Source organism: Mycobacterium xenopi, from assembly GCF_009936235.1.
GTDB lineage: Bacteria > Actinomycetota > Actinomycetes > Mycobacteriales > Mycobacteriaceae > Mycobacterium > Mycobacterium xenopi.
The window spans coordinates 4,460,469-4,518,139 of the sequence record NZ_AP022314.1; the positions used below are offsets into that span (position 1 = coordinate 4,460,469).

A 57,671-nucleotide genomic window follows, 5' to 3' on the forward strand; every position below is an offset into this window, starting at 1 on the left:
CGTCGCCGGGGTGGTCACCCTGACGACGGGTTGGCCCTACGCCGACGTCGTGGTCGCCGTCTTCGTCGCGCTGTGGGTGTTGCCGCGAGCGCTGTCACTGGCGGCGAGCGCGCTGCGCATCCTGTCCGAATCGTCGCCACGCCACATCGACGTCGACGAACTGCGCGCGGCGCTACACGCCGTCGACGGTGTGACCGAGGTTCACGACCTGCATGTGTGGACGCTTGTGCCCGGCAAAGACATGGTGACCGCGCACCTGACCAGCTGCGCCGACGCGACCCGAGTGCTCGCCGATGCGCGCGCCGTGCTGGCGGCCCGCGGGTTGGAGCACGCCACGGTGCAAGTGGAGTCGCCCGATGGTCTCGACCACTGTTCGCCGAGTTGGTAAGGGAGCCGCGCATGGCCGACGATTTGGTCATTCGCCCGCTGCGCGAAGCCGACCTGTCAGACCGCCAGCCGGATCTGTCGACGAGCATTCGCAACGTTTCTGGGCGCGCCCGATCCGGATAGCTTCTGGGCCGATCGCGAGTACGTGCGGAGCCGCTGGCGCACGGATCCCAGTGCAGCCCTCGCGGCGGAACTGGACGGCGCGGTGGTCGGCTCCAACCTGGCCACCAGGTGGGGAAGCTTCGCCTTCGTCGGCCCACTGACCGTCGAGCCTGCGTTATGGAATCGGGGCATCGCGCAGCAGCTAATGCGCGCCACGATTGACGTGATCGATTCCTGGAACGTCACGGCCACAGCGTTGTTCACGTTCGCCAACAGCGTCGAGCACATCCACCTCTATCAGAAGTTCGGGTTCTGGCCTCGGTTCCTGACCGCGCTGCTGGCCAAGTCGCCGGCGTCGAAGTCCGCGTCGTTCACCAGATACTCGGAAACCACCAAGACCGAGCAGACCGCAGCAGTCGACGCCTGCCGCCACCTCACCAGTTCGATCTACGACGGCCTGGACGTCAGCGCCGAAATCCGGTCCGTTCATGAGCAGCAGCTTGGTGAAACGGTGCTGCTGTGGAACGGGAATTCGGTCGACGCATTTGCGGTGTGTCACCTCGGCGAGGGAACCGAAGCCGGCGCCCAAGCCTGTTACGTCAAGTTCGCGGCGGCGCGACCCGGCGCCGACGCGGAGCGCGTTTTCGGGCTGGTCCTGGACGCGTGTGAGACGCTGGCCGCACAACAGGGCCTGCGCCGGCTGCAGGCCGGGGTCAACGTTGGTCGCAGCCGGGCTTATCGCAGCATGCTGGACAGGGGTTTTCGGGCCGACGCCTATGGCGTGGCGATGCATCGCCCCGACGCGCCGGCCTATAGCAGGCCGGAGGTCTACATCGTCGACGACCTGCGTTAGCTAGCTAAGCCCGAGCTCGGCGCGAGCATGCGGATCGCAGTCGTCGAGCAGCTCCAGGCAGCGTTGATACTCGTCGGTCTCTCCGATGGCGTCGGCCGCCCGCGCCAGCGCGGCCACGCAGCGCAAGAATCCGCGGTTGGGTTCGTGCGAATACGGCACCGGGCCATAGCCCTTCCACCCGTTGCGACGCAGCTGGTCGAGGCCGCGATGGTAACCGGTGCGGGCGAAGGCGTAGGCGGTGATGGCCTTGTCCTCGGCCAGCGCTTCCTCGGCCAGGGCCGCCCACGCGACCGAGGCCGCTGGGTGCGCGGCCGCGACGATGGCGGGCTTTTGGTTGGCGCGCAGTTCGGCCTCTGCGTCGCGGTCGCCGGGCAGCAGGATCGGGTCGGGTCCCAAAAGATCACGCGTCGGTGCCATCAGCGCCGCTCCTCCTCATCATTCGCGTGCGTCGTCGCCGGCGGTCACGGGTTTCATTGTGCCGTTGTGCGGCGCAGCATTATCGTCAGGCACATCAAATGCGTTCCAGGGTCGCTAAGCTCCAAATACTGACTTAACAGCCGGAGGACAGCAGCGCCCATGCCCACCCCATCAGAGCCCGACCGGGACGACACGCCGACCGCGGCCGGACTCGAGCCAGACGCCGTCAACAACGAGGACGGTTCCGATCGGGTCGCATCCGAGGCCGGCCCGGCCGACGAGCAGACGGCGAAGCCCGAACCCGACGACGAGGTGACCCAGAGCTACCCGACCGCTGGTGGCGATGCCGAGCCAGCCACCGAGGTAATGGCCAAGCCCGAGCGGGAGGACGAGCACCCAGCCGCCAAACCGCAACGCAAACGCGGTGAACGTCGCTTCACCGCACCGGGTTTCGACGCCAAGGAGACGGTGGTCATCGAAACCGCCGCGGAGCCGGCCACCGAGGTCTTCCGCACGCGGCAGGAAACGCCCCAACCAAAACCGATAAGCCCGATGAACACGCCGCCGAAAACGGCGACGCCACAAGTGATTCCGCCTCGGCTCGGTGCGAAACTGCGGCCCACCGTCCAACGCAGCTGGGGCTGGGTGCTGGCGCTGATCCTGATCATTCTGGCGCTGGCCGCGGTCGCCGTCCTTGGCACCGTGCTGCTGACCCGCGGAAAACACCACAAGGTTTCCCAAGAGGACCAGGTCCGCACCACCATCCAAAACTTCGACGTCGCGGTGCAAACCGGCAACCTGGCGACGCTGCGCGGCATCACCTGTGGCAGCGCACGCGACGGCTACGTCAACTATGACGAGCAGGCCTGGCAGGAGACCTACCGGAAGATCGCGGCGGCCAAGCAGTACCCGGTGGTGGCCAGCATCGACCAGGTTGTCGTCAACGGGGAGCATGCCGAGGCCAACGTCACGGCGTTCATGGCATATGACCCGCAGGTCCGCTCAACCCGCAGCTTCGACCTGCAGTTTCGCGACAACCAGTGGAAGATCTGCCAGTCCAGCGGCTAGCTCGACACGCAAGAAGACGCGAAAGCCCCCATTTCATAACGAAATTGGGGGCTTTCGAGTGTGTTCGCGTAATTTAGCCGGACAGCGACTTTCCAGCGCAGTGCAGGTCGTTGCAGGCCTCGATCACCCGCTCGGTCATCGACGCTTCGGCCTTCTTGAGGTAGCTGCGCGGGTCGTAGTCCTTCTTGCGGCCCACATCGCCGTCCACCTTGAGCACACCGTCGTAGTTGGTGAACATGTGGCCGGCGACAGGGCGGGTGAACGCGTACTGGGTGTCGGTGTCGACGTTCATCTTCACCACGCCGTTGCGCACGGCCTCATCGATCTCCGACTTCAGCGAGCCCGACCCGCCGTGGAACACGAAATCGAACGGCTTCGAGCCGGCCGGCAGGCCCAGCTTGGCGGCCGCCACCTTCTGGCCCTCGGCGAGAATCTCGGGCCGCAGCTTGACGTTGCCGGGTTTGTAGACGCCGTGCACATTGCCGAACGTCGCGGCCAGAAGATACTTGCCGTGCTCACCGGTGCCCAGCGCGTCCACCGTCTTTTCGAAATCGGCCGGGGTGGAGTACAGCTTCTCGTTCATTTCTCCGACGACGCCGTCCTCCTCACCACCGACCACGCCGATCTCGACTTCCAGGATGATCTTGGCCGACGACGCCTCCTTGAGCAGCTCCTGGGCGATGGCGAGGTTCTCGTCGATCGGGACCGCCGAACCATCCCACATGTGCGACTGGAACAGCGGGTTCTTGCCTTGGGAGATCCGCTCCTGCGAGATGGCCAGCAGCGGGCGCACGTAGCCGTCCAGCTTGTCCTTCGGACAGTGGTCGGTGTGCAGCGCGACATTGATCGGGTACTTGGCCGCGACGATGTGGGCGAACTCGGCCAACGCCACCGCGCCGGTCACCATGTTCTTTACCCCGAGCCCGGAGCCGAACTCCGCGCCGCCGGTGGAGAACTGGATGATGCCGTCGCTGCCGGCGTCGGCGAAACCTTTGAGTGCGGCGTTGATGGTCTCCGACGACGTGCAGTTGATGGCCGGGAACGCGTACGAATTCTGCTTGGCACGCTCCAACATCTCGGCGTAGACCTCGGGCGTTGCGATAGGCATGAAACTTCCTTCCTCACGAGATCAGCAGGGGTCCACGCGCGGGCCTGTGCCCCCCAGTATCCCAAGAAGCCCGTCACGTTAAACAGCCCGTGCAGCCAACCCCTGTATGTTGTGACGTCATGGACACCGCCGTGCTGGCCTTACCCAACCTGCTGGACCCCATGTACTGGTTGGGCGCCCACGGTGTGTTCGGCCACGCCGTGCTGCCCGGCATCTTGCTGATCGTGTTCATCGAGACCGGGCTGATGTTCCCGCTGCTGCCGGGCGAGTCGCTGCTGTTCACCGGTGGCCTGCTGGCAGCCAGCGCGCATCCACCGGTCAGCATCGAGGTATTGGCTACCTGCGTCGCGATTGTGGCGGTGCTCGGTGACCAGACCGGGTATTTCATCGGCCGGCGGATCGGGCCGGCATTGTTCAAAAAGGAAGACTCCCGCTTCTTCAAACAGCACTACGTGACCGAGTCGCATGCGTTCTTCGAGAAGTACGGGCCAGTGACGGTGATCTTGGCCCGCTTCGCGCCGTTCGTGCGGACGTTCGTACCGGTAGTCGCCGGGGTGTCGTACATGCGCTACCCGCTGTTTCTGGGATTCGACATCGTCGGCGGCATCGCCTGGGGCGCGGGTGCGACGCTGACCGGCTACTTCCTGGGCAACGTGCCGTTCGTCAACAAGAACCTGGAAACGATCATCCTGGGCATCTTGTTCGTGTCACTCATGCCTGCGTTCATCTCGGCCGGGCGGGCCTATCTGAACCGTCGCCGCGCCTCCAAGGACGAGCCCGTGCCGCTGCCGGAATAGGTCAGATCGCCACCCGGAAATCGCAGCCGGTCTTGGCGCGCACCTCCTCGACCGTCACCCCGGGATGCAGTTCGGTGAGCGTAAGCCCCTGCCCCGGCTTGACATCGAAGACACACAGGTCGGTGATGATCATGTCGACGACGCCCTTGCCGGTGACCGGCAACGTGCATTGCTTGAGGATCTTCGGGCTGCCGTCTTTGGCGGTGTGATCCATCACCACGATCACGCGTTTGACGCCCGACACCAAATCCATCGCACCGCCGGGCCCTTTGACCATCTTGCCTGGCACCATCCAGTTGGCCAGGTCTCCGTTTTCGGCCACTTCCAGCCCGCCGAGGATGGACAGGTCGATGTGACCGCCGCGGATCATGGCGAACGAATCGGCGCTGGAAAAAAAGCTCGACCCGGGAATCGCGGTGATGGTCTGCTTGCCGGCGTTGATGAGGTCGGGGTCGACCTCGTCTTCGGTCGGGTAGGAACCGATGCCGAGTAGGCCGTTCTCCGACTGCAATGTCACGTTGATGTTCTCGGGAATGAAGTTGGCCACCAGCGTCGGAATCCCGATGCCCAGGTTCACGTAGTAGCCGTCGCGCAATTCCCGGGCGGCGCGCCTGGCCATCAACTCCCGGATGGGGCTGTGGTTCTTCAGCGCGGCACCACCGCTGGTGGTGCGAAACTCGATGCGCTTTTCGTAGTCGCGTCCTTCGATGATGCGATCCACATAGATGCCGGGGGTATGAACCAGGTCGGGATCGAGCTCGCCAACCTCAACCAGCTCTTCTACTTCGGCCACCGTGACTTCGGCGCAGGTGGCGATCATCGGGTTGAAGTTACGCGCGGTCTTGCGGTACACGAGATTGCCCGCTTTGTCGCCCTTCCACGCCTTGACGATGGCCAAATCGGCACGAATGCTTTCTTCGAGTACGTATTCGGTGCCGTCGAAGACCCGGGTGTCCTTGCCTTCAGCCAGGACAGTGCCGTAGCCCGTACGGGTATAGAAACCGGGAATGCCTGCGCCGCCAGCGCGTAACTTCTCCGCCAGGGTGCCCTGCGGGGTGAGGGTGAGGTCCAGCTCGCCAGCCAGCACTTGGCGCTCGAACTCCTTGTTCTCGCCGACGTAGGAGGCGATCACCTTTTTCACCTGCCGGCCCTTGAGCAGCAGGCCCATGCCGAAATCGTCCACGCCAGCGTTGTTTCCGACGATGGTGAGATCCTTGACACCGCTGTCGACCAGCGCGCGGATCAAGTTCTCCGGAATGCCGCAGAGGCCGAAGCCGCCGGCCGCGACGGTGATGCCGTCTTTTAGCAGGCCTTGCAGCGCCGACACGGCGTCGGGGTGGACTTTGTTCACGTAGCTGCTCCTCTACTTGTCACCGACTGGCCCCATTGGCCGGCTCCTCCTCATCGCGCTGCGCGCTCTGCATCGTCGCCGACCGTGGCCCGATTGGCCCGCTCCTCCTCATCGCGCTCCGCGCTCTGCATCGTCGCCGACCGTAACGCTATAGGCGGCCTCCATGAGCATCCACCCGGACAGCTGCACGGAGAGATCCCGTTCGGCGGTCTCCGAGCCGGTGACGGCGCCCTCGACGAATTCCGCCTGCTTGCCGGCCACGGTGGGCAGTTCGGCGGTGCGATCCCAAAACGCACCGAACAAGGGCAACCCGTCGACCGTCTGACGGTAGTCCCACGCCGAGGTCGCCGAGGCCAGCACCAGCGAGCGCGCGGTATCCCGGGCGGTGACGTCCTCGGCGGCGGTCCCCGGCAGCGTGGTGGCCACCAGCGCCAAATAGCGGGCGGTGATTCCGGCGAACAGGCCGCCGTCGCCGCCGCCGGCGCCCTTGATCACCCCTCCCGGTGCCATGTGCTCGTTGACGGCGGCGACCAGCCGATGCACCCGCGGCGCGTGTCGCGGATCGCCTGTGCGCGCGGCCAATTCGGTTTCCAGGCCGAGCACCACCCCCTGGCAGTACGTGTATTGGGCGCGCACCAGCGAACCGCCCTTGATGCCGTCGAACACCAGATGCGTCTCGGGGTCGATCAGGGTCGCGTCGATCCAGTCGGCCATCTGCTGCGCCCGCTTGAGCCGATCCCCGTAACGGGCGAGGAAGATTCCGGCCGGGCCGTTGGCGGGGGCGTTGAAGAACTGGTCCTGTTTGCGCCATGGGATGCCGCCGCCGTCCTCGGGTACCCAGGCTTTGACGAACTGGTCGGTCAGCTTGTTTAGCGCGCGGTGGCGGTCGATGCCGGTCACTCGACAGGCACGTTCGATGGCCAGCGCCAGCCATGCCATGTCGTCGTAATAGTCGTTGATCCACCTGCCCACATTGCGCAGCCGGTGCGAGCGGATCTGACGGCGAATCCTTGTGCGCCGCTCAGATTTTGGGTCGCGCAGCTGTCCATCGACCAGGCAGTCCAACAGGTGCGCCTGCCACCAGTAGTGCCAATGACCGAACAACCGGTCGCGCCGTGCCGGCGGCCAGGCCACCACACCAAGCTGGGTGCCCGGCAGCGCCCACAACCGTTTGAGGTGTCGTTGTGTGACGGCCGCTTCGGCGCTGGCGGCTCGGTTTGCCCATACCTGTTCCATGTCTGCAAATCCTGCCCTACCAGGCGCGGTCGATGTCTGCGTGCTGGGCGATCCAGGCGTGCATCGCGATTCCGGCGGCGACGGCGACGTTGATGCTGCGCGTCGACCCGAACTGGGCGATCGACACGGTCAGCGCCGCACCCGCTTTGGCTTCGTCAGTGATGCCGGGGCCTTCCTGGCCGAAAACCATCAGGCAGTGTCGCGGCAGCCCGGTCTGCTCCAGGCGTGCTGCGCCGGGAACGTTATCGACGGCGACGACGGTCAGCCCGGCGGCTGCGGCGAAGTCGAGTAGCTCGGCAGTGGTGTCGTGGTGGCGCAGCCGCTGGTATCGGTCAGTGACCATGGCGCCGCGGCGATTCCAGCGCCGCCGGCCCACGATGTGCACGGTGTCGACGGCGAACGCGTTGGCGGTGCGCACCACCGCACCGATATTGGCGTCGTGGCCGAAGTTTTCGATCGCAATGTGCAGCGGGTGTCGCCGCTTGTCGATGTCGGCAATGATCGCCTCGCGGGTCCAGTAGCGGTAGGCGTCGACGACGTTGCGAGCATCCCCCTCGCGCAACAACACCGGGTCATAGCGCGGGTCGCTGGGCAGCGGGCCCTGCCACGGCCCGACGCCGCTGCCTGACACGCCCCACTCGGTCGGGCCGGGATCGCTCATTTCACCGTCCACACTGCGGCATGGGTGCCCACCACCGACACCGTGGCGTACAACACGGCCTCGTTGATCTCACCTTGCGTGCACAGCGACGGGCTGACGTGGACCGCGTCCAGCGACGCCTCCGGCAAGATCAACACCGACGCGCCGTAGGCGGCACACGCCGGGCTCAGCCCCGGGCCGGGCAGCGTCGGGGCGACCAGCAGCATCATCGGGCCGCCGCGCGCCGCCGAGTCGTCACGGTAGCGGGCCGCCACCGCGTCAACCGACAATCCCAGCAGCATGTAGCCGTCGCCAGCGAACACTCCGGGATCGCCAAGCGAGGCCTGGCTGAGTTGGGTGCCGTCGGCGCGCCACGCCGACACGCTGGTCGTCTTGACCACAAGGCCGGTGTCGTTTTGGTTGGTCGGCAACATTCCCACCGGAAACGCCGCCGGATAGGCCGCCGTGGTGCCGGGGATCCGGTCGCGCGGCGAATAGGTGTACACGCCGCGCACGGCGCTGCGGTCCTTCAACGGCCCCAGGCATACCGTGCCGCTGAGCCGATCCGGCGTCGGCGCCGACAATGATTGCACCACAATGTTTTTCGCGCCCTCGCAGCTGCCGATGCCGGTGGACTCCATCGGGTGCGCCAGCGCACCGTAGAGCCCGAACCGGATGTCCTCGGGTTTGGCGTGCGGTGCCGCCAAGTCGCTCGGGGCCGCGTCGACGTCGACGAGCACGTAGTCGGCGTTCCAGCGCAGGTTCGACACCGACATGTTCCAGCCCAACACTGCCACCGACTGCCCCAGCTGCACGGACTGCGCGCCGTAGATCTTGTCGTGCCGGCCGGCGCTCGAGCAGGCCGCCGAACACACCGCGGCCAGCGTCGCCACCATCGCAATGAAAGCCCGCACGGCGCGCAACAAATCTAATGCAATCCCAGATCCGCCAGGCCCAGCAGGCTGCGGTAGGGCAGGCCCTCGGCTTGGATGGCTTCCGCGGCACCGGTGCCGCGGTCGACGACGGTGGCCACCCCGACCACGTCGCCGCCGGCGTCGCGCACCGCGCGCACCGCCGTGAGCGCCGACGCGCCGGTGGTGCTGGTGTCCTCGACCACCAGCACCCGCAACCCGGACACGTCGGCGCCCTCGATAAGTCGTTGCATGCCATGGGGTTTCACCGATTTGCGCACCACGAACGCGTCGATCGGGCGACCGGGCGCGTGCATGATGGCGGTCGCGACCGGGTCGGCGCCCAGCGTCAGGCCGCCGACCGCGGCATAGTCCCAGTCGGCGGTGAGCTCGCGCATCAAGCGGCCGATCAGCGCGGCGGCGCGGTGATGCAACGTCGCGCGGCGCAAATCGACGTAGTAGTCGGCCTGCTTTCCCGACGACAAGGTAAAGCGCCCGCGCCGCACCGAAAGCCGGCGCACCAGCTCGGCCAACTCCTCGCGGTTGGCCAAGTCAGGTGCGGCCACGGCCTCGGCCCATCGCGTTCACCGCGGCCCGCGCCACGGTGCGCGGCATCATCCGTATGCCCGCGACCAGCGCCTTGTAGTGCACGCCGGGGATGCTGATCACCTTTCCGCGGGCGATGTCGGCCATGCTCTCCCGGATCACGTCGTCGACAGAGAGCCACATGAACGACGGCAGCGACGCCATGTCGATCCCCGCCCGCGAGTGGAATTCGGTACGCACGTAGCCGGGGCATACCGCATGCACGCCGACTCCTGTGCCCTTCAGCCCGCCGGCCAGGCCCTCGGTGAACGACACCACCCACGCCTTCGAAGCCGAGTATGTCGAGCCGCGGCCGGAGAGCAGTCCGGCAACGCTGGCCACGTTGATCACCGTGCCGACACCGGCGTCGAGCATCGGCGGCAAAGCGGCCCGGGTCAGCTGCATCACCGCCGTCACGTTGACGTCCAGCTGGGCCTGGAGCAGGGCGGGATCGGTGGTCCAGAATTCGCCGGACGTGCCGAAGCCGGCGTTGTTGACCAGCACCCGCACCCCGGCGGTGAGCCGGTCGGCGACCTTGCCGCGGTCGGCGGCGTCGGCCAGGTCGGCGGGCAAAACCTCGACACCGCAACCGGCCTCGTCGCGCAATTCACCGGCCAGCTGCGCCAGCCGTTCGGTGTCACGCGCCACCAGCACCAGGTCAAAGCCGTCGGCGGCATAGCGTCGCGCATACCCGGCGCCGATCCCGGACGTGGGCCCGGTGATCAGGGCGACAGGACGGGGCATGACCGACAGCGTAGCGAAGACGACGACGCGGGCCGGGCACCCGTCACCGCTGGTAGTGCGGCGCCTGCTGGCCCTTTCGCCCGGTGGGCGGGCGCTGAGTGGGTGCTGAGCGACCCTTGTCGGGGCGGGCAGGTTCGGCCGGCGCGCGACGAACGCCATCCGGGGCGCGCCGAGGCGCCAGATCGCCGCGGGCGGCGGCAGCCAGCGGGCGGCTTGGCGCGGCGTTACGGCGGGGCGCAGGCTGCGACATCTGCTGGGGCACCGGCGGCAACACCCGCAGCAAGTCGTTGAACTGCCGCACGGTGCGCAAACCCTCGTCCCATTCGGCCCGGCCGCTCGAGATCGGCATGCTCACCAATGTCCAGTTCTGCTCGTTCCACATGATCTCGGCGCAATCAGGCGCGGTGTGCGCGAAAGTGACCATCCGCCGGTCGCATGCTCGCCGCGCAGCGTCGAGGTTGGTGGAGTACACCATCCGCGGCCCGATCGCCCCGAGGAGCCAAATGTCGCTCTCCCGAGGCTCTTTGAGGCCCTTGAGCCGCAGGTCGACCACGACACTGGTGCCCACCTTGCGGTGCAGCGCGATCACCGTGGCAACCTCTTCGAGGTCGAAGATGTAGACGGCCTCGCCGCGAATCTGCCCCAGCACGACGTTGTAGGCCGGGACGTCACCGACGGTCGACATCACACCGCGCTTCCAGCGCTTGGGCAGTTCGCTGTTCTCCGGTTCGTAGTCGAAGCCGTGGGAGCGCGCCCACGACCTACGCCGCCTGCCCCGCCCGCGACGCCGATCGATGTCGACGTACAGCAGCACCGCCGCGCCGACGAAGCACAGCGCGGAGAGCGTGAACCACAGCGGGACCATCCCGGCTAGCGTATCTGCTGTTAGCCCAGAACGGGGAATGTGAGCAGGTCACAACCGAATTAAGGTTTGCTAGCCACCGCACGCGAGCAGACGCAGAATCGCACGCTCGGAGCCTCTCGGGTGCGATTCTGCGTCTGTTCGGCCGTGTCAGCCGAGGATCAGCGAATCGCCGTCGGGGCTGACGTTGACCGGCACGGTATCGCCGTCGTGCACCTGACCGGACAACAGCATCTTGGCCAGCTGGTCGCCGATGGCCTGCTGCACCAGCCGCCGCAGCGGACGCGCCCCGTAGACTGGGTCGAACCCGCGCTGCGCGAGCCAGCGCTTGGCCTGAAGCGACACCTCCAGCTGCAACCGCCGCTGCGCCAGCCGCTTGCCCAGCTGCTCGAGCTGGATGTCGACGATCTGCACCAGCTCTTCGGGATTGAGCCCGTCGAAGATCAGCACAGCGTCGAGCCGGTTGATGAACTCCGGCTTGAATGTCGCCCGCACCGCGGCCATCACCTGCTCCTCGCTGCCGCCCGACCCCAGGTTGGACGTCAGGATCAGGATCGTGTTGCGGAAGTCGACCGTGCGGCCCTGTCCGTCGGTCAACCGGCCCTCGTCGAGCACCTGCAACAGCACGTCGAACACGTCCTGGTGGGCCTTTTCGATCTCGTCGAACAGCACCACCGTGTAGGGCCGTCGGCGCACCGCCTCGGTCAGCTGGCCACCGGACTCGTAGCCGACGTAGCCCGGTGGGGCCCCGATCAGGCGTGCCACCGAGTGCCGTTCGCCGTATTCGCTCATGTCAATGCGCACCATGGCGCGCTCGTCGTCGAACAGGAACTCGGCCAGCGCCTTGGCCAGCTCGGTTTTACCGACACCGGTCGGGCCGAGGAACATGAACGCCCCGGTCGGCCGGTTCGGGTCGGAGATGCCGGCCCGGCTGCGCCGCACCGCGTCCGAGACCGCTTGCACGGCCCTGCGCTGCCCGACGACCCGCTTGCTCAGCTCGTCTTCCATCCGCAGCAGCTTGGCGGTCTCGCCCTCCAGCAGCCGCCCGGCGGGAATACCGGTCCACGCCGACACCACCTCGGCGATGTCGTCGGGGCCGACCTCTTCCTTGAGCATCATGGCCTCGCGGGCCTGTGCCTGCGGCAGCGCGGCCTCGAGCTTCTTCTCCACCTCCGGGATGCGCCCGTAGCGCAGCTCGGCGGCCTTGGCCAGATCGCCGTCGCGCTCGGCGCGCTCAGACTCACCGCGCAGCCTCTCCAGTTGTTCCTTGAGCTCGCGGACGGTGTCGATGGCGTTCTTCTCGTTCTGCCAACGGGTGGTCAGCTCGGCCAGCTTTTCTTTCTGGTCGGCCAGCTCGGCGCGCAGCTTCTCCAGCCTTTCGCGCGAGGCTTCGTCCTCCTCCTTGGCCAGCGCCATCTCTTCGATCTCCAGCCGGCGCACCAGCCGCTCGACCTCGTCGATCTCGACCGGGCGCGAGTCAATCTCCATCCGCAACCGCGACGCGGCCTCGTCGACCAGGTCGATGGCCTTGTCCGGCAGGAAGCGCGCGGTGATGTAACGGTCGCTCAACGTGGCCGCCGCGACCAGCGCCGAGTCGGTGATCCGCACCCCGTGGTGCACCTCGTAGCGGTCCTTGAGGCCGCGCAGGATGCCGATGGTGTCCTCGACCGAGGGCTCGCCGACGTACACCGGCTGGAAGCGGCGCTCCAAGGCCGCGTCCTTTTCGATGTGCTTGCGGTACTCGTCGAGCGTGGTCGCCCCGACCAGCCGCAGTTCGCCGCGGGCCAGCATCGGCTTGATCATGTTGCCGGCGTCCATCGAGCCTTCGCCGGTCGCTCCGGCGCCGACGATGGTGTGCAGCTCGTCGATGAACGTGATGATCTGGCCGGCGGAGTTCTTGATGTCCTCGAGCACCGCCTTCAGCCGCTCCTCGAATTCGCCGCGGTACTTCGACCCGGCCACCATCGAGCCGAGGTCCAAGGCGATGATCGTTTTGTCGCGCAGGCTCTCCGGCACGTCGCCGGCGACGATGCGCTGGGCCAGGCCCTCGACGATCGCGGTCTTGCCGACACCGGGCTCACCGATGAGCACCGGGTTGTTCTTGGTGCGCCTTGACAGCACCTGCACCACGCGGCGGATCTCGGTGTCACGCCCGATGACCGGGTCGAGCTTGCCCTCGCGGGCGGCTGCGGTCAGGTTGGTCGAGTACTTCTCCAGCGCCTGGTAGGTGGCCTCCGGGTCGGGGCTGGTGACCCGCGCGCTGCCGCGCACCTTGACGAACGCCTCCCGCAGGGCTTGCGGGGACGCGCCGTGGCCATTGAGCAGCTTGGCGACGTCGGAGTCACCGGTAGCCAGGCCGACCATCAGGTGCTCGGTGGAGACGTATTCGTCGTCCATCTCGGTGGCCAGCTGCTGGGCGGCGGTGATCGCGGCCAGCGATTCGCGGGACAGCTGCGGCTGCGAGCTGGCCCCGGTGACCTGCGGTAACCGGTCTATAAGTCGCTGAGCTTCGGCGCGGATGGTGGCGGGCTCGACGCCGACTGCCTCCAGCAGCGGCGCGGCGATCCCGTCGTTCTGCGTCAGCAGGGCCATCAGCAGATGAGCGGGCCGGATCTCGGGATGCCCGGCGGCCGATGCCGCCTGTAGCGCCGAGGTCAGCGCCGCCTGGGTCTTGGTGGTCGGGTTGAAAGAGTCCACGACACCTCCATTCGAGTATCTAAAAATGCTTGTCGTGTACTCCAACGCCGTCAAGATTGAGTCTGTTCCACTCAACTCTGGCGAATTTCGGCGCCGACTGTGCAGCTTGTGGTACCCGAATCCGCGTTACGGCACCCATAAGCCGCACAGTCGACGGGCTCAATCGTCGAGCAGTCGGCCCAGCTGGGCCACGATGCGGACCCAGCCCTGGCCCATGATGGTCCGGGCCCGCTGCTGCCGGTCGTCGTCGGGGTCAAAACCGGTGTGCCGCAAGATGACCCGCGTACCGGTCCCCTCGGGGTGCAACGTCCATGTCACCACCCACGCCGACGGCTTGTCCGAGCGAGCGTCGGCCCAGCTCATCGCCAGCCGCTGCCCCGGAACCACCGCGAGCACCTCGCAGGCGACCTCACCGGAGAAGCCGACGGAGGGCATCGGTTGACCCTGGAAGGTGTAGCGGGTGCCGACCACCGGCGCGAACCCGCTCGGCGCCATCAGCCAGCGCGCCATCAACTCCGGCGTCGTCAGCGCCTGCCACACCCGCTCGGGCGGATGCGGGTAGAACTGGTCGACCTCGATGACCGTGGGGTCGGCGGTGCGGATCATGAATCCTCCATCTCGTCGAGCACGTCAGCCAGCGCGGCCAACCGTTCGCGCCAGAACCGTTCGTACGGGCTTAGCCACGCCGAAATCTGCCGCAGCGGTTCGGGGTTGACGCGGTAGCGGCGAAACCTGCCCTGTTTGTCCTCGGCGACCAGTCCACAGTCGCGCAACACTTTGAGGTGTTCGGACACGCTGGGCCGGGCCATGTCGAAGCGCTCGGCGATCGAGATCACGGTGCGCTCCCCGCCGAGCAGCATGTCGAGGATGTCGCGCCGAGTCGGGTTGGCCAGCGCCGCGAACACGACGTCGGTCCGACTGGACTTGGCACGCGGCGGCATGCGGCCGATAATAGGTAGGAATTTTCCTATCTGTCACCTCGGTTACGGTTCTCCCGTGACACCTAGCTGGGGTTCGGAGCTGACCGGGCTTGTCTCCCTTGCGCTGGTGATCGCGCTGTCGCCGCTGTCGATCATCCCGGCGGTCCTGGTATTGCAGACGCCGCGAGCGCGGGCCAGCAGCCTGGCGTTTCTGGCCGGGTAGCTGGCGACCCTGGCCGCTGTGACGGCGATTTTTGTCGCGGTGTCCGGGCTGCTCGGCGGCCTGCACAAGTCGCCGCCGACGTGGGCGTCCTGGCTGCGCATCATCGTCGGGGCGGCGCTGATCGTGTTTGGCATCGTCCAGTGGCTCAGACGCCACCGCCATACCCACACCCAAAGGTGGATGCGATCATTAACCGAGCTCACTGCCGCGCGCGGTAGTGACGGGGTCGGCGCTGGCCGTAGTGCGGCTCGAGGTGCTCTTCGTTTGCGCGGCAGCGGGTTTGGCGATCGGCAGCGCAGGTCTGGGTGCCACACGCGCATGGGTATCGGCAGCGGTCTTCGTGGCGGTCGCTGCGTCGACCGTCGCGATCCCGATACTGGCCTACGCCAGTGCCGGCGAGCGCCTGCGCGATCCCATGGCCCGCATCAAAGAGTGGATGGAGCACCACCACGCGGTGCTGGTCGCGGGAATCTTTGTCGTGATCGGAATCCTGGTACTGTACAAGGGAATTCACGCCCTTTAACAAAGGTCGTCAGCCGACGACCGTCTAAGCCTGCCGTGAAACAGCGATCGCCGTGCTTGTGTGGCGGGCTTAAAATCATCGCCCGTGGGCCTAGACAACCGGGATGCGCTGCGCGTCTTGCATGCCGCGTTTAGGGAAGGGCCCGCATGCGACGAGCTGATCCGCCGCTTTTATACCCGATGGTTTGCCCTCGACGTCTCGCTGCGCGACAAGTTTCCGCCTGATATGGGCGGCCAGCGGGCCGCGTTCGCGCACGCGCTGCATTGGGTGTACGGCGAGCTGGTCGCCCAGCACGCCACCGAGCCCGTCGAGTTCTTGGCGCAGCTGGGCCGAGACCACCGCAAATACGGCGTCACCGAAGCCCATTACGAGACCTTGCGCCAGGCGCTGCATGCGACGCTGCGCAGCGAGCTAGCCGACGAGTGGTCCGATACCGTCGAGGAGGCCGCTCGCCAGTCCCTGAACCTCATCACCGGGGTGATGAGCGGTGCCGCCGACGCCGATGTCGGGCCCGCCTGGTGGGACGGTACGGTGATCGAGCACCTGCGGGTATCGCGCGACCTGGCGGTGGTGCGGCTGCAGCTGGACCGACCGCTGCCCTATCACCCGGGCCAGTACGTCAACGTGTCGATCCCGCAGTGCCCGCGACGGTGGCGATACTTGACCCCGGCCATCCCGCCCGATGACAACGGCGGCATCGAATTCCACGTCCGGGCCGTCCCCGGTGGCCTGGTCAGCACCGCCATCGTCGGTGAAACCCGGCCCGGAGACCGCTGGCGGCTGTCTAGCCCGCACGGCGGGCTGCAGGTCGACCGCGACGGAGGTGACGTGCTGATGGTGGCCGGCAGCACCGGACTGGCGCCGCTGCGCTCGATCATCATGGACCTCACCCGCTGGGGGGAAAACCCACGGGTGCATGTGTTCTTCGGCGGCCGCTACCCGTGCGAGCTCTACGACCTGCCGACGCTGTGGCAGATCGCAGCGCACAATCCCTGGCTGTCGGTGTCGCCGGTGTCCGAGTACACCGCTAACCCGGCCTGGGCCAGCGAGTATCCCGACGTCACGCCGCCGCGCGGCCTGCACGTGCGCCAGACCGGTCGGCTGCCTGAAGTGGTGACGAAATACGGCAGCTGGAGCGATCGGCAGATCCTGATCTGCGGAGGGCCCGAGATGGTGCGCGCCACCAAAGCAGCGCTCATCGCGAAAGGCGCTCCGCCGGAACGCATTCAGCACGACCCACTGTGCAGCTAGACCGACGGGCCAGGAGGGCTAGGCTGGCCGACGTGCACATCGTCACGCTGCGCGACCCGTCCGCGCCGGTCGTGGCACGCTACGCCCCAAGCGCCGGCATGATCGGCATCTCGCTGACCGATTCAGGCGTTGAGCTGCTGGGTCAGCGCGGCGGTCTGGACGCCTACCTGGCAGCGGGCAAGACCATGGGTATCCCGCTCCTCTACCCGTGGGCCAATCGGCTCGGGGAACGCCGCTACCGAGTTGACGGCGAAGAAGTCACGCTGGAACCCGATGCGTTCGGGGTGCGCACCGACCCCAACGGTCTGCCGATCCACGGACTGCTGGCCGGCTATCCCGGGTGGCGGGTAATGACGCAATCGGCGAACGAGCTGACGGCCGAGCTAGACTTCGGCGCCGACCCGGCGCTATTAGCCAGCTTTCCGTTTCCCCACCTGGTGGTGATGCGGGTCAGCCTCGCCGACCGATCACTGACGGTCCGCAGCACCGTGTCGGCCCTCGGAAAACCGGTGCCGTTGTGCTTCGGTTTTCACCCGTATCTCCAGGTGCCCGAGGCGCCGCGGGCCCAGTGGGTGATCGAGACCCCACGCTTGCGGCACCTGTCCCTCGACGAACGCGGTCTGCCCACCGGAGATGCCGTAGAGCAACCGCCTATTCATGAGGCGTTGGGCGACAAGGTTTTTGACGACGGATACGACGAGGTACCCGAGGGCGCGGTGTTCGCGGTCTCGGGCGGCGGACGCCGTATCGAGGTCCACTTCGAACAGGGCTATCCGGCGGCGCAGATCTTCGCTCCGGCCGGTGAAGACGTGGTGTGTTTCGAACCGATGGCCGCGCCCACCGATGCGCTGCGCCGCGGCGGCTACCGGTGCGCGCAGCCCGGTCAGCCCGCCGTCGCGGTCTTCTCGATTCGCGTCTAGCGCCTGGCAGATCCGGCGGCGAACAGAAGCTAACGCTACTGGCACCTTCCTAGATCTCGTGTCAATTGCCGCGAATATCAGCCTCGGCGCAGGTACCCTTAGCAAACCCCGGGCAGGAGGAGCAGGTGAGTCCCGGCGAAAACAGTACCTCGATCGACGAATTGCTGGACCGTGCGGTGCGGGCCATCAATGCCGGCGATCGTGCGACCGCGACAACCTTGGCCGGGCAGGTGTTATCGGCAGACCACAGCAACCCGGAAGCCGAGGACCTGCTGGCGGCCCCCGCTCGCTACGGTGAAATCCGCCGACTGGCAATCATGTTCGTTGATCTCGTCGACTCGACGGCGCTGTCCACCCGTCTGGAACCAGAGACATATCACACGCTGGTGGGCCGTTACCGCGCTGAGGTGCGCCGAATCGTCGATCGGTACGAGGGCCATATCAGCTCGATTAAGGGCGACGGATTGTTAGCGGTGTTCGGCCACCCCAAAGCGCATGAGAACGACGTGCGGCGTGCCGTCGCTGCAGGGCTGGACATCACCCGGGCCGTGGCCCGGCTCAGCGAGCAGGCGCAACGCAAGTTTGGGGTGGCGATCAATGTGCGCGTCGGCGTCCACCGTGGCCTGGTCTATCTCGACACCGACCAGGACGACGTCTACGGGTTTGCCGCCAACCTGTCGGCCCGTCTCTGCGCCGTAGCAGTGCCGGGCACGGTGACCGTCTCAGATGCCGTCGCACCGTTGGTGTCCGACTCATTCGAACTCGAATCACACCCACCAGTCGCGGTGAAGGGTGTCGACGGCTTGATCGGCCATCACCACGTGCTCGGTGAGCGGCCCGAAGCAACTCCGCTACAGACGCCGCCGCTGATCGGACGTGATCGCGAGCGCAGTTGGCTGCAGCAGGCCTGGCAGCGGGCCCGCGAAAGAGCGCTGGCCACTCCAGGCGTGGTATTTCGCGGTGAACCGGGAATTGGTAAGACCCGGCTTGCGAGCGAGGCGGCGGAATTCGTCCGCAGTTCGGGTGGGTCGGTGATCGAGTTGTTTGGCTCGCCGCTGCATACCGACACCGGCCTGCATCCAGTGCGCAGGCTTGTGGAGCGCCGATGCGGCATCACCCGGCACACCGACGGCCGCGATCGTCTGCGCCTATTGCAAGCCGAACTAAGCGCCAACGGAATGGATCCAGCCAGCGCGGTTCCCCTGTTAGCACCGGTGATTGGCGTCGACCCCGAACAGGGCTACCAGCCGGCGGCTGTGGAAGGCCGAACGCTGTATGAATTGATTGCCGCGACGGTTCAGCGATACGTGCTGGCTTGCATCGGTGGCCAAAGCGGATTGGTGGTCGCCGAGGATGTGCACTGGTTCGACCCGTCTACCCTCGAACTGCTCAACTCGCTGCTCGCGGCGGCGGATGGACGCCTGCTTGTGGTCGTTACCGGACGTGACGGCGATTGGCTGCGAACCGATTGGCCAGTAACTGTTTTCGATCTTGCGCCGCTGAACGACGAGCAGTCCGACGCGCTGATCAATGCGTTGGACCCCTCAGTGACCGACGCCCAGCGGACCGCGGTGCGCAACCGATGCGACGGGGTGCCGTTCTACATCGAGCACGTTGTCGGCGAACTCGATGGAGCCGAGTCTGGAGTGCCCGAGGCATTGTACGAGTCGTTGTTCGCGGGGCTGCAGCACTCCCACTCCGACGTCGCGCCGGTGGTCGAGGCGGCCGCCGTCATTGGGCGCGCCGGTGATCTCCCCTTGCTTCGTTCAGTGGTCGGACGAGACGCCAACGATGTTGACGGCGTCGTGTCCGAATTGGTGCGGACGCGTGTGTTCGAACGACGCGGGACCGACGGCTGGCGATTCCGCCATGAGCTGTTCCGGGAGGTGGCGGCCGAGCTGGCCCCGCCGTCGCTGCGCCGTGACCTGCACGCGCGCGCGGCCCACGCACTGGTCGGTGCGACGGCCAGTGTCGAACCGGATTGGGGGGTGGTAGGGGCCCACTTCGAGCAGGCCCAGCAATACGACGATGCCGTGGACGCTTACCAGAAGGCCTCGGTGAACGCCCGGCGGCGCGGTGCTCTCCAGGAAGCGCTGGCTTACTTGACGACCGCGCTCAGCGAACTCACCCGCTGCGCTGCGGGCTCGACGCGGGACCGCAAGGAAATCGCGATCCGGTTGGAACGCGCTTTCTTGGCGGGTGCCACGCAAGGCAGCCAGACCGGTGAGGGACCCGCCGATTTGCAACAGTGCCTGGAGTTGGCGAGCAACGGCAACTACGAGGACGAGTTGTTCGCCACGCTCACCGCGCTGATTAGCTATTACGTGCCGCGGGCCGAACTGCGCCGAGCGCATGAACTGCTTGACTCGCTGTCTAGCCGGATCACCAAGGAGCGACCCGCGATCTATCCGGCCATCGCGTCATCGTTGGGGTGCGTCACTTGGCTGGAAGGCGACTTCACCGCCGCGCGCGGACACCTGTTGCGGGCACTGGCCGATCGTTCCGCCGCCGATCCTCAAGACCTCGAAACTGCCTGGTGGGTGGTCGTCGACCCAATTTCGTCGGCACACATCTTCCTGGCGCTGACACACATGGTCTGCGGAGACCTTGACCATGCCAACATAGAGTTGGCCGAATCACGCCGGCGCTGCGAGGACTTGGGGTTTCCGCAGAATGCCCACAACAGGGCACATACGTACTTCATGGAAATCTGGATCGGACTAGAGACCGGTCAACTCGAGCAAGCGGCCACCCTGACCGCGGAGCTTCGCAGCCAAAGCGAACAGTCGGGACTCGACTTGTGGCGGTTGGTGGGCGCGACCGAACATGCCACCGTCAAGGCGCTGGCCGCGCTGGGCTCCGGCGCCGACGCTGCCACGCTGACCAGCCGGGCCGAGAAGGTAGCCCGACTCGTGGACGGATCGCGCTTGCTACACCTCAACAGTTATTTGACGTTTCACGACGCGGTCATCGGCCGCCTATTAATTGCCGCGGGCAAGCTGGAGAAGGCGCGCGAGAGACTGGAGATGGCGCTGCGCCACGCGCAAGAGACAGGCATGCACTTCCACGACGCCGAGTTGATGCGTTTGCGCGCACACACCTTGACAGACGTGGCCTGTCGCTCGGATGCGCTGGGCGCCGCGCTTGAGTTTGCCCGCCGCCAAGGCGCGACCTTATTCGAAATGCGTTGTCTGCTGGACTTTTTTGATCTTACCGACGAAGGCGATCCTTCCGAGCTGGCCGACGCTGTTCGGCGCTTCGCCGGTGACGATCGTTGGCCGGAATTCGTTCGGGCGCAGGCGATCTTAGATGATCCGGCACCGCGAATAGATCAGCAGTGACTCTACTTCATTTTCTTGGGGCGCCGAGAGACTTCTTCTAACGCCCGAATATTGCCGGCAACATCAGTGCTCTCATGCTTGGCGACTGCACGAATGATCCTGGGGAACGGTGTCCACCGCTCAGGTGGATGCAGATACCAGGAACTCAGCGCGGCGGTCCAGGCCTGCTGGTGCAGTGACTTCTCCGGCGCGCTCAGCGGGTTCATCGCCATATAGATCGCGAAAAGCCAAGCCCCTTCCCGCAATTTCGTCAGAGCCCGCTGGAGGAGATGAACCTGGTACGGCATCAGCCAGCGGGTCCAGCGAAGATCGGGAGAAAGTCGCTCGACGACTTTGGCAATGTCGGGGATCTGCGAGCAGAGCAGGTCGTTGACGCGGCTGTAATCTTTCTTGAGCGCCGCCAGCGATTTGGGCGCGACCTTCACGAGCGCGTGGCCGAGATCGAAAGTGATGTGCGCATTCAGTCCGGCCATCATGTGTTGCACGATGATTGCCTGACCGTCCTGATCACCGACGAACGCGACCTCCCAAGGCAACGTCAGGCCTTGGTACTGACCTCGGTAGAAATAGGCGTTCAGAGCGTCGAAGTAACGCTGGGCAAACGCGACGTCGAGGTCTTGCATTCGACGCCCGTCATCGAACTTTCCCTCATTGATCGCTTCACGGATCGCGAGGGTGACTCGCCTATACAAAACAGCGAAGTAGCCGATGCCGCTTTTCGCCTTCATGGACCAGTCGACGATCTGATCGATATTGCGCAAGACATCGTCGATGGTGCTGGGTTGCTGGAGTCGGCCCAGGGGCGGTTGGGGGCTTGGAGGCAGCGCGGCAGACATCTCAGTGAACCTCCTGTTCAATCCGATCGACACGCTGTCCAAGCTGAGCTTGGGTAGGGGTCGCGGCGGCATCGTCAGTGGGGTAATGGTAGGGAAATCAACGCTCAGGGAGCGGCTTTTCCCGACGAAGAATCGATTTCATAGCAAGAGTCGCCAAATGCATCGAAATGATCGCCGATGCGTGCCTGAGCGCGGCTTCCCAATGGCAATGTTGTCGGCGATCGTGATCTTAAGATCGAGATCGCGCGGGGCTGAAGCTACTAGGGTCTCGGATGACCTAGAGGGGTGGTATCACGCCGACAGCTCCCAGCTGCGGGCGAGGTGATCGGGTATGTTGAACGGCGCCCGCTGCCCACCTCGTTGAAGCCGGAATAGCCCGTGTAGCAGGTCGCGCCCGAATGGGCGAACTAGACGCGACACAAGTTGGTACCGCAGGGCGTCACGCTCCCTCCGGCCGAAGACGTGCACGAAAAACCAGTTATTGATACGGGCGAGCCGCCCGAGGTCGTCGACGAGATTCGATGGCGGCACGAGCAGCAGGTCGGAGACCTCGTCGCCGATCAGGTGCCGGATCAGCGGAGGGATCGTGTTGTCGAACCGGTGAAAGGGCGTCATCTCGTCGAGCAGTTCGAGTAGCGCTTTGGTCATCGCCTGCCCTTCAGGGGACGCCTTGAACTGCCTGCGCCGTATGGTGGCGACCAGCGCGGTGGCATCGTCAACGTCGCGCACGAGCAGTTCGTCACGGATGCCCATCAGGTGGCCGATGACATTCCACAGATGGAGGTACGCCTCGACATCCTTGGTGGACGCGTGCACACCCAGCCGCCGCAACGGATCGGCGACGACATACGAGAACGCTAGGAGAGTGCCGGCGAGGTCCTCCTGGTTGATCGGTGTGCCCCAAGCGGGATCCCACAGACCGGGCTGCTGCTGGTTGCGGGCTTCGATCAGGTGGCGCACAGCAGCATGCATCAGGCGGACGCGCTGGATCGTGCGCAGTCCCTTGCCGTGTTCGTCGAGGCCACCAACGCTCAGCGCGTCGATCAGGAACTGGCCGGTTTCCATCACTCGCCGACGCGCATCGGTATCGAGCCGGGCGGTCAGGTACAGCACTTTCACGCCGTTGGCTGCCGCGTACGACGACGGAAGAGAAGCGCAGAACAGGCAGATCGCGATCTGGACGCCCCATGTCTCGAATAACTGCTGTGCGCGCTTGATCTTGCGCATGTCGGCCCACAGCGGCAGGGACAGGGTCTGAGCCAGGTAGGCCTGTATCTCCGTGGGCAGCCCCGGCGGGACCGGCTGGTCATTGTGCACCAACGTACGCAGGATCGCGTTGACGTCGGCCACGCCACCCCGGTCGAGTACTGCCGCGACCGGCGGGTCTGCCACTGGATCGCCTACCTGCCGCATGCTATCGAGTAGCGCGTCGGTCCATCTGGCGCTGCCCTGTCTGCCCGCCATACCGACAGCCTGGCAGATCCGGCGGCCTAGCGGCGCGGCTTCCACACCACGAGCGCGGTGCTCTTCGGCACCAGCGCAATGTCGCGTCGCTGGTTGGCCCGCAGCCGTTCGACCTCCTCGGTGAGCTCCTTGAGCCGGGCCTGCAAAGCCTCGACCTGGTTGGTCAGCTCGATGATGCGTTTAATACCGGCGAGGTTGACGCCCTCGTGCTGGGAGAGCCGTTGTACCTCGCGCAGCAACTCGACGTCGTGTTCGGAATAGCGGCGCCCACCACCGGAGGTGCGCCGCGGACGGACCAGGCCGAGTCGGTCGTAGGTCCGCAGCGTCTGAGCGTGCATGCCGGCCAGCTCGGCCGCCACTGAGATCAAGAAAGTGCGCGATTCGTCTTTCTTAGCCATCAGCGATTTCCTGCCCATCCGGCCCTCGGGTCGAAGCCACTGGCCCGCTCCGCAGCGGCATAGGCCTCCAGTGCCTCCTTGGCGGCGCCGTCGAGGTTCGGCGGCACCGCAACCTTGACCGTCACCAGCAAGTCGCCGCTACCGCCGCCGCGCTTGGGTATACCGCGACCACGTATCCGCAGAATGCGCCCGTCCGCGGTTCCTTTCGGCACCCGAACACCGACCCTGCCATCCAAGGTGGGCACCGAAAGCGTTGTGCCCAAAGCAAGTTCGCTAAAGCTCACCGGCACGGTCACGGTGAGGTCGTCGCCTTCGCGGCCGAACACCGGGTCTGGGCGCACGTGCACCGTCACGTAAAGGTCGCCCGACGGTGCGCCGCGGAGCCCGGCCTCCCCCTGTCCGGGTAACCGGATGCGCTGGCCGTCCTCGACGCCCGGCGGAATCCGCACGTTGATCGTGCGGGTCCGCGTCGTGACACCGGTTCCCTTGCACTGGCTGCACGGGTGCTCGATGATCGACCCGCTGCCGCGGCAGTCGGTACAAGGTTCGGAGAACCCGAAAGCGCCTTGGTTGCGGCTGATTACCCCAGTGCCGTTACATATGGGGCAGACTCGCGGGCTGGTTCCCGGCCGCGCGCCGCTGCCATGACAGTTCGTGCATGGAGCCGGGCTGGTGAGCCGCAGCGGCATTGCCACACCCTTGGCGGCCTCGACAAAGCTGAGCTCGGCCTCAGTTTCGAGGTCGTTGCCGCGACGTGGCCGGCTCGGCCGGGGCGAGGCTCCACGACCGAACAAGCCCCCGAACAGGTCGCCGATGGTGCTGCCGCCGGTTTGGCTTGCGGCGTCGAACAAATCGCTGAGGTTGAACTCGACGCCGTCGCCGCCCATGCCGAAACCACCGAAGTTGGCCCCGCTGAAGCGGCGGCCGAACCCCCCGCTGCCGGCGAACAGCCGTCGGGTTTCGTCGTACTCCTTGCGTTTGGCCGGGTCGGAAAGCACACTGTGCGCCTCCGACACCGCCTTGAACCGTTCTGCAGCGCGCGGATCGTTGCGATTGGCGTCGGGGTGCAGTTCGCGCGCCAGCTTGCGGTAGGCGCGCTTGATGTCGTCTTGGCTGGCGTCAGGGGAGACGCCTAGCTCCTTGTAGAAGTCTTTCTCGACCCATTCGCGTTGGGCCACACTGCGTCACCCCCTTCCCGCCTTCCTCTAGCTTCCTGTGAGGTTATGTACCGCCGGCCGCGGTTACTCGGCGGCGGTTCTGCGTCTGCGGGCTGTTCCCCCGCGGCCACCTCGGTATCCGACCCGCTCGTCGTTTCGGCCACTGCGGGAACAGCTTCGGCGCTCTCGGTCTCTGCGGCAACGTCGGCGCCATCCTCGACGACGGTGTCGACAACGACCACCAAGGCGTGCCGCAAGACCTGGTCGCCGAGCTTGTAGCCCTGCCGCAGCACACTGCCGATCACCGGCTTGGTGCCCTCAGCGCCGTCGCCCTCGTGCTGCACGGCTTCGTGCAGCACTGGGTCGAAGTCGTCGCCTTCCGCGCCGAAAGCGCTCAACCCCAGTCCGCTCAGCGCGCTGGTCAGCTTGTCGGCGACCGACTTCAGTGGACCCGATTCCAGGTCGCCGTGGCTGCGGGCGCGCTCGAGATCGTCGAGCACACCCAGCAATTGGCTGATGACCATGGCCTTCGCCCGGTCGGCGGCCGCCTGCTGGTCGCGCAATGCGCGCTTGCGGTAATTGGCGAAGTCGGCCTGCACCCGCTGCAGATCCGCGGTCAGCTCGGCGACTTTGTCCTCGGCCACCGCCGAGGCCGGCGCCGAGCCCGGTGCCGAAGCAGCCGCTGCCTCCGCCGCTGTGGGCGCGCTGGGCGCCGACCCGGAGTCGACATGGCGCACCTCGCCGGTCTCGGGATCGATTCGCCGCTTGTCGGTGACCGTTACCTGTTCGCGTGCATTACCTTCTGTCACTTGGCCTCCCGGTCATCGTCGACAACCTCCGCGTCAACGACGTCCTCGGTACCGCCGGACCCGTCGCCGCCGCTGGTGGCGCTGGCTCCGCTGGCGGCCTGCGCGGCCTGGGTGGCCTCGTAGATCGCCTGGCCGAGCGCCTGTGACTCGTGGCCCAGCTTCTCCATCGCCGACTTGATCGCGCCGATGTCGGTGCCCTCCAACGCCTTCTTGGCGTCAGCGACCGCGGCGTCGACCTTGCTGAGGACGTCGGCAGGAACCTTCGAGCCGCCCTCGGCCTCACGCTGCTCGCGGACGAACTTCTCCGTCTGATAGACCAGCGTTTCGGCCTGGTTGCGGACGTCGGCTTCCTCGCGGCGCTTGCGGTCCTCTTCGGCGTGCGCCTCGGCGTCCTTGATCATCCGGTCGATCTCTTCCTTGGACAGGGCCGAGCCTTCCTGGATACGGATCGTGTTCTCCTTGCCGGTGCCCTTGTCCTTGGCGGTGACGTGCACGATGCCGTTGGCGTCGATGTCGAAGGTGACCTCGATTTGCGGCACGCCGCGCGGCGCCGGCGGGATACCGGTCAGCTCGAAGGAACCCAACAGCTTGTTGTGCGCAGCGATCTCGCGCTCACCCTGATAGACCTGAATCATCACCGACGGCTGGTTGTCGTCGGCGGTGGTGAACGTCTCACTGCGCTTGGTCGGGATCGTGGTGTTGCGTTCGATCAGCTTGGTCATCACACCACCCTTGGTCTCGATACCCAAGCTCAGTGGGGTAACGTCAAGCAGCAGAACGTCTTTCACCTCACCCTTCAGCACGCCGGCCTGCAGCGCGGCACCCACTGCGACGACCTCGTCGGGGTTGACGCCCTTGTTGGGCTCCTTGCCGCCGGTGAGTTCCTTGACCAGGTCGGTCACCGCGGGCATCCGGGTCGAGCCGCCGACCAGCACGACGTGGTCGATGTTGGCCACCGAGATGCCGGTGTCGGCGATCACCTGCTGGAACGGCTTGCGGCAGCGGTCCAGCAAGTCTTGGGTGATCCGCTGGAACTCGGCCCGGGTCAGCTGCTCGTCGAGGAACAGCGGGTTCTTGTCCGCGTCCACGGTGATATAGGGCAGGTTAATCGAGGTGCTCGGCGACGAGCTCAGCTCGATCTTGGCCTTCTCGGCCGCCTCCTGCAGCCGCTGCATCGCCATCTTGTCCTTGGTCAGGTCGATGCCGGTCTGCTTCTTGAACTTGTCGGTGAGCCACTCGACGATCCGGCGGTCCCAGTCGTCGCCGCCCAGGTGGTTATCACCGGAGGTGGCTCGGACCTCGACCACGCCCTCGCCGATCTCCAGCAGCGAGACGTCGAAGGTGCCACCACCCAGGTCGAACACCAGGATGGTCTGCTCCTTTTCGCCCTTGTCCAGCCCGTAGGCCAGGGCGGCCGCGGTCGGCTCGTTGATGATGCGCAGCACGTTGAGACCCGCGATCTGGCCGGCCTCCTTGGTGGCCTGGCGCTGGGCGTCGTTGAAGTACGCCGGGACGGTGATCACCGCATCGGTGATGTCTTCGCCCAGGTAGGCCTCAGCGTCGCGCTTCAACTTCATCAGGATGCGGGCGCTGATCTCCTGCGGGGTGTACTTCTTGCCGTCGATCTCGATCTTCCAGTCGGTGCCCATCTGACGTTTGATGGAACGCACCGTGCGCTCGACGTTGGTCACCGCCTGGTTCTTGGCGGGCTGACCGACCAGCACCTCACCGTTGCGCGCAAACGCGACGATGGACGGTGTGGTCCGGGAGCCCTCGGAGTTGGCGATGACGGTGGGATCGCCGCCCTCGAGGACACAAATGACGGAGTTGGTGGTCCCGAGGTCGATTCCGACCGCACGAGCCATGATGAATCCTCCCTGGTATAGAGCTTTTGTGGTGCCCACTATGCTGAGTGAACCCGGCTCAAGACTAGTGTCGGCCCCGGTGGTGATGTCAACCCAGGATTGAGCCTGGCGCACTCAAGTTGTCGATCGGGTCAACGGCGTAACCGGGCCATTTGTTCCCGGATCGGCTACCCACCAGCCAACTCGGTCAGCGGTAGGCATCACTGCGCTTGGCGACCACGAACACGGTGATTTCACCGGCGGCATCGTCGACGCCGTAGACGACCCGGTACGGCCCGAATCGCACCCGCCAGTCGTCAGCGCTCCCGACCAGTTTCTTGGCTCCCATGGGCCGCGGATCATGCGACAAACCGATGATGATCTGAAGGGCCCTCTCGAACTCCGGACGCGGAAGACGTTGCAATTGCTTGAGTACGTCAGGATGAAACTGAACCTTCATCGAGTCGCGAAGGCGTCCACGTCCACGTTCAGCTCATTCAGCATTTCCGCCAGGGACATCACCGTGAACGAGCGCGCGCGGAGTTCACGCAACCGGAGCGCGTCGGCGACGTCGGCATGCTCGTGGAGGCGCTCGTAATCCGCCATGCTGATAATGACGGCCACCTCGGTGCCGCTGTCGGTGATGATCGCCTCTTCGCCGGTCGCAGCAACTGTCCGGACCACTGAGCCTAGGTTGCTCCTCAGATCCCGTAGGCTGTGTGTACTCATGTTGCACATGTTAATACACCGCAGTATTGGAGTGTCGGGCGCCTCGGTGTACTTCTCGCGGACCATCGATTGAAGGCGACGTCACTGAAAACCCGACCAGCTCGCCCAAGCTTGGGATCTGCCCAACCTCCTCGCACCGCGGTTGATATCAAGAAACTCGTCGCCAAGAGGGCACGGTCAAGGTTGAGCGGGTGGATACCTTCGAAATCGCCGGCGAAACCGATTGCCAGAGTCCATAACTTGGCAACATCGTCCCGCGCTGAGATGCCGCGTCGTCCCGCGCTGCCCCGGCGAGATGGTTGCGGTAGCCTCTCAGCGAATCCACTCCTCGGGTGTGCCCGCGTCGCAGCGCTGCACCAAGCCACACGAGAGGAACTTGATGTCACCGTCGCCCCGCACTGGACCCGTGGCCGGGGCCGGCGCACCCGACCTGCTCACCCGCGAAGACGCCGGGTATCACCACGACCTGCACCGCCGGCAGCTGCAGATGATCGCGATCGGCGGCGCGATCGGCACCGGGTTGTTTCTCGGCGCAGGCGGACGGCTCGCGTCGGCCGGACCTGGGTTGTTCATCGTCTACGCGGTCTGCGGCGCCTTCGTGTTTTTGATCCTGCGCGCGCTCGGCGAACTCGTATTGCACCGCCCGTCGTCTGGCTCGTTCGTGTCCTATGCCCGCGAATTCTTCGGAGAGAAAACCGCTTTCGTCGCCGGCTGGATGTACTTTCTGAACTGGGCGATGGCCAGCATCGTCGACAGCACCGCGATCGCGAACTACCTCCACTATTGGAAGGCGCTGGAAGTGGTTCCGCAGTGGACGCTTGCACTCATCGCGCTGCTGGCGGTGGTGTCGGTCAACCTGATCTCTGTCAAGGCCTTTGGCGAGTTCGAGTTTTGGGCCGCGTTGATCAAGGTGCTGGCGCTCATCACTTTCCTGGTCGTCGGGACCGTCTTCTTGGCCGGGCGCTTCCAGGTCGACGGCCAAAGCACCGGCTTTGGGCTGTGGCGCGACCACGGCGGTTTTTTGCCGACCGGGCTGTTGCCGTTGGTGCTCGTCACCTCTGGCGTTATATTCGCTTATGCCGCAGTGGAATTGGTCGGCACTGCCGCCGGGGAAACCGCAGAGCCGGAGAAGGTCATGCCCCGCGCAATCAATTCCGTCGTGCTTCGCATAGCGATCTTCTACGTCGGATCGGTCCTGCTTTTGGCACTGCTACTGCCCTACACCACGTACAAGGAACACGAGAGCCCATTCGTTACGTTCTTCTCCCACATCGGTTTTTCCGGTGCCGGCAGCGTGATGAACCTCGTGGTCGTCACCGCGGCGTTCTCGAGTCTGAATGCCGGCCTGTATTCCACCGGCCGGATCCTGCGCTCGATGGCGGTCAACGGCAGCGGCCCCAAGTTCACCGCGCGGATGTCGAAAAACGGTGTGCCATACGGGGGAATCCTGCTCACCGCCACCATTGGGCTGTTCGGTGTCGTGCTCGATGCCGTCAAGCCCGGCCAGGCCTTCGAGATCGTGTTGAATATCGCCGCCGTGGGCATCATGGCCGCGTGGGCCACCATCGTGGCGTGCCAGCTGCGCCTTTACCGACACACAAAGACCGGCCTGATGCAACGGCCGCGATTCCGCATGCCGCTGGCCCCCTACAGCGGCTATCTCACCCTGGCTTTTCTGGCGGGTGTGCTGGTGCTGATGGTGCTTGACGTCCAGCGCGGTCCGTGGATCATCGCCACACTGGTGCTGGGCATTCCCGCCCTCGTCGGCGGCTGGTTCTTCGTCCGCAACCGGGTGATGGCCGCGGCCCAAGAAGTCGCCAGCCCTACCGCTGGCGCCCTCAGCGCGAATATCCCTGTCGCACAAGATATCCCAGTGATCGCCCCGCCCGTTGCCGAACAGGCGGCAGGGCCCGACGATTGACCCGCGACACGCCGGGCCACCTCGCTGACGATCACTTCGCGGAAGTCGCCACTGCGTCGTCGTCTTCCCACAAAAGGAGCTGGCGAACCGCGGGCCGCGGTCCGTATGGCCGAAGCATCTGGCTGGCGGGGCGCGGGCGCACTCGCTGCGGCCACCAAAACCAGCGGCCCAGCAAAGTGGCGATCGACGGCGTCATGAACGCCCGCACGACCAGGGTGTCGAACAGCAAGCCCAGCGCGATGGTGGTGCCTACCTGACCAAGAATCACCAAGGCGCTGAAAACGAATGACGACATGGTGGCCGCAAAGACCAGACCAGCAGAGGTGACCACCGAACCAGAACCGGCCATCGCGCGGATCGTGCCCGTCTTTAACCCGGCGCCGATTTCCTCTTTGAACCGCGAGATCAGCAGCAGGTTGTAGTCGGATCCGACCGCCAGCAGCAGGATGACGGCCAGCGCCAGTACCACCCAATACAGCTGGATGCCGAGGATGTCCTGCCAGACCAGCACTGAGAGCCCAAACGAGGCGCCCAAAGACAGCGCCACCGTCCCCACGATGACGATCGCGGCGACCAGGCTTCGGGTGATGAACATCATGATCAGCATGATCAGACTCAATGCTGCGATTCCGACGATCATCAGGTCATATTTGACCGAGTCCTGGATGTCCTTGTAGGTTGCCGCTGTTCCCGCGAGATAGATGTGGGAACCCTCCAGAATGGTCCCCTTTACGGCCTCTTTTGCCGCGTTCTTGATCAAGTCGACGTGCTTTATGCCCTCCGGGCTTGCTGGAACACCTTCATGGGTGATGATCATTTCCGCGGCCTTGCCGTCGGGCGACATAAAGAGCTTCACACCGCGCTTGAAATCGGGGTTCGAGAATACCTCCGGCGGCAGGTAGAAGGAATCATCAATTTTGGCCTTGTCGAAGGCCTGTCCCATCGCAGCCGGGTTGTCGTTTGCATAAGCCGATTGGTTGTTGATCCCCGAATTAGTGGCGTAGTTGGAGAGTGTCAGTGCCAGGTTTGTCATCTGGCTCTCGATCTGCGGCGGTATCAGCGCCACCAGTTGCGGCTGCAGCGCATCCAATTTGTCCAACGACGCCGTGATGCTCTGGAACTGGTCGGTGAGCTCGTCGATGCCGTCGATCGCTTCGAAAACGTTTTTCAGTGCGAAGCAGACAGGAATATCGTAGCAGTGCTTTTCCCAGTAGAAATAGCTGCGAATCGGTCGAAAGAAATCGTCGAAATTCGCGATTTTATCCCGGAGTTCGTTGATCGTGGCGATCGTATCGTGGAAGCTTTGGGTCTGCTCGTGGGTCGCTGCGGCACTCTTCTGTTGCAGCGCATATTGCTGGTGCAGTATGTTGATCGTTTTTCTCAGCTCGCCGGCCTGCTTAAGTAGATCGGCTGCGCGGTCTTTCTGGTATTTCAGGTTCATGACTTGGCCGACGCTTTGTTGGCTGAGTTGAAACGGTATCGAGCTGTGGTCGAGCGGCGTGCCCAGGGGTCGGGTAATCGCCTGCACCTTTGCGATCCCGGGCGTGTGGAAGACGTTTTTGGCGATCCTCTCCAACACGAGCATGTCAGCGGGATTACGCAGGTCATGGTCCGCCTCGACCATCAAGAGCTCGGGATTCAGCCGGGCCTGCGAGAAATGCCGCTCCGCGGCCGCATAGCCGATCTTGGCCGGAGTCCCGGCCGGCAGATACGGCTTAGAGTCATAGCTCGTTTTGTATCCCGGCAGGGTGAGCAGACCGACGAGCGCGACCGCGAGAGTCACCGCGAGAATCGGTGCTGGCCAGCGCACGATGGCCGTACCGATGCGGCGCCACCCCCGGGTCCTCATCGTGACCCTGGGTTCAAACAGACCGAACCGGCTGCCCACCGCTAGCAGGGCAGGAGCCAGGGTCAACGCGCTCAGAACCGAAACCAGCATCCCCACCGCGGCGGGAACGCCCATCGAGTGGAAATACGGCTGGCGCGCGAAGGTCAGACAAAAGACGGCCCCGGTAATGGTCAGGCCTGAGCCCAAGACGACGTGGGCGGTGCCGTGAAACATGGTGTCGAACGCCGACTTTCGATCCTCCCCGCCCGCGCGCGCCTCGTGGTAACGGCCGAGCACAAAAATCGCGTAGTCGGTGCCTGCGGCGATCGCCAGCAACGTAAGGATGTTGACCGCGAAAGTCGAAAGCTGGATCAAACCAAGGTTTCCCAGTACGGCCACGACCCCGCGCGCTGCCGCCAGTTCGACAAGGACCGCGACCAGCACCATCATCGTGGTGATCACGGACCGATAGACCCAAAGCAACATCAGCACGATCACCAGAAGCGTGATGAGCGTGACCTTCAGCAGCCCTTTGTTGCCGACCTCGAACTGGTCGGTGATCAACGGCGCCTGGCCGGTGACATAGGCCTTGACGCCCCTGGGCGGAGGCGTGTGGTCGACGACGTCGCGGACCGCGTCGACGGATTCGCCCGCCAGGGCGTCGCCTTGATTACCGGCAAGATACACCTGAACCAGGGCTGCCTTGCCGTCGTTGCTCTGCGAGGCTGACGCGGTCAGCGGATCGCCCCAGAAATCCTGAATGTGCTCGACATGTTTGGTGTCTGCCTCGAGCCGGCGGATCATCGTGTCGTAGAACCGGTGGGCGTCATCGCCAAGCGGCTGATCGCCTTCCAATACGATCATGGCCGCACTGTCGGACTTAAACTGCTTGAACACCTTGCCGATGTGTTTCATCGCCTGAAACGCCGGTGCGCTAGCAGAACTCATGCCCACCTGGTGTGCCTTCGCTACCGCCTCCAGGCGTGGTACCGCGATATTGGTGACGGCGGCCACGCCAAGCCACAACAAGATGATCGGCACCCCAAGCCTGCGAATCGTGTGCGGGATGGTGTTGTGATTGCTCATCCGGACTTGTCCAGGCAGAACGTATAGGCGTTCACTTCGTTGACAATCCTCTCGTCCTTGACCTCGTCGTTGATGGTGATCCGGCAGCCAAGTGTGCTGCTGTTGCCTTGCGCCGTCAGGTTGGCGATTACCGCGGGGTCGGTGGTCACGGCCTCGTACTTCCACGGCAGTGGGGCGCGGTCCACTCGCTGCGGCGCGGCATGGATGTCCTGGTAGTTGATGGTCGCCACCGCCCCGGGATCGCCGAAGACCTCGTAGACCACATGCTTGGGGTTGAACGGGACGCTTTCGCTGAGCACGCCGGTCGGAGTGGAGGTGTCGTTGTGCGAGCCGAAGATGCCGTGCAGCCGATAGACGCCGAACCCGGCGACACCGACCACCATCGCCGCGACCAGCACCATCCACCTGCGTCTCATCAGACGCGTTACTGAAATCCGTTGCACGCGTTGGCCTTCCAGGACCGATGACACATTGCTGGTCAGGTCGTCTTTCCGGTGCCGTGAGCCGGGCAAGACGGCTATTAAAGTACGGTACGGGACCGGACACTACAAGAGATGACGAGGTCCGCGCCACTGATTTGCTCACCGGATGCGCGGTCGTTCTGTAGCGTTGAGGGCTATTCGGAACGAGCCCAAACAATGCGTGGGTAGGCAATGAACGACGTCGTATCGATACACAACCGGTGGGCGCGCCGACCGAGGTCAGCGGTGCGCGTGCGCCTTCGACTCCTTGCGGTCGCGGTGACCACGGGCGCGGCCATGATCAGCGCACCCGTCGCACCGGCATCGGCGCAGCCGTGCCCGGACGTCGAGGTGGTGTTCGCCCGCGGCACCGCTGAACCGCCGGGTGTGGGCGGGGTCGGACAGGCATTCGTCGACGCGCTCAACGCGCAAGTCGGATCGAGGTCGGTCAGTGTGTACCCGGTCAATTACGCGGCCAGTAGCGATTTCGGGTCAGGTATCGACTTCGCCAGAACCTTTGTCGACGGGCTCTACGACGCGGGCGGTCATATCGCGTCGACGGCGGCGAACTGCCCCAACACTCGGATAGTGCTCGGCGGGTATTCCCAAGGCGCGGCACTGGCAGGCTTCGTCACCTCGGCTGCCATACCGAAGGAAGTGCCCGCTCAGTACGTCGAGTACCTGCCCAAGCCGCTGCCGCCGCAGATCGCCAATCATGTTGCGGCAGTGACGCTCTTCGGACGACCTTCGAATCAGTTTCTGACCGAGAACGGAGCGCCGCCGATCACGATCGGCCCGCTGTATGCGCCCAAGACCATCGACTTGTGCGCTCCCGACGACGCGATCTGCAATGGTGTGCCCGGTGGGCAACCTTCCTTCGCGCACCTGGCGTACCTGACGAACGGCATGACGAACGACGCCGCAGCCTTTGCCGTAAGTCACCTCTAACCGGTCAGCCGGTGGGCCGCGTGAGGCTCGGGACGATCACGTCGTCGACCAAGGCCTGCACGGTCTGCGGGGTCGGCGGCCGGCCGGGGATGATGGACCGGAAGATGAGGTAGCCGGGTAGCAGGTCCCACAGCTCGTCGCTGATGGCGGCCGCGTCGATCTCGCCGCGGTCGACGGCCTGCTGCAAGACATGGCGGATCAAGGCTTTGCGCTGGTCGACGAACTCGTGCTGCATGACGTCGTTCAGTGCGCGGTTGCGCGATGCTTCGACGAGCACCGCGCGCATCGTGGTCGCGTGCTGGGCGGCCTGCTCGCAGATCAGCTCGCCGAGCCGCAGCAAATCACCGCGCAGCGTGCCGGTCTCCGGCGGGACCGCAACCTGGCGGATGCCCTCGATGAACGCGGCCAACACCAATTCGGCTTTCGACGGCCAGCGCCGGTAGACGGTAGCCTTGCTGGCCCGCGCGGTGGCCGCCACCGCATCGACCGTCAATCGGTCGTAACCGTGTTCCTGTAGCAGCTGCAGCGTCACCGCAAGCAGCTCCGTCTCCCGTGGAGACCAGGGTGTGGCCCCGGCTGCGCGATCGGCAATTTGGGTCACAGCGACCACGATAGAACCGTTCCGGTAGTACAGGCCAGTACCGTACCGCCTGGCTTGCTACGGTTCGTCGATGTCGCGGCCGGTGGCTAGGTCGCTGCAGTCGACGTTGTCTACGTCGTCGCGGCCGCGCAGAAAGGCGGCCGCGCCCTGGTCGCCATGGAGGCTGGCCAACACAGCCGCCCAGTGCCGGCGGGCCAGCACGACCGGATGCCCGGGCCGGTCGTTGAAGTAGGCGCGGGCCAGTCCGCTCGGAGATGCCAAGGCGCGCTTGAGAACTCGTGCGACAACCGCGGCGCCGACGTCGGGGGTGTCGACGACGTGCAGCACCGCGTAGTCGGCTTGCATGGAGCCGGCGTGCGCCAGACCGGCGCGCACCGAAGCGCTAAGACCGTCTCGCCAGCCGGGTGCGGTGATCGCCGTGACACCCGGCGGCGTGGGCACCTCGGCCGCGCCGAGCACCAGGACGATATCGTCGCAGCCGCCGTCACGCAGGGCCGTCACCGCGGTGGCCAGCCAGTCGTCGACAAGGACTTTGGGTTTGCCATACCGTCGTCCGGCGCCCGCGGCCAACAGCACCCCGACGACGCGCGCGCTCATCGAGTGGTGTCGTGGTGGATGCGACCGTCGACTTCGGTCAGCGGACGACCGCCGCCACCCCAGCAGCGCGCAATGATTTCCGCAGCAATCGACACCGCGGTCTCCTCGGGGGTGCGCGCACCTAGGTCCAGTCCGATCGGGCTGGCCAGCCGGCGCAATTCGGCGTCGGTCAGCCCGGCCTCGCGCAGCCGGTTCAACCGGTCGTCGTGCGTGCGACGAGACCCCATCGCCCCGACATAGGCGAGCTGCGGAAGCCGAAGCGCCACCTGCAGCACGGGGACGTCGAACTTCGGATCGTGGGTGAGCACGCACACGACCGTGCGGGAGTCGATCTCACCCTGCTCAGCCTGTGCTCGCAGGTAGCGGTCGGGCCAGTCGGCGATCACTTCGTCGGCGTCGGGGAAGCGCGCGGCGGTGGCGAACACCGGACGAGCGTCGCACACGGTGACCCGGTACCCGAGGAACGCGCCTTGGCGGGCCAGCGCCGCCGCGAAGTCGATCGCGCCGAAGATCAGCATCCTCGGGGGCGGAGCATGGCTGGCGACGAACACCTCCATCCCGGCGTCCTGGCGTTGACCGTCCGCGCCGTAAGTCAGCACGGCGGTCCGGCCCGCCGCGAGCAGCCCTCGAGCGTCGTCGATGACAGCGGCGTCGGCGCGTGCCGAGCCGACCGAGCCGTCGGCCGAGTCGGCGGTGAGCACCAGCCGCCGTCCCACCCGGGCCGGGTCCGGATGCGTGATGACGGTGGCCACGGCGGTCGGGCGGCGGGCGGTGATGTCGTCGGCCACCGCCTGCAGCTGCGGAAAAGTGCGCCGCGACACCGGTTCGGCGAACACCTCGATCTCCCCGCCGCAGGTGAGCCCCACCGCGAACGCGTCGTCGCCGCTGATCCCGTAGCGCTGCAGCTCCGGGCGCCCGGTTCGCATCACGTCAGTGGCCAGCTCGTAGACCGCCGCCTCCACACAGCCCCCCGACACCGAGCCGGTCACCGTCCCGTCGGGGGCGACCATCATGACCGCACCCGGCGGCCGCGGCGCCGAGCGCGTCGTGCGCACCACCGTCGCGACTCCGGCCGTGTCACCGGCCCGCCAGATCGGCAGCAGTTCCGCCAGTACGTCCCGCACCCGCGCTCGCACCCTTTCCTGGCCCGCTTCTACGTGCGATAATGGCACTCTCTAAAATGATACTGTGCTTCTCATAATCCGATAGCAGTCGACCATGCCGGATTGTCCGAGGAACTGGAGTGCTCTGGGATGACTGAAGCCGTCGCGGCACGGTATGCGGGCACCCGGGTCCAGCGGGTGGAGGACACCCGGTTGCTCACCGGCCGCGGCACCTTCGTCGACGACATCTCCCGACCTGGCATGCTGCATGCCTGTTTCGTGCGCAGCCCGTTCGCGCGGGCCCGGATCAACGGCATCGACGCGTCGGGCGCGCTGGCGCTGCCCGGGGTGCGGGCGGTGTTTACCGCCGCTGACCTCAACCCCGATGTGCACGAGGCCTGGCACGCCGTGGCGGGCAAGGACGTTCCGGACACCCCGCGCCCGCCGTTGGCCGAAGGCGAGGCGAAGTTCGTCGGCGACCCGGTCGCGATGGTGGTCGCCGACAACCGCTATATCGCCGAGGACGCAATCGAATTGGTCGAGGTCGACTACGAGCCGCTGCCGGCCATCGCCGACTTCACGCGGGCGGAAGGCGCCGCGGTGGTGGTTCACGAGGCCTACCCCGACAACGTCGCCGGTGGCATGTCCGGCGCACCGCCCGACGAAGAGACCTTTGCGGGCGCCGCCTGTGTCGTGTCCGAGCACATCTCGCAGCAGATCTACGCGCCGGTGCCCATCGAGACGCGCGGCATCGTCGTCGAATGGTCCTCGGCTGCAGACGAACTCACCATCTGGGCGTCCACCCAGACACCGCACGAGCTGCGTGCGTTCGCGGCGCGGCTGCTGGGGATCCCCGCGCAGCGGGTGCGGGTGATCATGCGCGACACCGGCGGCGGCTTCGGTCAGAAAGTCGTCCCGATGCGCGAAGACATGTGCATCATGCTGGCCGCGCGCAAAGTACCCGCGGCGCTGAAGTGGATCGAAGACCGCCGCGAAAATCTGATGTCGGCCGGGCAGGCCCGCCATGTCGACGGCACCGCCCGAATGGCCTTCGACGACGACGGCGCGATCCTGGCCGCCGACATCAACTTCACCCAGGACGTCGGCGCCTATCCGACGCCCTACCCGGTGTTGACCACGGCCGCCATCGGCATGTTCTTTCCCGGCCCGTATCGCGTTCCCAAAGCCAGCTTCTCCTACAAGACGGTGTTTTCGAATACCGCTGGGCTGGCGGCCTACCGGGGCCCGTGGCAATTCGAGTCGCTGGCCCGCGAGGTCGTGCTCGACATCGCTGCCCGCAAGCTCGGCATTGATCCCGTGGAGCTGCGCCGCAAGAACCTGCTGCGCCGCGACGAGATGCCTTACCTCAACCCCAACGGGATGCCCTATGACCATGTCGCGCCGAGCGAGACCTTCGAGCAGGCCGTGAAAATCCTTGACCACGAAGGGTTTCGGAAAGAACAGCGAGAAGCCCTGGCGCACGGCCGTTACCTCGGCCTTGGCTTCGCCGCCTACATCGAACCGACCGGCGCGGCGACCGGTCACCTGGCCACCGAAGGTGCCACGATCCGCATGACGCCGACCGGAAAGATCAACGTCTACGTCAACGGTGGATCGACAGGCAACAGCATCGAAACCACCGTCGTGCAGTTGACCGCCGACGCGCTGGGCGCCGACATCGACGACGTAGCCACCATCCAGGGGGACACCGCCGTCACCCCGTACGGCGCAGGGACCCAAGGCAGCCGCAGCGGCCCGATGACCGCGGGAGCCGTCAACGAAGCGGGCACAATGCTGCGAAGTCAGATCGTGGCAATCGCCGCCCACTATCTGGGTGTTGCGGAATCCGATGTGGAGCTGGCGAATTCGCGTGCTGCTGTGCGCGACGACCCGACCAGAAGCGTGGGCTTCGCCGAGCTCGCTTATCGCGCGTACTACGAACCGCAGCAGCTGCCGCCGGGCATGTCCGCGTCGCTGGAGGCCACCGCGCGCTTCACCTCGCAGGCGCCGATCCACTGGGCCAACGCCACCCACGCCTGCACCTGCGAGGTCGACGTGGAAACCGGGCAGGTCAAGCTGCTGCGCTACATCGTCAGCGAAGACGTGGGCCCGATGATCAACCCCAATGTGGTCGAGGGCCAAATCGCCGGCGGCACAGTGCAAGGCATCGGCGGCGCGCTGCTGGAGAACATGGTCTACGACGACGACGGCAACCCCCTGGCCACCACGTTCGTCGACTATTTGCTGCCAACCGCCAGCGAGGTCCCGCCCATCGAGTTCGGCCACGTCGAAATACCCGGACCCGGTGTCGGGGGATACAAGGGCGTCGGCGAGGGAGGTGCCATCGGATCGGCGCCGGCGGTGATCAACGCGATCAACGATGCCCTGGCGCCGCTGGGTGTGACGCTCACCGAGCTGCCGGCCAGCCCCGCGGCGATCGTCAATCTGATCGAACAGGGAACTAAAAGTGGAGTTTAACAACGAGTTTCGGGTCGCGGTGCCGGCCGCCAAGACGTGGGAGGTGCTCACCGACGTCGAGCGGGTCGCCCCCTGTCTGCCCGGTGCCACGGTGCTGAGCGTCGACGGCGACGAGTTCACCGGCAGCGTCAAGGTGAAGGTCGGGCCGATCACGGTGTCCTACCAAGGCGTGGCGTGCTTCCAGGAGAAGGACGCGGCCGCCCGGCGGCTGGTGCTCAAGGCCACCGGCAAGGAGGCTCGCGGCAGCGGCACCGCCGCGGCGCTGGTCACCGCGCAACTCAAGGACGAGGGTGAGGCCAGCAGGGTGCTCCTCACCACCGACCTGACCATCTCGGGCAAAGCCGCACAATTCGGCCGCGGCGTGCTGGCCGACGTCGCCACCAACCTCGTCGGGCAATTCGCCAAGCGGCTCGAGGCCGAGCTGCTGGGCGAGACCGCGGGCAAGCTTACGCATGAAACAGCCTCTGCAGCAACACTTTCCACGTCGGTTGAACAAGAGTCGGTGGATCTGGTGAAGGTGGTCGCGCTGCCGCTGGCCAAACGGGTGGCACCGGTGATCGCCGGCATCGCCGCCGGGACGGCGATCGGCTTCCTGCTGGGCCGCCGCCGGGCACACACACCACCGACCGCGGTGCTGGCCGACGAGCTGCGGGGCGCGCTGTCGCAGCTGCTGTCATGAAAGCCGCCCCGTTCGCCTATCACCGCGTCGAGTCGGTCAAACAGGCCGTGGACCTCCTCGACGAGTACGGCGATGAGGCGAAGATCCTGGCCGGCGGCCAGAGCCTGGTGCCGATGCTGGCCATGCGCCTGACCCACTTCGAGAACCTGGTCGACATTTCTCGCGTCGACGAGCTCGTCGGCATCGACCGGCTCGGCGACGAGGTGCGCGTCACTGCGGCCACCCCGCACGTGTTCGTCGAAATGGACGACGAGGTCGCCGAGGGAGTGCCGCTGCTTACCCGGGCCACACCGCTGATCGGGCACTTCCAGATCCGCAACCGGGGCACGCTCGGCGGGGCGATCGCGCACGCCGATCCCGCCGCGGAGTACGGCGCCGTCGCGCTCGCGCTTGGTGCCCGCATGGAGGCGGTGTCGTCTGCGGGCTCGCGCGAAATCGCCGCCGACGACTTCTTCACCGGGCTCTGGGAGAACTCGCTTCAGTCCAACGAAATACTAACGGCCGTAAGGTTTCCCGTATGGGGCGGGCGATGCGGGTTTGCCATCGAGGAGCTCGCGCGCCGGCACGGCGACTTTGCGATCGCAGGCGCCGCCGTGGCGGTCCAGCTCGACGGCGACGACCGGGTGAGCCGCTGCGGTGTGGGGCTGCTGGGGCTCGGCTCGACCCCGCGGCGCGCATCGGCCGCCGAACAGGCGGTCGTGGGCCAGCGGGTCGACGACATCACGGCGGCCGACATCGGTCACCTCGCGGTCAGTGGGCTCGACGACATCCCCGCCGACCTGCAGGGCTCGGCCCGCTACCGCGCCAGGGTCGGCGCCATCATGGTGGCGCGCGCCTGGGCGTCTGCCACCGCAGAGGCAAAGGAGCAACCCCGCCATGCATGAGCTACCGGTCCGGCTGTCGGTCAACGGGCGCAGCGTCGAAGAGGCCGTCGAACCGCGGGTGACGCTGGCCGACTTTCTACGCGAAACCTGCGGGTTGACCGGCACTCACCTGGGTTGCGAACACGGGGCGTGCGGGGCCTGCACGGTGTTGCTGGACGGCCGGGCGGTGCGGTCGTGTCTGATCTTCGCGGTCCAGGTCGACGGCCAGCAGGTGACCACGGTCGAGGGGATCGCCGGCCCCGATGGTGAACTCTCGCCGGTGCAGGCGGCGCTGCGCGAGTGCCACGGCCTGCAATGTGGTTTTTGCACACCGGGTTTCGTCACCTCGATCACCGCGCTTTTGCGCGACAACCCCAATCCCACCGACCAGGAGATACGTGACGGACTGTCGGGGAATTTCTGCCGTTGCACCGGGTATCAGGGCATCGTCAACGCCGTGCACCGGGCCGCCGAACTGATGTCGGGCGCGTCCGCTCGCTCCTGACCAGACGCAGAATCCCGCTTTTTGCTACGGAATTGGACGATTCTGCGTCTGCTCGCCGTACATGCTGCACGATGAGGCCATGACCACGGGGCTGCACACAGCCGTCGATGAAATCGCCGATGGCATGTTCCGGCTTTCCACCTGGGTACCGGGCATCACCGAGCACGGGTTCACGTTCAACCAATTCCTGCTGACCGGCGAGCAGCCGTTTCTGTTCCACTGCGGCACGCGGCAACTCTTTCCGCTGGTGTCCGAAGCGATCGGCAAGGTGATCCCGCTGGAGCGGCTGCGCTGGATTTCGTTCGCCCACGTCGAGGCCGACGAATGCGGCGCGGTCAACCTGCTGCTCGACGCCGCGCCGAACGCCGAGGTCATCCACAGCCCACTGGCATGCATGGTGTCGCTGAACGATTTGTGTGACCGCCCGCCCGTCGTCGCTTCGGAAAACGCGCCACACGACATCGGCGGGCACCGACTGCGCTTCATCCCCACCCCGCACGTGCCGCACAACTGGGAAAGCGCACTATGGTTTGACGAAACCACCTCCACACTGCTGGCCGGGGATCTGCTCACCCACACCGGTCAATGTCCTGCTCTGACCGAATCAGATTGCGTCGCAACAGCTTTGGAGGCCGAAGCGGTATTCCACGCCACCGCATTGAGCACGAACCTGGGACCAACGCTCGAGCAGCTCGCGCGATTGCAACCCACCACGTTGGCCCTGATGCACGGCGCCTCCTTCGCCGGTGAGGGCGCTGCACAACTGCGCAGTCTCGCCCGCGGCTACGCGGCCATGGCCGGCTGACCGCGGCGCGTCACTGCCGTCACTTGCGTCACTTCCTGCGTAGGCTGGGCATTTGTAGTGCAGGCAGGGGAGCACAGTGCGGATATCGCCAACCCAACGTTTTGTCGTGGCCGGGGGGTGGCTGCTGGCTGGCGTCCTGCTCGTCGCCGGATGCACTTCGACGGTCGCCGGCAGGCCCGTCGCGTCGCCCGGGCCGGGGGCAACGGAACCGTCCTACCCCAGGCCAAGCCGCCCGCCTGCACCCAAAACCCCACCGCAACCAACGCCGCCCACGCGAGTACCCGCCGGCGCTATCCCCCTGCCGCCGGACGAGAACGGCTACGTGTTCATCGAGACCAAATCCGGTAAGACCCGCTGCCAGATCGATGTCGAAAGTGTGGGTTGTGAGGCACCGTTCACCAACTCACCGATGACCGAAGGCGAGCACGCCAACGGCGTCAACGTCACCGCGGCTGGCGCCGTCCAGTGGGTGCTGGGCAACCTCGGCGCGATCCCTGCCGTCACCATCGACTACCGCACCTACACCGCACAAGGCTGGACGATCACGGCCACCGTCGACGGAACCCGGTTCACCAACGACCGCACCGGTCACGGCATGTTCGTCAGCATCGAGAACGTCGAAACGTTCTGAGCTGCCCGTACCCTTAAGCGTCGTGGACTTTCGGGTATTCGTCGAACCTCAGCAAGGTGCCAGCTACACCGACCAGCTTGTCGTCGCCCGGGCCGCGGAAGCGCTCGGTTACTCGGGGTTTTTCCGGTCCGACCACTACGTGGCGATGAGCGGCGATGGGATGCCGGGGCCCACCGATTCCTGGGTGACGCTCGGTGCCCTCGCCCGAGAGACGTCGTCGATTCGGCTGGGCACGCTGGTCACGTCGGCGACATTTCGCCACCCCGGGCCGCTGGCCGTGTCGGTGGCGCAGGTCGACGCGATGAGCGGCGGGCGGGTGGAGATCGGCATCGGCACCGGCTGGTTCGAACGCGAGCACCAGGCCTATGGGATTCCGTTCCCGCCGCCGGGCGAGCGTTTCGCCCGGCTGACCGAACAGCTGGAAATCGTCACCGGACTGTGGAACACGCCGCCGGGCCAGACATTCAACTACGCCGGAACTTATTACGCACTGTGTGACTGTCCGGCGCTGCCCAAGCCCGTGCAGCGCCCGCATCCGCCGATCATCATCGGCGGGCTAGGCGCCAAGCGCACGCCGGCGCTGGCCGCAACCTTCGCCGACGAGTTCAACGTGCCGTTCGCAAGGCTGGACACCGTGCAGGCCCAGTACCAGCGGGTGGCCGACGCGGTCGACTCGGTTGGCCGTTCCCCGGACTCGATGACGTATTCTGCCGCGTTTGTGCTCTGCGCCGGGCGTGACGACGCCGAGCTGGCCCGCCGAGCCGCTGCCATTGGCCGCGAGCTTGCCGAGATGCGCTCCAACTCCCCGCTGGTGGGCACGCCGCCGGAAATTGTCGAGCGCCTTGGTCCGTTCGCCGCCGCCGGTGTGCAGCGGGTGTACCTGCAACTGCTGGACCTGGCTGACCTCGATCACCTGGAGTTGTTTGCCGCCGAGGTGATACGCCAGCTCTGACCAGCGAGGTGCCGGCGAAACCCACGTGTTTGCGCGCCGTCAGTACGATCGATCCCGTGACACGTGACGCCGGCCCGGACGACCCCAGCAACCGGCCCACCGAGCTGGCACAGTACGGTGCGGGCGGGCAATGGCCGCCTGGTTCGGATCGTTTCGGTACACCCGGCCAGTCAGACATCACCGAACAACTGGAAGCCCAGTCCGCGCCGACTCCGTGGTATCGCAAGCGCGCGGTATTGGTCGGCTGGGGTGCTCTGGTCTTGCTCCTGATTGCGCTGATCGTGTATGGCCTCGTCGAGCTGGCCACCGGTGGTGGCGGTCGTGGCGTTCCATCCACCACCTCGTCGACAACGACCACCACCACAACCACGACGACGACGGCGCCGACCACCACCACAACCACCACCGAATCGAGCGCACCGCCGCCGCCCGCCGGTGGCGCCACCGAACCGCCGCAGCAGGCGCCGCAACCGCCCGCACAGCAGCCACCGCGGCGGCCGCACCTGCCCGAGCAGATCCCGAGGCTGCCGCTGCCGTCAGTGATCACGATCCCACAGGTGCCGACGGTCATAACGTTGCCGCCCCACCTCGGGCGGTAACGGTGACGTGGGCATGACACCTACGGTGAAACGCCCGTCGCCACGACGACCACCGATACTTTGCCGCGCCCTCAGGCGTGCTACTGGTGAATGCGGTGCAGTAGTCGATACCATCGCCCGCCGTGGGGGGCAGCGAACCACCAAATCCCGGCGGGCACCGCATCGATGACGAATCGCGATTCGGCGAGCAAATCGTGCACTCGGACGACCAGGTTCCTGCGTGGTATCTCAAGCCTTGGGTACTGGCCGTTTGGGGTCTGATGGTCGCGATCTTGATCGCGGTGATCATCTACGGTCTCGTGGTGCTGGCGGCCAGCGGTGGTGGCGCGCCGTCCACCACTACCCCGCCGACGACCACCACATCCACCACGTCGACCACGACGGGTACCGCGACGCCGCTGCCGCCCGCGCCGCCCGTTGCACCCACCACCGCGTCGTCGAGCCCACCCATGACTCCGGCGCCGACCAGCCACCACCATCACTGGTGGGAGGACCACGTGCCCAACATCCATCTCCCGGGCGTCAACCCTTAACCACTGAATCGCTCAATACCGTTGGGCGGCTTGGCCGCCTCCGGTGAGCGCGGTCCGACCCCTCAACCGCCCGTCACCACGACCACCGGACCAATTACCACACCGATGACGACCACGCCGACCACCTCTGCGTCGGTAACGTCGAGCACCGCGACCAGCCCGCCGGCAATCACCCGTCCACCAATACCGATCTACCCGGGCGGCCACCACTTATTAGCCATAGCAGCGTGGTGGCCCGGCAAACCGAGACGCCGCCCAGCTCCACAAGTTAGGGCAGCCTTTGTCGCGGCAAACCCCGCGAAGATGTCACTATGGGCAAGCCGAGCAGCACCTCAGCAGGGGCAGCAGCCAAGTTACCAACAAGTAACATCGGCTTAGTTACCGCTCAGTAACGCCGGAATTGGAGAGATGCTCCGTGGATACGCAGACGCTGATCAGACTAGTAGTGGGCCTAGGCATGACGGCGATCGTGGGATTGTTCGCCGCTAGGCGCGCCGCTTGGCTGGTGAAGCTGACGCTGTCCGGGCAGCCCGCCACCGGGCGCACTGACAGGCTCGGCATGCGGATATGGACCGAGCTCTCCGAGGTGTTCGGTCAGCGCCGGCTGCTGAAATGGTCGATTCCCGGCCTGGCCCACTTCTTCACGATGTGGGGCTTCTTTATCCTGCTCACGGTCTACATCGAGGCCTACGGGCTGCTGTTTCAGCCCAACTTCCACATCCCGGTCATCGGCCGCTGGGACGTCCTGGGCTTCCTGCAGGACTTCTTCGCGACGGCCGTATTCGTCGGGATTTCCACGTTTGCGGTCATCCGCATCATGCGCAGTCCGCGCGAAATCGGCCGGACATCACGGTTTTACGGCTCGCACACCGGGGGCGCCTGGCTGATTTTGTTCATGATCTTCAACGTGATCTGGACCTACGTGCTGGTTCGCGGCTCAGCGGTCAACAACGGCACACTGCCCTACGGCAAGGCGGCGTTCCTGTCGCAACTTTTCGGCGTGATCCTCAAACCGCTCGGCCACAACGGCAACGAAGTCCTGGAGACGGTGGCCCTGCTGCTGCATATCGGCGTCATGCTGGCGTTCCTGATCATCGTGCTGCACTCCAAGCACCTGCACATCTTCCTGGCGCCGATCAACGTCATCTTCAAGCGGCTGCCCAACGGGCTGGGCCCGCTGCTGCCCATCGAGGCCGACGGCAAGCCGATCGACTTCGAAAATCCGCCCGAGGACGCCACATTCGGCCGAGGCAAGATCGAGGACTTCACCTGGAAGGGCATGCTCGACTTCGCCACCTGCACCGAATGCGGCCGCTGCCAGTCACAGTGCCCGGCCTGGAACACCGGCAAGCCGCTGAACCCCAAGCTGCTCATCATGGATCTGCGCGACCACTGGATGGCCAAGGCGCCCTACATCCTCGGCCAGAAGGAGGCCAGTGCGGAGGGCGGCTACATCGAGTCCGGCCGCGGCGAGGGCCACCATGTGCCCGAGTCCGGGTTTGGCCGAGTGCCCGGCTCGGGGCCCGAACAGGCCAACCGGCCACTGGTCGGCACCGCCGAGCAGGGCGGGGTGATCGACCCCGACGTGCTGTGGTCGTGCGTGACCTGCGGTGCCTGCGTCGAACAGTGCCCGGTGGACATCGAGCACGTCGACCACATAGTCGACCTGCGCCGCTACCAGGTGATGATGGAGTCGGAGTTCCCCTCTGAGCTCTCGGTGCTGTTCAAAAACCTTGAGACCAAAGCGAATCCGTGGGGCCAGAACGCGTCCGACCGCACCAACTGGATCGACGAGGTCGACTTCGACGTGCCGGTGTACGGCCAAGACGTCGACAGCTTCGACGGGTTCGAGTACCTGTTTTGGGTCGGCTGTGCGGGGGCTTACGACGACAAGGCCAAGAAGACCACCAAGGCGGTCGCTGAGCTGCTGGCCACCGCTGGCGTCAAGTTCCTGGTGCTGGGCACCGGCGAGACGTGCAACGGCGACTCCGCGCGGCGTTCCGGCAACGAGTTCCTGTTCCAGCAGCTGGCCCAGCAGGCCGTCGAGACGCTCGACGGGTTGTTCGAGGGTGTGGAAACCGTCGACCGCAAGATCGTGGTCACCTGCCCGCACTGCTTCAACACCCTCGGCCGCGAATACCGCCAACTGGGCGCCAACTACACGGTGCTACACCACACTCAACTGCTCAACCGGCTGGTCCGGGACAAGAAGCTGGTCCCGGTCAAGCCGGTCGACGGCGACGGCAGCAGACCGTCGATCACCTACCACGACCCGTGTTACCTGGGCCGACACAACAAGGTTTACGAAGCGCCGCGTGAGCTGATCGGCGCCTCCGGCGCGTCGCTGACCGAGATGCCGCGGCACGCCGACCGCAGCTTCTGCTGCGGCGCCGGCGGCGCGCGGATGTGGATGGAAGAACACATCGGCAAGCGGATCAACCACGAGCGCGTCGACGAGGCGCTGGCCACCGGGGCCACCACGGTCGCGACCGCGTGCCCGTTCTGCCGGGTGATGGTCAGCGACGGTGTCGACGACCGCGCCGAAGCGGCTGGCCGTGCGGATGTCGACGTGCGCGACGTGGCCAACCTGCTGCTGGAATCGATCGACCGCAGCGCGGTGACGTTGCCGGCCAAGGGCACGGCCGCCAAGCAGGCCGCCCAGGCCGCTCCCAAGGCCCCGGCCTCACCGTCCGCACCGGCCGCACCGGCCGAGGCGACCGCCGAGCCAGCGGCTGAGACTGCCGCGCCCACACAGCAAAAGCCCACCAAAGCCGTCACCGGCCTGGGCATCGCCGGGGGCGCCAAGCGGCCGGGAGCCAAAAAGGCAGCTGCCCCAACACAACCCGCGGCCGCCCCGCAGCCGGATGCCAAAACCGAAGCAGCACAAGCTAAGCCAGCACCAACGCCGGCCAAGGGCCTGGGAATCGCTGCCGGCGCCAAGCGGCCTGGCGCGAAAAAGGCCCCGGCTCAGGGTACTCCACCTGAGCAGAAACCGGAATCCGAATCCGCGGCTTCCGACAAGGACGGTGACCGGGAATCTCAGACGCCGCCCGTGAAAGGCTTGGGCATTGCCCGAGGCGCTCGTCCACCGGGTAAACGCTGAAGTCAGCAAATTTCGGTAGACAGGGGTGGCACTATGGTTGACGTGACTACGCATCAGCTGCCCTGGCATACCAGTGCCCATCACCAGCGGCAGCGCACATTCGCGCAGTCATCCAAGCTGCAGGACGTCCTCTACGAGATCCGCGGCCCGGTCCACGCTCACGCCGCGCGGCTGGAGGCCGAAGGGCATCGCATCCTCAAGCTCAACATCGGCAATCCGGCGCCGTTCGGTTTCGAAGCGCCGGACGTGATAATGCGCGATATGATCCAGGCACTGCCTTACGCGCAGGGATACTCGGACTCCAAAGGCATCCTGCCGGCACGTCGTGCGGTGGTCACCCGTTATGAACTCGTCGACGGCTTCCCGCAATTGGACGTCGACGACGTCTATTTGGGCAACGGGGTTTCCGAGCTGATCACGATGACGCTGCAGGCCCTACTGGACAACGGCGATCAGGTGCTGATCCCCGCGCCCGACTACCCCCTGTGGACCGCGTCGACGTCGTTGGCCGGCGGCACACCCGTGCATTACCTGTGCGATGAAACCCAGGGCTGGCAGCCCGACATCGCCGACCTGGAGTCCAAGATCACCGAACGCACCAAAGCGCTGGTCGTCATCAACCCGAACAACCCGACCGGCGCCGTGTACAGCCGCGAAATCCTCACCCAGATAGCAGATTTGGCGCGCAAGCACCAGCTATTGCTGCTCGCCGACGAGATCTATGACAAGATCCTCTACGACGACGCCAAGCACATCAGCATGGCCTCGGTGGCACCCGACCTGCTGTGCTTGACCTTCAATGGACTGTCCAAGGCCTACCGGGTGGCCGGATACCGGGCCGGCTGGCTGGTGATCACCGGACCCAAAGACCACGCCAGCAGCTTCATCGAAGGCATCAGCTTGTTGGCCAATATGCGGCTGTGCCCGAATGTCCCTGCCCAACACGGAATTCAGGTGGCCCTGGGCGGCCACCAGAGCATCGAGGATCTGGTGCTGCCCGGTGGCCGGCTGCTCGAGCAGCGCGATGTCGCCTGGACCAAACTCAACGAGATCCCAGGCGTGTCCTGCGTCAAACCGGCCGGTGCGCTGTACACGTTTCCGCGCCTTGATCCCGAGGTGTATGAGATCGAAGACGACGAGCAGCTCGTCCTCGACCTACTGCTGCAAGAAAAGATACTCGTCACCCAAGGCACTGGATTCAATTGGCCCGCACCGGATCACCTGCGCATAGTGACATTGCCGTGGTCGCGCGACCTGGCGAACGCGATCGAGCGTCTGGGTAACTTCCTGGCCAGCTACCGGCAATAAGGCGCGGTCAGCCCTTCAGCCCGGGCAGTACACGCTGATCGCGGTGTCGGCGAACGCCGCGGCGGTATCCATCGACATGCCCGGCGACCCGTCGACAATGTCTTGCACGATCTGTTGTTCGGTTTCGCCGCGCTCCAAGCGAGAGCAGACACGGTGCGCGTCGTTGATCGCGACGTCGCGAGCCGCCGATAGTTGAAGCCCTTGCGCAGTCAGCAGGAATAGAAATCGGCCGTCCCTGTCGAGCGTTCCGGTCGACGGCCCGGCGGATGGCGCCGATCGGGTCTGGGGATCGGGCGCACCGTCCTGCGGCACGAAACGCTGGTGTTTCCAGGAGAAGACCAAGACTCCGGCAACGGCGATGACAGCGACTAGGACCCCGACGACCACGGCCGATCCACGAATCGGTGGCGGGGGCTGTGTTGATGCCATCGTCAAGGCCGGAGACCGCGCGAAGTCAGCGACGTTCCAGCAGCTCCAACAGGTAGCGGCCATAGCCGGACTTGAGCAAGGTTTGGGCGCGCCGGGCCAGCTGCTCGTCGTCGATGAAGCCCATCCGCCATGCCACTTCCTCGGGGATGCTGATTTTGAGGCCCTGCCGACGTTCGATGGTGCGGACGTAGTCGCTGGCGTCCAGCAATGAGTCGAAGGTTCCGGTGTCCAGCCAGGCGGTCCCGCGGGCAAGGACTTCGACGGTGAGCCGTCCTTGGTTCAAGTAAATCTGGTTGACCTCGGTGATCTCGTACTCGCCACGCGCCGACTTCTTCAACCCCCGGGCGATTTCGATCACATCGTTGTCGTAGAAGTACAGTCCCGGCACCGCATAGTTCGATTTCGGTGTGGCCGGTTTCTCCTCGATCGACAGCGCGATGCCGTCGTCACCGAATTCGACGACACCATACGCTGATGGGTTGGCCACCCAGTAGGCGAAAATCGCTCCGCCATCGATGGTTTGGAAGCGGCGCAGGCTTGTGCCCAAACCGGGGCCGTAGAAGATGTTGTCGCCCAAAGCCAATGCCACCGTTTCGGTGCCGATGTGATGGGCGCCGATGACGAACGCCTGCGCGAGACCCTCGGGCTGGTCTTGGAATGCGTAGCTGATGTTGATGCCGAACACGGCGCCGTCGCCGAGCACTCGGTGGAAGGCGGGTGCGTCGTGTGGAGCGGTGATCACCAGGATGTCGCGGATACCGGCCATCATCAGGGTGGAGAGCGGATAGTAGACCAGCGGCTTGTCATACACCGGCAGGAGTTGCTTGCTCACACCCATGGTGATCGGATACAGCCGCGTGCCCGAGCCCCCGGCCAAGATGATTCCGCGCATCGTTAACTCCTCAGTCGACCAGGTCGGCCTCGGTGAGTTCGGTGGCCGCCAACGCCGACGCCAGATCGTGGTGACGGAACACCGAAGTGACGTGATCGTGGACGACCCGGAATGCTGACGCGGCAGTCCTCGTCGCGCCGGGGTTGTCCGGGCTGCTGATCTTTTGTTCGACGACCACGACTCCGTCACGCACGTACATGCGACCTGGTTCCGCGGTGGTTTTGGTGGCGGCCGCCCACTCGCGCAACGCCTCGTGTCCTTGCCCGGCACCGTGGGCGTCGCCGATTTCGATGTCCTCGCTGGACAAGGCCACCAGGGTATCGAGGTCGGCGGCGTTAAGCGCGTCGTGCCACGCCAAAACTGTGGCGATCTCCGATGTGGTCATGATGTGCAAGGTACCGCCGCTGGCCCTAAAAAGGCGTGCGGTCCAGCCAGTTCTGCCACACCGCGGCGTCGCCGAATATTGCGATATCAGTGTCGGCCGTCGGGACCCGGCGCATCATCGCCAGCATCAACTCGGTGGCGCCGCCGCGCAGCGCGACCGTGCCCTTGCCGTGCTCGTGCGACCAGGTGATCCCGCTGTCACCGGCTTGGATGGTCCATTCGCCGGATGCGCCCAGCCCCGGATCGGTGGCGTGCAGATGCACGGTGTTACCCGGTTCGAGGGGCAGCGCTGCGCCGTCGCGACCGGCCTGGCCGGCGACCCGTTCCAGCCATTCGCTGATCGCGTCGGCCGCCAACGCCGGTTCCAGCGTGTACTCGGCACCCAGCGCGAGCGCCGCGTCGGCGCGGTGCACCGTCGCCTCATGGAGTCGGCGGCGGATCCACCAGTAGGCCGGACGCTGCCCAATGAACGTCCAGACTGGTGAGTCGAGTCCGGCCTGTTCGACGGCGTCGATCAGGCGTTGCGCGCCGTCGTGGAGCCAGGCGATCGCCTCGTCGGGATCCGCGGGCGGTTTGCCGCCTTCGACGGTGCGGGGGTCGAGGTAGTGGTCGACGCGATCGATGACGATCTGCGCGGCCCACCGGTCGCCGCGGCCGACGTGGCGAAACAGCTCCTTGAAGGTCCAGCCGGGGCAGGTCGGCACCGGGGTCGACGGGTCGCCCCTGCGGATGACGTTTCCGAACGCCCGGTTTTGGTCGAGGAATGCCGCCGCGTAGTCCACGCGGTTAGGCTACGCGCCGCCCCAAACAGTGCACTCGCCAACCGGCTTGTTGCCAGCGGCGCGCATCCAGACAGTTGCGGCCGTCGACGATGACCTTGGCCCGCACCCGGTCGGCGAGGACGGCAGGGTCGAGGTCGACGAATTCCTGCCATTCGGTGAGCACCAAGACCGCGTCCGCGCGTTCGCAGGCTTCCGCCACGGAAACCGCGTAGTTCAGCGTGGGGAACAGCCGCTGGGCGTTTTCGAGAGCTTTGGGGTCGTAGACGTTGACCGCGGCTCCGTTGAGTTGCAGCTGTCCGGCCACGTTGAGTGCGGGCGAGTCCCGCACGTCATCGGATTCGGGTTTGAACGCCGCGCCCAGCACCGCGATGTTGGCGCCCAGCAGCGAGCCGCCGCAGGCAATGCTGGCCAGTTCGACCATCCGCGTGCGGCGACGCATGTTGATGTTGTCGACCTCGCGCAGGAAGGTCAGCGCCTGGTCGGCGCCGAGCTCGCCGGCGCGCGCCATGAACGCGCGGATGTCCTTGGGCAGGCAGCCACCGCCAAAACCCAAGCCCGCGTTGAGGCATTGGCGTCCGATTCGCGGGTCGTGTCCAAGCGCGTCGGCCAACACTCGGACGTCGGCACCGGCGGCCTCGCATACCTCGGAGATCGCGTTGATGAACGAGATTTTGGTTGCCAGAAAGGCGTTAGCGGAAACCTTGACTAACTCCGCGGTCTGCAAGTCCGTCACGATAAAGGGCACGCCCGCTTGCAGCAGTGGCCGATACAGCTCGCGAACCGCCTCCTCGGCGTATCGTGAATCCTGTTGTACACCTAGCACAATGCGGTCCGGTCGCAGCGTGTCTTGCACCGCAAAACCCTCCCGCAGAAATTCGGGGTTCCAGGCCACTTCGACGTCGACTCCCGGCGGCGCGATCCCGCGGGCGCGTTGGCCGAGTTCGGCGGCCGTCCCTACAGGCACCGTTGATTTGCCGACGATGACCGCGGCCCGGGTCAGCCGCGGCACGAGCGCGTCGATGACTGCATGCACGTGGCGCAGGTCGGCACCGTATTCGCCCTTCTTTTGCGGCGTGCCGACACCGAGAAAGTGCACATCGGCGAAGTCGGCGGCCATGTCATAGTCGGTGCTGAACCGCAGTCGGCCCGCGGCCAGGTTGTCGGCCAACATCTTTCGTAGGCCAGGCTCGTAGAACGGGATGTCGCCGCCGGCCAGCTTGGCGACCTTACCGGGATCGATATCGACGCCGACGACGTCGTGGCCCAGTTCAGCCATCCCGGCGGCATGGGTCGCGCCCAGATAGCCGGTACCGAAGACGGTGCACCTCATACCGCCCTCTGTAGGCGGCCGCGATGAGCTAACTGCATCGTGGTGTTGAGCGGGAAACGAACGGCAGATGACAGTTAGCTGCGTGTCGGGCCTTAGAACCCGATGCCCAGCTTGAGGCCGTGGACCGGGAGCGGGATTCGGATCCCCGGGCCCGGGCCGACACCACCATGACCGCGGCCGTGGCCGTGGCCCCAACCGCCGCCACCGTGATCGCCACCCCAGGGTTGGATCGGCGGGCCCGGTACCGGCGGAGCCAGGATCTGCGGGAGTGGCGGGAGCGCTGGGGGCGGTGGTGGTGGCGGCGGCGGTGCGGCGGGCGCTGGTGCGGGCGCTGGGACAGGCGCCGGCGCCGGTGCCGCAGCAGGCGCAGGCGCCGGGGCCGGTGGCGGAGCGTGCGCTGGTGCCGGAGCCGGTGGGGGCGCAGGCGCCGGGGCCGGTGTGGGCGATGCAGGCACCTGGGCTTTCGGCGCCGGTGGAGCCACGGCCTGCTCGGTTGGGACAACCACGTGCCGACCCATGTTCGGCCGTTCGTTGACATGTGGGCGGATACTTATCGCCAAGGAAAGCACAAGCGCCACAACACCAACCACGAAAATGGTCAACACACCTATAACCACCAGGAATGGCTTGCGGCTGGGCTGCTCCGTCACGGCGGCAGTCAAACCAGCGTCCTCACCGGCGGCCAACGTGTAGACGTCAGCCTCCTCATCGGGAACCGCGCTATAGGCCAAGCCCTGTTCAGCGGGGCCGGTCGGAACAGCCAAATAACCCGGGGACACCGCATATGGGTCAACCGCGCCGGTGCCGGGATCTTGCGCGTAGGCCAGCGCGGCCGTCGACGACGCAAACAGCGGCGCGTTCGCAGAGGCCAGCGCCGCCCCCCTTGCTAGCGCCGTCTCCGGCTCTTCCGGCACGCTCACCGCAAGCGATGTCGCCGCCTCCAGCGCCGGCTGGATCATCGGAATGTCGACACCAGACCCGACGACAAACACACCACCTGGCGGCCCCTCCAAATCCTTTGCACCAGCGATCATTTCGGTAAGCTTCGCGACGGCTTCGTCGTCGTCTTCCGGCAGCTTCTCGCGATGGACATCAGCGACCGACCCGTCGGCGGTATCGACCACAGCCAGCGTCGCGCTGTCCGGCTCGACATACAGCAAGGCGGTTTGGTCGTAGCCGGTGGCGTTACCCACCGTTTGCGCCAGCGCAGCGGCGGCCAAAAACGCCGACACCAACATGACGTTTTCAACCTTGCGGGTAGCCAACGCGTCGCGAAGCGCGGCCGCCTGGGCTTGGTCACTCCACGTCACGCCGATCGAGCTCAACTGGTAGCCAGCTTCAGCTGCACCCTCGCGGGTGCCCAAAATCGCCGACACCACCTGATCCGATGCCCGCACCGTTGGCAACTCACCGTTGACAGAAATCTCGAATTGCTCTTCGTCAACGGTCGCGCCGTCGGCGTTCTCACCTTCCACCAGCACCATGCGCACCGTCGTCGGCGCCATCGACACGCCCAGTACGGTGTCCACTACCCCTCCGACGTCTTTGCTATCCGCCCTCGTCGCGGACCCTGACGACACCCCGCGTGGACCGTCAACCAAACTGTTCTTCACCGCACGCGCACTGCGGCGTCATGTTTTCCAGATTGGCTCCGGTGAGGGCGAGGACTCGCGGGCCCGGTCCCGGGCTTGACACTTCGACCCTAGCGGCGCGCCGTCGGTGGCTCACCGGCCGTGGCCGTGGCCGCCGCCGAAGCCACCGCCATGCCCGCCGCCGATGCCCGGAATCCCGAAGCCGCCGTGGCCCCAACCGCCGCCGCCGTGGTCACCACCGCGCGGGACAATCGGCGGCCCCGGAACGGGAGGGGCGATGATCTGCGGAATTATGGGCGGGAGGATGGGCGGTGGCGCGGGAGCCGGCAGAGCAGGGGCAGGAGCCGGAGCCGGCGCCGGTATCCGTACGGGTGCTGGCGCCGGAGCGGGGGCTGGAGCGGGTGCTGCGGCAGGAACCGGTGCCGGGACCGCGGCGGGTGCCGGCGCGGGAGCGGGGGCAGGCGGGGCTGGCACCGCGGCTTTTGGCGGTGGCGCCGGCATTGGTGCGACGACGTTCTGACCCAGGCTCGGCCGCTGGGCGACGTGAGGGCGGATGGAGACCGCGAGCGAAAGCACCAGTGCCACAACCCCGACCACGAAGATCGTCAACACGCTGATGGCTGCCAGGAACGGCTGGCGGCTGGGCCGCTCCGCGCCCTGGACACCGAAGTCGGGGAACATGCCGATGCTGAAGTTTTCCTCGCCAGCCGCCGCGGCGTAGGGGCTGGCGTTTTCGTCGGCCGCGAGCGTGAAAGCCTCGGCGTCTTCGTCGGGGACCGCACTGTAGGCCAGGGCCTCGTCGCCGTCTGCGCCGACGGCCACCTCCGCGGCGGCCAGATATCCGGGAGTGACCGTGTAGGGATTCACCGCGCCGGTGCCCGGGTCTTGGGCGTAGGCCAGCGCGGCCGTCGACGACGCGAACAGCGGCGCGTTGGCTGAAGCCAGCGCCGCTCCTCGGGCCAGCGCCGTCTCCGGCTCCTCCGGTGTGCTTAATGGCAGGGGGGTCGCCGCCTCCAGCGCCGGTTTGATCATCGGGATGTCGACACCGGAGCCGACGACGAACACGCCCTCGGGTTGCGTGTCGAGATTCCTGGCGCCCGAGACCATTTCGATCAGCTTGGCGACCGCTTCGTCGTCGTCGTCAGGCAGTTGCTCGCGATGCACGTCGGCGATCGATCCGTCAGCGGTGTTCACCACGGCCAGCGTTGCGCTGTCGGGTTCGACGTACAACAGGGCGGTGTGTTCGTAGTCGGTGGCGCTGCCCACCGTCTGCGCCAGCGCCGCGGCGGCCAAGAATGCCGAGACCAGCATGACGTTTTCGATCTTGCGGGCGACCAGCATGTCCCGCAGGGCGTTGGCTTGGACCGGGTCTGTCCAGGTCACCCCGATCGAGCGCAGCTGATATCCGGCTTCGGCCGCGCCTTCTCGGGTGCCCAGGATCGCGGAAATAACCTGATCGGGTGCCGTCGAGGGGGCCGACTCGTCGCCGTGAGACAGTTCGAAGTTCTCCTCATCGACGGTGGAGCCGTCGGCGTTTTCCCCTTCGACCAAGACCATCCGGACGGTGGTGGGCGCCATCGACACACCAAGTACGGTGTCCACTTTCCCTCCCCGTCAGTTCGCTAGCCCGGGCCAGGTCCGGATGGGCTGCACCGCGATCCGCTGGCCACCTGCTTCGTCGCCGCAGCTGTGTTGCGGCGTCACCCCTCGAAGTTATCTGGACGGGATCAAGTTCTGGCAGGTGCGAGATGCTTACGCGCCACGTGCCTGGTAAGTCAACTGTACTGCGGCGATGGGGCGCCCGTCAGGCCCAGATGGCCGACCGCGCCTACGACTGGATGAAGTTCTGGTAATAGCGCGACGGGGTCGGTCCCCGCTGGCCCTGGTACTTCGAACCCGCCCGGGCACTGCCGTATGGGTGCTCGGCGGGGCTGGTCAGCCGCAGGATGCACAGCTGACCGATCTTCATGCCCGGCCATAGTGTGATCGGCAGGTTGGCGACGTTGGAGAGCTCCAAGGTGATGTGGCCGCTGAATCCCGGGTCGATGAAGCCCGCCGTCGAGTGGGTGAGCAGACCCAGCCGGCCAAGCGACGACTTGCCCTCCAACCGGCCCGCCAGGTCGTCGGGCAAAGTGCACAACTCCAGGGTCGATCCCAGCACGAACTCCCCGGGATGGAGCACGAACGGTTCGCCGTCCACCGGTTGCACCAGGCTGGTCAGCTCGTCTTGCTGCTGGGCGGGGTCGATGTGGGTGTAGCGGGTGTTGTTGAAAACCCGGAATAGACTGTCGAGGCGGACGTCCACGCTCGACGGCTGCACCAGGGCGTCATCGAACGGGTCAATGATCAGCCGCCCGGCGTCGATTTCAGCCCTAAGATCGCGGTCGGAGAGCAGCACCCGACGAGCGTATCTGCTGATATCCCGCCCGCGATGTTGATGAACGACGCAACGCCGGATGCTAGCCTTCCGAAGCGACTGCGCCGATGTAGTTCAATGGCAGAACATCAGCTTCCCAAGCTGAGAACGCGGGTTCGATTCCCGTCATCGGCTCCATGTCTACCTCGGCTTTCGCCCGTCTGTCCTACGCGCGAGGGGCGCGCGGTCCCGTAACGGTCCTGTACAGCGCTGACGCGTACCGGCACCGATAACAACTCGGGGTATGTCGGACCGTCGTGAGATACTGCTCGGCCGGGCAAAGCACGACGAGATTTGGGATCTGAATGGGCAAGGAGAAGAAGCGGCCGCGACAGGTACGGCGGCTCGACCCTTTGGGCCGGGACACAGGTAGCGCCGCCCCGGCCAAGCGGGACGGAGGCACGCTTGAGGCCTCGTTCGTCACGCACCAGGATTCCGTGCTGCCAGTGAAGCTGAACTTCCCGCCGCCGCTCGCGCATCTGGGTTCCGAACTATCGACGTTCGACTACCAGTGGCAGCTCTTGACGTACGCGTTCAACCTCCCTGACCCAGCAGACTTCCCGGCGCTGCCAGGGCAGATTCCCGATAAGGAGCTGCGTAGGCTCACCAGGTTTATCGACGTATGCGAGAAGACGGCCAAGTACACCGTCGTCGCGCACAAAGGCGGTATCA

At 65.8% G+C, this 57,671-nt stretch carries 53 protein-coding genes, 1 tRNA gene and 2 pseudogenes (2 of these 56 cut by a window edge); 23 read left to right on the top strand and 33 right to left on the bottom strand.

What is annotated here, in order from left to right; translation table 11 throughout:
- Positions 1 to 388 carry the 3' end of a cation diffusion facilitator family transporter gene (locus tag MYXE_RS21410; protein ID WP_003922475.1) on the top strand. Its footprint begins 500 nt before the window's first position, so only the last 388 of its 888 coding nucleotides appear in the window; the start codon falls outside the window, past its left edge; the stop codon is at positions 386 to 388.
- Between the two features lie 144 nt (positions 389 to 532).
- Entirely contained in the window at positions 533 to 1,342 is an 810-nt protein-coding gene (locus MYXE_RS21415; protein WP_003922474.1) for a GNAT family N-acetyltransferase, read from the top strand.
- Here MYXE_RS21415 and MYXE_RS21420 read toward each other — a convergent pair whose 3' ends face one another.
- A complete protein-coding gene (locus MYXE_RS21420) occupies positions 1,343 to 1,759 on the bottom strand; it encodes a DUF3151 domain-containing protein (protein ID WP_003922473.1) in 417 nt (138 codons plus the stop codon). It abuts the gene before it with no gap.
- A gap of 159 nt (positions 1,760 to 1,918) precedes the next feature.
- Here MYXE_RS21420 and MYXE_RS21425 point away from each other — a divergent pair, with 159 nt between their 5' ends.
- Positions 1,919 to 2,827, top strand: a complete 909-nt coding sequence (locus MYXE_RS21425) for an Rv0361 family membrane protein (RefSeq protein WP_003922472.1) — start codon at positions 1,919 to 1,921, stop codon at positions 2,825 to 2,827.
- 73 nt (positions 2,828 to 2,900) lie between these two features.
- Here the strand turns inward: MYXE_RS21425 and fbaA are convergent, their stop codons facing one another.
- Entirely contained in the window at positions 2,901 to 3,935 is a 1,035-nt protein-coding gene (gene fbaA, locus MYXE_RS21430; RefSeq protein WP_003922471.1) for a class II fructose-bisphosphate aldolase, read from the bottom strand.
- 119 nt (positions 3,936 to 4,054) lie between these two features.
- On the opposite strand from fbaA, the gene MYXE_RS21435 reads away from it, so the two are divergent.
- Positions 4,055 to 4,732, top strand: a complete 678-nt coding sequence (locus MYXE_RS21435; RefSeq protein ID WP_003922470.1) for a VTT domain-containing protein — start codon at positions 4,055 to 4,057, stop codon at positions 4,730 to 4,732.
- 1 nt (position 4,733) lies between these two features.
- On the opposite strand, the gene MYXE_RS21440 is transcribed toward MYXE_RS21435, so the two are convergent.
- From MYXE_RS21440 to MYXE_RS21485, 10 genes are all read right to left on the bottom strand, one after another.
- The gene (locus tag MYXE_RS21440; protein WP_003922469.1) at positions 4,734 to 6,083 is read right to left on the bottom strand and encodes a 3-oxoacid CoA-transferase; all 1,350 of its coding nucleotides are present in this window, start codon (positions 6,081 to 6,083) and stop codon (positions 4,734 to 4,736) included.
- Positions 6,084 to 6,191: 108 nt separating this feature from the next.
- Positions 6,192 to 7,319: a glycoside hydrolase family 76 protein gene (locus MYXE_RS21445; RefSeq protein WP_003922468.1), complete on the bottom strand. Its 1,128-nt coding sequence runs from the start codon at positions 7,317 to 7,319 to the stop codon at positions 6,192 to 6,194.
- Between the two features lie 16 nt (positions 7,320 to 7,335).
- A complete protein-coding gene (locus MYXE_RS21450; RefSeq protein ID WP_085193173.1) occupies positions 7,336 to 7,980 on the bottom strand; it encodes a TrmH family RNA methyltransferase in 645 nt (214 codons plus the stop codon).
- Positions 7,977 to 8,873, bottom strand: a complete 897-nt coding sequence (locus MYXE_RS21455) for a hypothetical protein (RefSeq protein ID WP_085193263.1) — start codon at positions 8,871 to 8,873, stop codon at positions 7,977 to 7,979. The genes MYXE_RS21450 and MYXE_RS21455 overlap by 4 nt, the downstream gene beginning before the upstream one ends.
- A gap of 14 nt (positions 8,874 to 8,887) precedes the next feature.
- Positions 8,888 to 9,436: an orotate phosphoribosyltransferase gene (gene pyrE / locus MYXE_RS21460; protein WP_085193175.1), complete on the bottom strand. Its 549-nt coding sequence runs from the start codon at positions 9,434 to 9,436 to the stop codon at positions 8,888 to 8,890.
- A complete protein-coding gene (locus MYXE_RS21465; protein ID WP_085193177.1) occupies positions 9,423 to 10,199 on the bottom strand; it encodes an SDR family NAD(P)-dependent oxidoreductase in 777 nt (258 codons plus the stop codon). The genes pyrE and MYXE_RS21465 overlap by 14 nt, the downstream gene beginning before the upstream one ends.
- Before the next feature lie 43 nt (positions 10,200 to 10,242).
- Positions 10,243 to 11,064: a trehalose monomycolate transport factor TtfA gene (gene ttfA / locus MYXE_RS21470; protein WP_003922463.1), complete on the bottom strand. Its 822-nt coding sequence runs from the start codon at positions 11,062 to 11,064 to the stop codon at positions 10,243 to 10,245.
- Between the two features lie 147 nt (positions 11,065 to 11,211).
- Positions 11,212 to 13,758, bottom strand: a complete 2,547-nt coding sequence (gene clpB, locus MYXE_RS21475) for an ATP-dependent chaperone ClpB (RefSeq protein ID WP_003922462.1) — start codon at positions 13,756 to 13,758, stop codon at positions 11,212 to 11,214.
- Positions 13,759 to 13,917: 159 nt separating this feature from the next.
- Entirely contained in the window at positions 13,918 to 14,364 is a 447-nt protein-coding gene (locus MYXE_RS21480; RefSeq protein WP_085193179.1) for an SRPBCC family protein, read from the bottom strand.
- Complete coding sequence (locus MYXE_RS21485) at positions 14,361 to 14,699, bottom strand: ArsR/SmtB family transcription factor (RefSeq protein WP_085193181.1); 339 nt, start codon at positions 14,697 to 14,699, stop codon at positions 14,361 to 14,363. The genes MYXE_RS21480 and MYXE_RS21485 overlap by 4 nt, the downstream gene beginning before the upstream one ends.
- A 55-nt stretch (positions 14,700 to 14,754) precedes the next feature.
- On the opposite strand from MYXE_RS21485, the pseudogene MYXE_RS21490 reads away from it, so the two are divergent.
- The 4 genes and pseudogenes from MYXE_RS21490 (at position 14,755) to MYXE_RS21505 (ending at position 20,936) form a co-directional block, all read left to right on the top strand.
- Positions 14,755 to 15,424, top strand: a pseudogene (locus MYXE_RS21490) (GAP family protein).
- A gap of 84 nt (positions 15,425 to 15,508) precedes the next feature.
- Entirely contained in the window at positions 15,509 to 16,675 is a 1,167-nt protein-coding gene (locus MYXE_RS21495) for an FAD-binding oxidoreductase (protein WP_085193183.1), read from the top strand.
- A gap of 32 nt (positions 16,676 to 16,707) precedes the next feature.
- Positions 16,708 to 17,595, top strand: a complete 888-nt coding sequence (locus MYXE_RS21500; protein ID WP_085193185.1) for an aldose 1-epimerase — start codon at positions 16,708 to 16,710, stop codon at positions 17,593 to 17,595.
- 125 nt (positions 17,596 to 17,720) lie between these two features.
- Positions 17,721 to 20,936 carry an ATP-binding protein gene (locus tag MYXE_RS21505; protein ID WP_085193187.1) on the top strand — a complete coding sequence of 1,072 codons (3,216 nt, stop codon included), beginning with the start codon at positions 17,721 to 17,723 and terminating at the stop codon, positions 20,934 to 20,936.
- Between the two features lie 2 nt (positions 20,937 to 20,938).
- Here MYXE_RS21505 and MYXE_RS21510 read toward each other — a convergent pair whose 3' ends face one another.
- The 8 genes and pseudogenes from MYXE_RS21510 to MYXE_RS21545 form a co-directional block, all read right to left on the bottom strand.
- Positions 20,939 to 21,772, bottom strand: a complete 834-nt coding sequence (locus tag MYXE_RS21510) for a DUF5995 family protein (RefSeq protein WP_003922455.1) — start codon at positions 21,770 to 21,772, stop codon at positions 20,939 to 20,941.
- Between the two features lie 291 nt (positions 21,773 to 22,063).
- A complete protein-coding gene (locus tag MYXE_RS21515) occupies positions 22,064 to 23,164 on the bottom strand; it encodes an oxygenase MpaB family protein (RefSeq protein WP_161552134.1) in 1,101 nt (366 codons plus the stop codon).
- Between the two features lie 98 nt (positions 23,165 to 23,262).
- Positions 23,263 to 23,634, bottom strand: a complete 372-nt coding sequence (locus MYXE_RS21520) for a heat shock protein transcriptional repressor HspR (protein ID WP_003922453.1) — start codon at positions 23,632 to 23,634, stop codon at positions 23,263 to 23,265.
- On the bottom strand, positions 23,634 to 24,812 hold the full coding sequence (dnaJ, locus tag MYXE_RS21525) for a molecular chaperone DnaJ (RefSeq protein ID WP_085193191.1): 1,179 nt from the start codon (positions 24,810 to 24,812) through the stop codon (positions 23,634 to 23,636). Before dnaJ ends, MYXE_RS21520 begins: the two co-directional genes overlap by 1 nt.
- A 65-nt stretch (positions 24,813 to 24,877) precedes the next feature.
- Positions 24,878 to 25,600, bottom strand: a pseudogene (grpE, locus tag MYXE_RS21530) (nucleotide exchange factor GrpE); the annotation flags it as partial.
- Complete coding sequence (dnaK, locus tag MYXE_RS21535) at positions 25,597 to 27,465, bottom strand: molecular chaperone DnaK (protein ID WP_085193265.1); 1,869 nt, start codon at positions 27,463 to 27,465, stop codon at positions 25,597 to 25,599. The pseudogene grpE and the gene dnaK, both read right to left, overlap by 4 nt.
- A 187-nt stretch (positions 27,466 to 27,652) precedes the next feature.
- Positions 27,653 to 27,904 carry a type II toxin-antitoxin system RelE family toxin gene (locus MYXE_RS21540; protein ID WP_085193195.1) on the bottom strand — a complete coding sequence of 84 codons (252 nt, stop codon included), beginning with the start codon at positions 27,902 to 27,904 and terminating at the stop codon, positions 27,653 to 27,655.
- Positions 27,901 to 28,128 (bottom strand): type II toxin-antitoxin system prevent-host-death family antitoxin, encoded by a 228-nt coding sequence (locus MYXE_RS21545; protein ID WP_232061671.1) that lies wholly within the window; start codon positions 28,126 to 28,128, stop codon positions 27,901 to 27,903. Before MYXE_RS21545 ends, MYXE_RS21540 begins: the two co-directional genes overlap by 4 nt.
- 424 nt (positions 28,129 to 28,552) lie before the next feature.
- Between MYXE_RS21545 and MYXE_RS21550 the strand changes: the two genes are divergently transcribed.
- The gene (locus MYXE_RS21550) at positions 28,553 to 30,094 is read left to right on the top strand and encodes an amino acid permease (RefSeq protein ID WP_232061672.1); all 1,542 of its coding nucleotides are present in this window, start codon (positions 28,553 to 28,555) and stop codon (positions 30,092 to 30,094) included.
- Between the two features lie 31 nt (positions 30,095 to 30,125).
- Here MYXE_RS21550 and MYXE_RS21555 read toward each other — a convergent pair whose 3' ends face one another.
- Together MYXE_RS21555 and MYXE_RS21560 are read right to left on the bottom strand one after the other, a co-directional pair.
- Complete coding sequence (locus MYXE_RS21555; protein WP_085193201.1) at positions 30,126 to 33,008, bottom strand: MMPL/RND family transporter; 2,883 nt, start codon at positions 33,006 to 33,008, stop codon at positions 30,126 to 30,128.
- The gene (locus MYXE_RS21560; protein WP_415624441.1) at positions 33,005 to 33,424 is read right to left on the bottom strand and encodes an MmpS family transport accessory protein; all 420 of its coding nucleotides are present in this window, start codon (positions 33,422 to 33,424) and stop codon (positions 33,005 to 33,007) included. Before MYXE_RS21560 ends, MYXE_RS21555 begins: the two co-directional genes overlap by 4 nt.
- A gap of 342 nt (positions 33,425 to 33,766) precedes the next feature.
- Between MYXE_RS21560 and MYXE_RS21565 the strand changes: the two genes are divergently transcribed.
- Positions 33,767 to 34,417, top strand: coding sequence for a cutinase family protein (locus MYXE_RS21565; RefSeq protein WP_050947784.1), 651 nt, complete (start codon positions 33,767 to 33,769; stop codon positions 34,415 to 34,417).
- A gap of 4 nt (positions 34,418 to 34,421) precedes the next feature.
- Here the strand turns inward: MYXE_RS21565 and MYXE_RS21570 are convergent, their stop codons facing one another.
- Genes MYXE_RS21570 through MYXE_RS21580 form a run of 3 tightly spaced genes read right to left on the bottom strand, consistent with a single transcriptional unit; the run spans position 34,422 to position 36,739 of the window.
- Positions 34,422 to 35,030, bottom strand: a complete 609-nt coding sequence (locus MYXE_RS21570; RefSeq protein WP_039891057.1) for a TetR/AcrR family transcriptional regulator — start codon at positions 35,028 to 35,030, stop codon at positions 34,422 to 34,424.
- Between the two features lie 45 nt (positions 35,031 to 35,075).
- Positions 35,076 to 35,615: a nucleotidyltransferase family protein gene (locus tag MYXE_RS21575; protein WP_003922441.1), complete on the bottom strand. Its 540-nt coding sequence runs from the start codon at positions 35,613 to 35,615 to the stop codon at positions 35,076 to 35,078.
- Entirely contained in the window at positions 35,612 to 36,739 is a 1,128-nt protein-coding gene (locus MYXE_RS21580) for an XdhC family protein (protein WP_003922440.1), read from the bottom strand. The genes MYXE_RS21575 and MYXE_RS21580 overlap by 4 nt, the downstream gene beginning before the upstream one ends.
- A gap of 129 nt (positions 36,740 to 36,868) precedes the next feature.
- On the opposite strand from MYXE_RS21580, the gene MYXE_RS21585 reads away from it, so the two are divergent.
- From MYXE_RS21585 to MYXE_RS21635, 11 genes are all read left to right on the top strand, one after another.
- Positions 36,869 to 39,196: a xanthine dehydrogenase family protein molybdopterin-binding subunit gene (locus tag MYXE_RS21585; RefSeq protein WP_085193203.1), complete on the top strand. Its 2,328-nt coding sequence runs from the start codon at positions 36,869 to 36,871 to the stop codon at positions 39,194 to 39,196.
- Positions 39,186 to 39,875, top strand: coding sequence for an SRPBCC family protein (locus tag MYXE_RS21590; RefSeq protein WP_003922438.1), 690 nt, complete (start codon positions 39,186 to 39,188; stop codon positions 39,873 to 39,875). The genes MYXE_RS21585 and MYXE_RS21590 overlap by 11 nt, the downstream gene beginning before the upstream one ends.
- Positions 39,872 to 40,759 (top strand): FAD binding domain-containing protein, encoded by an 888-nt coding sequence (locus tag MYXE_RS21595; RefSeq protein ID WP_003922437.1) that lies wholly within the window; start codon positions 39,872 to 39,874, stop codon positions 40,757 to 40,759. Before MYXE_RS21590 ends, MYXE_RS21595 begins: the two co-directional genes overlap by 4 nt.
- Positions 40,752 to 41,243 (top strand): (2Fe-2S)-binding protein, encoded by a 492-nt coding sequence (locus tag MYXE_RS21600; RefSeq protein WP_085193205.1) that lies wholly within the window; start codon positions 40,752 to 40,754, stop codon positions 41,241 to 41,243. The genes MYXE_RS21595 and MYXE_RS21600 overlap by 8 nt, the downstream gene beginning before the upstream one ends.
- 91 nt (positions 41,244 to 41,334) lie before the next feature.
- On the top strand, positions 41,335 to 42,048 hold the full coding sequence (locus tag MYXE_RS21605) for an oxygen-binding di-iron domain-containing protein (RefSeq protein WP_085193268.1): 714 nt from the start codon (positions 41,335 to 41,337) through the stop codon (positions 42,046 to 42,048).
- Positions 42,049 to 42,124: 76 nt separating this feature from the next.
- A complete protein-coding gene (locus MYXE_RS24070) occupies positions 42,125 to 42,679 on the top strand; it encodes a hypothetical protein (RefSeq protein WP_085193207.1) in 555 nt (184 codons plus the stop codon).
- A gap of 22 nt (positions 42,680 to 42,701) precedes the next feature.
- A complete protein-coding gene (locus MYXE_RS21615; protein WP_003922433.1) occupies positions 42,702 to 43,631 on the top strand; it encodes an LLM class F420-dependent oxidoreductase in 930 nt (309 codons plus the stop codon).
- Positions 43,632 to 43,687: 56 nt separating this feature from the next.
- Complete coding sequence (locus tag MYXE_RS21620) at positions 43,688 to 44,230, top strand: hypothetical protein (RefSeq protein WP_003922432.1); 543 nt, start codon at positions 43,688 to 43,690, stop codon at positions 44,228 to 44,230.
- A gap of 122 nt (positions 44,231 to 44,352) precedes the next feature.
- Complete coding sequence (locus MYXE_RS21625; RefSeq protein WP_050947780.1) at positions 44,353 to 44,763, top strand: hypothetical protein; 411 nt, start codon at positions 44,353 to 44,355, stop codon at positions 44,761 to 44,763.
- 415 nt (positions 44,764 to 45,178) lie between these two features.
- Complete coding sequence (locus MYXE_RS21630) at positions 45,179 to 47,866, top strand: (Fe-S)-binding protein (protein WP_085193209.1); 2,688 nt, start codon at positions 45,179 to 45,181, stop codon at positions 47,864 to 47,866.
- A gap of 33 nt (positions 47,867 to 47,899) precedes the next feature.
- Positions 47,900 to 49,174 (top strand): pyridoxal phosphate-dependent aminotransferase, encoded by a 1,275-nt coding sequence (locus tag MYXE_RS21635; protein ID WP_003922430.1) that lies wholly within the window; start codon positions 47,900 to 47,902, stop codon positions 49,172 to 49,174.
- A gap of 15 nt (positions 49,175 to 49,189) precedes the next feature.
- On the opposite strand, the gene MYXE_RS21640 is transcribed toward MYXE_RS21635, so the two are convergent.
- From MYXE_RS21640 to dcd, 8 genes are all read right to left on the bottom strand, one after another.
- Positions 49,190 to 49,561, bottom strand: a complete 372-nt coding sequence (locus MYXE_RS21640) for a DUF732 domain-containing protein (RefSeq protein WP_003922429.1) — start codon at positions 49,559 to 49,561, stop codon at positions 49,190 to 49,192.
- Between the two features lie 67 nt (positions 49,562 to 49,628).
- A complete protein-coding gene (gene rfbA / locus MYXE_RS21645; RefSeq protein WP_003922428.1) occupies positions 49,629 to 50,495 on the bottom strand; it encodes a glucose-1-phosphate thymidylyltransferase RfbA in 867 nt (288 codons plus the stop codon).
- A 10-nt stretch (positions 50,496 to 50,505) separates the two neighbouring features.
- On the bottom strand, positions 50,506 to 50,880 hold the full coding sequence (locus tag MYXE_RS21650; RefSeq protein ID WP_003922427.1) for a nuclear transport factor 2 family protein: 375 nt from the start codon (positions 50,878 to 50,880) through the stop codon (positions 50,506 to 50,508).
- Between the two features lie 25 nt (positions 50,881 to 50,905).
- On the bottom strand, positions 50,906 to 51,661 hold the full coding sequence (locus MYXE_RS21655; protein ID WP_003922426.1) for a maleylpyruvate isomerase family mycothiol-dependent enzyme: 756 nt from the start codon (positions 51,659 to 51,661) through the stop codon (positions 50,906 to 50,908).
- A gap of 4 nt (positions 51,662 to 51,665) precedes the next feature.
- Positions 51,666 to 52,991, bottom strand: coding sequence for a UDP-glucose dehydrogenase family protein (locus MYXE_RS21660; RefSeq protein ID WP_085193211.1), 1,326 nt, complete (start codon positions 52,989 to 52,991; stop codon positions 51,666 to 51,668).
- A 92-nt stretch (positions 52,992 to 53,083) separates the two neighbouring features.
- Positions 53,084 to 54,520, bottom strand: coding sequence for a DUF7159 family protein (locus tag MYXE_RS21665; protein ID WP_172468601.1), 1,437 nt, complete (start codon positions 54,518 to 54,520; stop codon positions 53,084 to 53,086).
- 195 nt (positions 54,521 to 54,715) lie between these two features.
- The gene (locus MYXE_RS21670) at positions 54,716 to 56,185 is read right to left on the bottom strand and encodes a DUF7159 family protein (protein ID WP_139821113.1); all 1,470 of its coding nucleotides are present in this window, start codon (positions 56,183 to 56,185) and stop codon (positions 54,716 to 54,718) included.
- Positions 56,186 to 56,411: 226 nt separating this feature from the next.
- Complete coding sequence (gene dcd / locus MYXE_RS21675) at positions 56,412 to 56,981, bottom strand: dCTP deaminase (protein ID WP_003922422.1); 570 nt, start codon at positions 56,979 to 56,981, stop codon at positions 56,412 to 56,414.
- A gap of 82 nt (positions 56,982 to 57,063) precedes the next feature.
- On the opposite strand from dcd, the gene MYXE_RS21680 reads away from it, so the two are divergent.
- Positions 57,064 to 57,137: transfer RNA gene (locus MYXE_RS21680), tRNA-Gly, on the top strand.
- Positions 57,138 to 57,304: 167 nt separating this feature from the next.
- Positions 57,305 to 57,671: the beginning of a hypothetical protein gene (locus MYXE_RS21685; protein ID WP_085193213.1), read on the top strand. 545 nt of this gene lie beyond the right edge of the window; only the first 367 of its 912 coding nucleotides appear in the window; the start codon lies at positions 57,305 to 57,307; its stop codon lies beyond the right edge, outside the window.

What these genes read in the sequence shown, in the direction of transcription:
- MYXE_RS21635 (WP_003922430.1), top strand. Translation starts at nt 47,900, where the DNA reads ATGGTTGACGTGACTACGCATCAGCTGCCCTGGCATACCAGTGCCCAT.
- MYXE_RS21485 (WP_085193181.1), bottom strand. Translation starts at nt 14,699, where the DNA reads ATGCCGCCGCGTGCCAAGTCCAGTCGGACCGACGTCGTGTTCGCGGCG.
- MYXE_RS21565 (WP_050947784.1), top strand. Translation starts at nt 33,767, where the DNA reads ATGATCAGCGCACCCGTCGCACCGGCATCGGCGCAGCCGTGCCCGGAC.
- MYXE_RS21420 (WP_003922473.1), bottom strand. Translation starts at nt 1,759, where the DNA reads ATGGCACCGACGCGTGATCTTTTGGGACCCGACCCGATCCTGCTGCCC.
- dnaK (WP_085193265.1), bottom strand. Translation starts at nt 27,465, where the DNA reads ATGGCTCGTGCGGTCGGAATCGACCTCGGGACCACCAACTCCGTCATT.
- MYXE_RS21510 (WP_003922455.1), bottom strand. Translation starts at nt 21,772, where the DNA reads ATGTCTGCCGCGCTGCCTCCAAGCCCCCAACCGCCCCTGGGCCGACTC.
- MYXE_RS21575 (WP_003922441.1), bottom strand. Translation starts at nt 35,615, where the DNA reads ATGAGCGCGCGCGTCGTCGGGGTGCTGTTGGCCGCGGGCGCCGGACGA.
- MYXE_RS21425 (WP_003922472.1), top strand. Translation starts at nt 1,919, where the DNA reads ATGCCCACCCCATCAGAGCCCGACCGGGACGACACGCCGACCGCGGCC.
- MYXE_RS21595 (WP_003922437.1), top strand. Translation starts at nt 39,872, where the DNA reads ATGAAAGCCGCCCCGTTCGCCTATCACCGCGTCGAGTCGGTCAAACAG.
- MYXE_RS21445 (WP_003922468.1), bottom strand. Translation starts at nt 7,319, where the DNA reads ATGGAACAGGTATGGGCAAACCGAGCCGCCAGCGCCGAAGCGGCCGTC.
- ttfA (WP_003922463.1), bottom strand. Translation starts at nt 11,064, where the DNA reads ATGGTCCCGCTGTGGTTCACGCTCTCCGCGCTGTGCTTCGTCGGCGCG.
- MYXE_RS21600 (WP_085193205.1), top strand. Translation starts at nt 40,752, where the DNA reads ATGCATGAGCTACCGGTCCGGCTGTCGGTCAACGGGCGCAGCGTCGAA.
- MYXE_RS21480 (WP_085193179.1), bottom strand. Translation starts at nt 14,364, where the DNA reads ATGATCCGCACCGCCGACCCCACGGTCATCGAGGTCGACCAGTTCTAC.
- MYXE_RS21585 (WP_085193203.1), top strand. Translation starts at nt 36,869, where the DNA reads ATGACTGAAGCCGTCGCGGCACGGTATGCGGGCACCCGGGTCCAGCGG.
- fbaA (WP_003922471.1), bottom strand. Translation starts at nt 3,935, where the DNA reads ATGCCTATCGCAACGCCCGAGGTCTACGCCGAGATGTTGGAGCGTGCC.
- MYXE_RS21540 (WP_085193195.1), bottom strand. Translation starts at nt 27,904, where the DNA reads ATGAAGGTTCAGTTTCATCCTGACGTACTCAAGCAATTGCAACGTCTT.
- MYXE_RS21435 (WP_003922470.1), top strand. Translation starts at nt 4,055, where the DNA reads ATGGACACCGCCGTGCTGGCCTTACCCAACCTGCTGGACCCCATGTAC.
- MYXE_RS21450 (WP_085193173.1), bottom strand. Translation starts at nt 7,980, where the DNA reads ATGAGCGATCCCGGCCCGACCGAGTGGGGCGTGTCAGGCAGCGGCGTC.
- MYXE_RS21550 (WP_232061672.1), top strand. Translation starts at nt 28,553, where the DNA reads ATGTCACCGTCGCCCCGCACTGGACCCGTGGCCGGGGCCGGCGCACCC.
- MYXE_RS21520 (WP_003922453.1), bottom strand. Translation starts at nt 23,634, where the DNA reads ATGGCTAAGAAAGACGAATCGCGCACTTTCTTGATCTCAGTGGCGGCC.
- MYXE_RS21650 (WP_003922427.1), bottom strand. Translation starts at nt 50,880, where the DNA reads ATGACCACATCGGAGATCGCCACAGTTTTGGCGTGGCACGACGCGCTT.
- MYXE_RS21465 (WP_085193177.1), bottom strand. Translation starts at nt 10,199, where the DNA reads ATGCCCCGTCCTGTCGCCCTGATCACCGGGCCCACGTCCGGGATCGGC.
- MYXE_RS21560 (WP_415624441.1), bottom strand. Translation starts at nt 33,424, where the DNA reads ATGAGACGCAGGTGGATGGTGCTGGTCGCGGCGATGGTGGTCGGTGTC.
- MYXE_RS21660 (WP_085193211.1), bottom strand. Translation starts at nt 52,991, where the DNA reads ATGAGGTGCACCGTCTTCGGTACCGGCTATCTGGGCGCGACCCATGCC.
- MYXE_RS21555 (WP_085193201.1), bottom strand. Translation starts at nt 33,008, where the DNA reads ATGAGCAATCACAACACCATCCCGCACACGATTCGCAGGCTTGGGGTG.
- rfbA (WP_003922428.1), bottom strand. Translation starts at nt 50,495, where the DNA reads ATGCGCGGAATCATCTTGGCCGGGGGCTCGGGCACGCGGCTGTATCCG.